The following is a 57,671-nucleotide window of genomic DNA, read 5'->3' as shown; positions in this document are numbered from 1 at the left end:
AACGCAGACCGTAATGGTTCAGCCAGCTTCTGACGCCATATGTGTCTGCAAAGAGAGTGCTATTCCAGTCATCTGACGACGATTGCATGCCGGGTGCGGGAAAGGGCAGCGGAACACCAGACGGAAGAATATCCGTTGTAAGAGGTCGGGTGGCCGCAAAAATCTGACCTGATGCCACAGCAAGCATCAGGCCAATACCCAAACAATAAACACAAAGTTTTTTTGACAGAAACATTCAGAAAAACAAATCTGATGTTACTGGAACACTTAGAAAATGTAGCGGAAAACCATGTAGAGCACCCCACTAATAAGCATAGCGGCTGGCAATGTGATAATCCACGCCATAGCCATGCTCCGCAATGTGCTCATTTGCAGGCCACCACCGCCAGCGACCATTGTTCCGGCAACACCACTGGAGAGAATATGCGTGGTAGAAACCGGCATACCATAGCCTTCTGCCAGACCGATTGTGCCCATAGCGACAATTTCGGCCGAAGCACCCTGCGCATAGGTTAGATGCGTTTTTCCAATTTTTTCACCAACGGTTACGACAATACGCTTCCAACCAACCATTGTACCAAGCCCGAGCGCCAGCGCGACCGAGATTTTGACCCATGTCGGAATAAAACGGGTACCTGCGTTCAACAGCCCCATGAAGCTTTTAAGCTGTGCCCCTTCATCACCTGAAAAATCCTTGGCCGCGCCAAGTGTGCGAATGGCATCTGAAACCAGATACATATCTGTACGGACGTTTGGTACGGCAGCCGCCGGAATGGCATGCAAGGAACGATAGTTTTTAACAGATTCAGCAATATCGTCAGACAACGTGCCTAGTGCGCTGTAAACAAGCGGCCGGTTAACTGATTTCTCTCTCAGCGCATCCGTTACAATGCTTCTGGCCTCAACAGCATTCGGGGCCACCCCGGCTGCTGGCGCATGTTGACGAAAAACTGTTGCGGTCTGTTCCGCTGTCTGGACGAACGCGGGCATAGCGCTTTCAGGCATGGCACGATTAAGAGCATAAGCCGTAGGCGCCGCACCGATCAGAATGAGCATGATAAGACCCATGCCTTTCTGGCCATCATTGCTGCCGTGGAAAAAAGACACCCCGGTGCAGGTCCCAACCAGCAAACCACGGATCCACAATGGAGGCGGTGCATCCCCTTCAGGGGATTTATACAGAGCAGGATTTTTGATCAGCAGCTTGAAAACCAGCAACAGACCAGCAGCGAGAATAAAGCCGCAGATCGGGCTGAATAATAGGGAAGAAAAAACTTTCCTGACCTGCGACCAATCAACCCCATAGAGCGCACTCCCTGTAGGAGCCATTAACTGGTTCGCAAACCCCACCCCCAGAATTGAGCCTACCAACGCGTGGGAAGAACTGTTGGGTATGCCCATAGCCCATGTGGCAAGGTTCCAAACAATAGCCGAAAGCAGCAGAGCAAAAATCATGGCGTGCCCTGCCCCGCTCCCTACCTGAAGAATAAGTTCAACAGGCAGCAATGTTACAACGCTGTAGGCCACGGCACCGGAAGAAACCAACACACCCAAAAGGTTCCAGGCCCCGGACCAAACCACAGCAACCAGTGGCGGAAGGCTATTGGTGTAAATGACTGTTGCCACAGCATTTGCAGTGTCATGAAAGCCATTTACAAATTCAAACCCCAGCGCAATGAGAAGCGCCAGAGCCAGCAACACAAAAGCCCCCACGGCGATGCCATTTGCCCCTGCCTGATGCAGGTCCTGCAAAACACTGTAGCCGACAAAAGAAAGGGCTGCGGCTATCACCGCCAGAAAGAAAAAACGAAATGCCTGATGTTCACCACCCTGCATGTTGGGGCGGCTTTGCGTACCAGCGCCGACTATCGTTTCAGACATAGAAAAGTTCCTACACGAGCTATGAATAGGTTCCTTTTATAAAATTTGGTTTAGTCAGACTGTGAATGTTCTGTGAATTCAGTAGGCTGAATTTTGAGACTAGATTACGGAAGACTTCAGCTTTATTTATTAAAATATTTTTGTTGGTATTATATTATCGTTGTGTGTCAACTTGCCACAATACCCTCAATCTCGTTATTTATTCATAGTGTAGGAGAAAACACCTTCGACTTCTAAAAGAAGTTCTGACCTGCAAATATCGGAAACGAAAACAGGCGAATTTTCGGGGGACACATTAAAAACATGACGGAAAACATTAGATACAGCAGCCTTGTCTTTAGCATGTCTTACATAAATTTTTAAACTTGAGCAGACACAATTGTCTAGTTCCTCTTTTTCCTTAACGCTCTCTATCAAAGCGTGTATGTTTTCTATTGTAATATTTATTTGCTCTTCCAAGTTACTTCCAACAGAAACAGACTGACGAATGCTTGCTGTGCCGGAAAGGTATAACTCAAGCCTCTGTTGATCATAAAGAACAGTGCCACGTGCAAAAGATGGAGACTTAGGCCCGTAGGTTATTGGGTAACGATAGGCTGGTATTTGTAATGGGTTTTCTATATTGGCGGCCAGCCCATCACGACGAGCAAGCAGATAAACACACACGCCTCCCTCGTCGAACCCAATCCCTGTGGCTGCTGGCAAAGTTTCCATCGTGAACCCTGAACGCTCAAACGCGAGCGCTCGCCCCAAGCAAAAGTCCCGGTACCGTTCAAGACCATCTTTATTCGATTGATTAATACGACCAATATAATTCCATATTCTATAAAGTGTTCTATACTCTTTTTCCTGTACAAAATTTAACAGGGCTTCATATTTTTCCTGAACAGCGCCTGATAACCTTGGCCTATCGTCAAGAATAAAGGCTGCAAACAGGTTTGTACCGTCTTCACACCATGCAACTCCTTGGTCAGTCATACCACCGCGACAGGAGCTTACTTCTAGTGTTGACCAATATTCGGAGCATTCGCCATGTGTATAGGGAATAGTTAGCTGCACCTGACCATTACGATAGCAAAGTTTTGCGTTGCCCGGAGCATACTGCACAACAGCCAAGGCCGATCTGTGCTCCGTCTGAAACGCACCATAAGAAACCCGTAAAATATTGTGGCCAACCATAAGATGCGACTGTTCCATAAAATGCACTACCTCCGCGCATATACCCGGCATCAGCTTGTTTATGGAAGATATATATCTTGATTTGTTAACGAATAAATTTGGTCGAACTTTATTGCTTCTTTTTTCTCTCAAGACCTAAAGAACTTTATTCTTCAACATCAAAAAAGAGTCTTAACCTGCCATCAGATGTAGGTTTTTTTAATTTTGCATTTATAGTGTCTCGATAAAGATGCTCTGACAGCATTCTCAAAACAGTGTCAGAGCATTTTAATATTATCGAGTTATTTATAGAGAGACCATTTGAACAGATCGCAATCTCTTTATGCTCTCTTATAATAAGCCTATCTTACACGGCACCAGAAGGCATGCAGGCTGCACGAAACTCACGGTTAGGATGTTCCTGCTGGTTCCGCAGAAAATTCAGAGCATTTTCGCAGGCCTCTTTCGTATAAAATGATGCTGTTGCAATCTGATCTTCATTATCGGGACCACGCTGCACCAGCAAAACCCATAAAGGCCGAGCAGAATGACCATCTTCCACAACTGGCACTGACTGCGCTTCGGCATGATGGAGAGACAATAAAGCTGAAATACCTAGTCCGCTGGCAAGCATCGCAAGACGTGCGAAACGTAACATGAAGGCTTCCTTCAATAAATAAAAACGCCACCCTCAAATTCTAAAGTATTATCCAAAGGAGGGATCGCCAGCTTTATCAACTTTTTCTGCGTGCTTCACAACAACGCAAACAATCCGGTCAGCATTGCAGGAATATCAGGTAATAAACCAACCCAAACTTAAGATGTGTTAGCGAATATAAAACTCAACAGGAACAGTCAGTGTTATCGGGTTTCCGGGGACGCTATCAGGCGGGACCGGGAGGGGTTGCGCGCGTTTAGGCAGGGCAACAGCTTCTGCGTCCAACAATGGGTGGCCAGAACTCTTATTTAACCTGACAGATAACACATGCCCCAAACGATCCATAGTAAAGGTAACCGTTGGCACACCTTCGTCGTGATCGGCCATAGCCTCTTGCGGATAACGCTTGACTCTTTCCAGTTGCGCCAACAAAGCCCCCTGCCACGTTACCGGATCATGTGCGGCTTTGGGGGATGATGCGCCAGATGAAGCTGCATTATGAGCTTGAGCCACCGGAGCATCTGATCGTGGGGGAGCCGTCGTCATCTCGGCAGGCTGGCTATTATCCGGAATCACCTTTTTCTGGTACAGAACAGGCTTGTGCGGTTTAACCACTTTCCGCACTTTCTCGGGTTTTGGAACCGGCACCGGTGGATTAGGGGCCGGAGACGATGCTGCCATAATCTTCGGCGGTTCAACGGGTGACGGGTCTGGCTCTGAAAGTGTCTGTTGGGGCGCCAAAGGAACATCTTGTGTTTGCGACTGTGTCGAAACCGGCTCAGGCGTCATGTCAATCGCTATGGCGGCTGGCGGAGGCTCTGCCACTGCAACAACAGGTTGAGGAAGACGAGAGACCCACCAAATTACCCCACCCGTTGCCAGCAAAACGCTGACAAAGGATAGTCCCCAGCGCATGCTTTCTTCTTTTAACTGCCGATGCCTGTTGATCTGTTGCCAATTAGAAAAAGAACCTGATACTGAAATCACTTTATCAATAAGCATGCCGACTACTGCGCTCCAGAACCCATTGCCCCAGAAGATTTGACTTCTTGCCCTTCTTCTTGCCCCTGCAAATTAACCAAAGCCACCTTTAGATAACCTGCTGCCCGCAATTTATCCATAACGCTCATCAATGTTCCGTAATCGACAGTCTTATCCGCACGCAGAAAAATGCGCTGTTCCTTGTCACCCTTGGTGGCCTGCTGCAAGGCATTGGGCAATCCTTCTACGGCCACATTATCCTCCCCCAAAGCCAGATTGTGATCCGCTTTAACAGTTAAAAAAACAGGATCATCTGGACGCGGCGCAGGCTTTTCGGTTGAAGATGGCAAATCAACCGGCACATTCACTGTCGTAAGTGGCGCCGTTACCATGAAAATGACCAGCAACACCAACACCACGTCAATAAATGGTGTGACGTTTATTTCGCTCGCCTCATGCGGGTTTTCATCTGTATGGCGAATACGCAACATGCTGCCTTATTCCCCCGCCATGCGCGAGGGGTCAAAGCGCACAACCTGTCCGGTTTTGGTCAATGCCTGCATACGCCCCAAATCACGCGAAACAAGCCGCATAACAAGCGCTGTCAAGTCTGCGACATGTGCCCGGCACGTCGCACTTTGACGTGCAAGGTGATTATAAATGACAACAGCCGGGATTGCCGCCACCAACCCTAAAGCTGTCGCCAGCAACGCTTCGGCAATGCCCGGCGCAACAACGGCCAGACTGGTAGCCTTACTGGCAGCAATCCCTGTAAAGGAGGTCATAATACCCCACACCGTGCCAAACAGCCCAATAAAAGGTGACGTTGCCCCAATGGTGGCGAGCAACCCCGTGCCCCGCATCAACCTGCGTCCTTCAGCCGCCTCCAGCCGCTCAAGGTGCAGCACAATGCGTTCCTTCAGTCCTTCATTGTCGTCTACAATATCTTGCGAACGGACGCGTTCAGTCTCAGCCGCCATAACCAGGGTATGAGCAATCCCATTCTGACGCGTGCCCTCTTCCCCCAGATCTAACGTATTCGCACTTTCCAGCGCCTGCTCTGCTTTTCGCAAGGTCTGGCGCACCCTGAACAATTCGACAGATTTTGCGATAAAAATGGTCCACGTTAATACGCTGGCGAAAGCAAGCAGCATCATAACACAGCGCACAATCGGCCCTGCATTCATGAACATATCCCACGGGGAGAGCGATAGTGCTGACGGCGAAAGCGCGGGCATAGGCAGATTACCTTCTACAAAACGACGCGTGCTGACCCACAAAGCTCGGCAAAGCGTCGGGCAAACACTTATGGTTGATATTTAACAATTACGCAACTAAGAGTCATTCTCATATATAGCGTATCTATGTTGGTGAAGTGAGTAAAGTCATGTTGATCCATATTCCGGGAATACTTAGTCGGGAAGAAGTCTTGCATTGTCGCCAAAGACTGGAGCAGAGCGAATGGGTCGACGGAAAAATTACTGCGGGAGATCAGTCCGCCAAAGCAAAGGCCAATCTGCAAATTCCACAAGAATCAGACGTAGCGCATCAGCTTGGCCGTCTTATTCTTAACGCGCTGGCCCGAAACGATATTTTTACCAGCGCCGCCCTGCCCTTGCGCGTATTCCCACCTTTGTTCAACCGCTACGACGTTGGCATGGAGTTTGAATATCATGTCGATAACAGCATTCGGCCCGACCCTGAAACAGGTTTCCGTATTCGCACAGATGTCTCCTCCACCCTCTTTCTAAGTGACACGGAAAGTTATGATGGCGGAGAGCTGGTAATACAGGACACATACGGCGTGCATACCGCCAAATTCCCCGCGGGGGATCTTGTCCTGTATCCGTCCACCAGCCTTCATAAGGTCAACCGTGTTACACGAGGCAGCAGGTGGGCGTCCTTTTTCTGGACTCAATCCATGGTAAAAGATGATGGCTGTCGCACACTTCTTTACGAACTCGATCAGTCTATACGGCAAGCCCGACAGCTTATTCCTGATACGTCCCCAGCTATTCTGGGTTTGACGGCCAGCTACCATAATTTGGTGCGACGGTGGGCTGAATTGTAACCTGGATGCAACACATCTTGACGTTTATGAAAAGACAGCACTTCTTTTTTGTTGCGAACGATAATCAGTAACATCATAGAGGCCGAGTAATTGGCTGTCATAGCCCACTGTCGGATGAGAGCATCATCCAGGAGAATATGATGAAACGGCACGATCGTTCTTTTTCCCCCAAACTACGCGTGGGGGCAGCTATGGCCATCGGCCTATCTGCTGGTTTCGGTTACGCAGAAAATGAAGCTGACGCGCAAGAAGCAAAAACAGATCCAGCCTTAACCAACACGAATATAAACCTCCCCGCTGTCAGAGTTCGTGGAGAACATAAAGATATTTCTGAAATTCCCAATACTAATGCAACTGTGTTGGATATTGGCCGCATGCCCACTTCTGTGCGTGACACGCCACAAGTCATTAATGTCGTGCCGCAGGAAATTATAAAACAGCAACGCCTTTATACGCTTGATCAAGCTCTGGCCAATGTGCCGGGCATTACGCTTTCAACAGGTGAAGGACGTGGGGGCCTAAACGGAGACCAATTCCGTATTCGTGGCCAACAGGCTCGCGGTGACGTTTATACTGATGGTTTAAAAGATTTTGGTACCTATACGCGTGATATCTTCGACGTAGAAAATGTTGAGGTTATTAAAGGTCCCGCAGGCGAATATTTTGGTGCAGCAAATCTGGGTGGCCTTATTAATCAGTCTCTTAAAAAAGCGCATGACGGCACATCCTATAATTATGATCAGGCTTTCGGAAGCGCCAGCACATATCGTGGCCAGGGCGATGTAAACTATCAGTTCAACCGCGATGTCGCCCTCCGTATTAACGGCATGTATAATCGTGCAGGTGTTCCCGGCAGAGATTACATTTACGCCAACCGTTATGGCGCAGCCGCTGACCTCGGTGTCGGGCTGCACAGTGATACCTCGTGGCATCTGAACTGGCGTTGGCTGCATACCGACAGTTTGCCCGACTACGGTGTTGGAATGATCAAAACGTCTAACGGCACATTCCGCCCCATTACCAGTGAAGGGCTTGCCCGCGACACGACGTATACTCGCAGCGAGGACCGGGATAATTCTGACATTCATAGCCTGACATCGTCTCTTAAATCCAAGATTTCATCCTGGTTTACACTTAGCAACAATACACGTCTGACAAAGTACGAACGTAATTATTCAGCGACCACCCCTGCCGCGTGTAGTACCCCCGCTTGCATCAGTCAGTTTAATGCGGGCGGGAATCCTTTGCTTAGTTATGGGGCGGGCGGAGGCGTTGCCTACCTTTCAAAAGGTTGGGGTGTAGAGAATGTTTTTATGGGCAATGCACGTTTCGACACATGGCGCTTCAAGAACGATTTAAAATTTGGTGTTGATGTTAATTATCAGGATGAAAACCGCTATATAGGCACTTGGTATGGGCGGTCTAACACCCAGACAATCCGTAACCCGTCTCATTCCTCTAACGGGGCCTATCTCCGCCTTCCGAAAGCAAATATGTCCAACTCGGATCAGCGCGACGTCGGATTATTTCTTTCAGATCATATCCAGCTTACAAAACAGCTCTCTCTCTTTGGCACAGTGCGCTGGGATGCTTTCCAGTCTACTTTCGCCGGGTATCAGCTATCGTCAACCCTTGTACCGCGACAGAAGCAGAATGCCGATCGCTGGAGCCCTTCAGGGAGCATCATGTATACACCTCTGAAAAACTCGTCTTTCTACTTTACTTTCTCCCGCTCTTATAAACCAATCGGCACGGATGTGTCGTCCCAAGTTACTATTCTAGCAAGCGATACGCCCCAAAATGGAGCAGACTACAAACCACAACGGAGCGACCTGTTCGAATTCGGGAACAAAACCGATTTCTTTAATAAACGATTGGGAATGGGGGTGGCCTTTTTCCAGATCAACCAAAACAACTCCTACTATTATGATGAAAGTGGCGACGTTGTTAACGGCTTCAGTGACTCTGGCGTCGGTCTACGCACCCGCGGTGTAGAACTGAATCTGACAGGCAAAATTACCAAAAACTGGGACATCTATGGCAACTATTCGTGGATGGACAGTAAAATCAGAAACAACGCGACCTATAAGGGGAATCAGGCACCCGGCGTGTCACACAATAATTTCTCGCTCTGGACATCTTATGACATTGGAAATCACTTCTTGAGAGCGGAAACCGGCCATCTTAAAATTGCTGGTGGAGCACAATATGCCTCTGGTTATTGGGCAAACGGGGACTTTAGCAACACAGCCCGTATCCCTTATCAGTTTTCCCTTAACGGTATGATTTCATGGGAAACAAAACATTACCGTGTTTCCTTTAACGCTAATAATATCACCAATCATCTTAACTACGCTTCTTCCTTCAGTTCCAGCCGGGCAGTACCGGGGCCAGCACGGTCTTTTCTGGGCAATGTAGGCTTAACATTTTAATGCAACAGAATTCTCTGGTAGGGGCCACCACCCCTACCAGTAAGCTACCCAATAGAGTTGAAGTACAGCTGCTTCTGGGGCAATTGTGCCTCAATAAAAAACAATTCACGCAAGCATTTAATCTGTTTGCCGTTGCAGCACAAAGCGGGCAGCCACAGGCACTCAACATGCTTGGACGCGCGTATGAACAAGCCTGGGGGGTACCCCGCAGCATATCTCAGGCTATCAAATATTTTGAAGCCGCCGCAGAACAGAACGATGGCTGGGCATATTTCAATCTGGGTGATTTGTATCTTTCTGGAGATGGCGTACCACAAAACACCCATAGAGCATTTTTCTATTACGTGCAGGCAGCCAATCTCGGCGTAAACAAGGCCCTCAATATGCTGGGCACATTGTGCAAAAAAGGTATAGAGGAAGCCCCCCCGGACCAAACGAAAGCACTTCTTTATTTTCAAGCAGGAGCCAATGCGGGAGATTGCTGGGCCGCCTTTAATCTAGGACGATTAGCACTGGAAGCAGAAGACTATTCAACTGCGGTCCACTGGTTTGATCAGTCCATATCATATGGATTTCCTGACTATTGGATTTTTCTAAAAAATTACTTTCAGGAAAATGGCTTTCCATTTTCTACACGTATATTACAAAAAATAGAAATAGCTTTACAAAGTACACACTCCTTATAGCGTCCAGTTTGGATTGCTTCAAAATAGATATCATTCCCGGAATGTGTTGTGCCCAAATGTGCTCATCCGATTAAAAGAGTCAGGATACTAACAAATATTATTGTGCTACAGACACACCTGCACCAAATGCTTTCTGAATAGCAATATAATCAATTGTTAAAGCGGCTTGCTGCTGCACCAATGACTGTCTAGTAGAAATTTGACGGCGCTCTGTGTCAAGCAAATCCATCAAAGAGGCGGTACCGCGTTGATAGCGTTGGCGTGTCAGTTGAACAGCAGTAACAGCATCCTGCTCAGATCTGGCTAAAACCGCGACTTGAATACGATCATTCTTGAATTTTGAAAGAGCATCTTCGGTTTCCTGAAGCGCTACCAAGACTGTCTTATGATAGTTAGCCAAAGCTTCATCCCGCCCCCCTTTTGCAGATTGCACTTTGGCTGCATTCCGGCCAAAATCTAGAAAATCCCAACTAATCTGCGGTGCAAGGTAAGCAGTAAAGTCATCAAAGCGCGTTAAATCAGAAGACTTTAATCCGCCAGTTCCAATCAAACCGGTAAATTTGACTTTGGGAAAACGCGCCCCCTGAGCTTGCCCGATTTTTGCTGTACTTGCCGCCAGTTTCCGTTCTGCCTGCCGAATATCTGGCCGCCTTTTAAGCACCTCTTCCGGATTAGAAATTGTGAAGCTGAGCGGTGGCAGAGGAATACTGGCTGAACGCGATAAGTCTCCATCAATATCCCCTGGTTTGGTCCCTACTAAGATCGCTATTTTATCGAGAGACGCTTCCCTTTCTGCTGTCAGAGCTTGGGCCTCTGCCCTGACTTGCTGAAGTTGCTGATCTAACCGCAAAACATCCAGGGTAGACGTTGTTCCCCTTTGAAAACGCTCTTTTGCAAGGGAAACCGTTCGTTCTAAAGACTCAATAGAACATTGATACAGGGCTTGTCTCTGCTGCTGGTCGCGAAGCATGACATAGGTATGGGCAACTTCTGCTTCCAGTGTCACATATACATCGTCAAGTGCAGCCTCCGCACTTTGCCGATTTGCTTTTGCCGCTTCGAGTGCTCGTCTTTTTTCTCCAAAAATATCTATTTCCCAGCTTGCATCAAAGCCCTGGAAATAGGCCTCGACATTGCTGGCAGGGCCACCGTCTGCCGCGCTGGGAAATCGGGCGCGAGCATAAGATGTGTTTGAGGAGAGATCTGGAAAGAAATTTGCGCCCTGCAATCGTGTCTCTGCCCTACCCTGCCGAATACGGGCTATTGCGATTGAAATATCTGGATTAGCTTTCCTCGTCCGAAGAATAAGATCATTCAAGAGAGGGTCATCCAAAGACACCCACCACATTTTTTCTGATGCCACAGAAGCACTCTGTATTCCTACGGCTCGCGCAAACGGTTTTTGACTGTCCGTCACACCTTTGATGACAGGCGGCCCCTTGTAATCCGGTCCCACTGAACAAGCGGAAAGCAGCACTATCGTTGGAAAATAAAAGTATTTAAGGCGCATGGCTTATTCTTTTACGGTTGCGTTCACGGTTTGCAGGGGACGCAAAATCACTACCAACGGTGTGACAATGATGATGGTAATAGCCAAAAGCCAGAACAGATCGGCATATGTCATTGTCAGCGCCTGAATGTGAATAATGTTTTCAAGCATGCTGAGTGCTGGGGATGGGCCGTTAAGATTTCCGTTCTGCGCGTCAAGCCATGATTGGACAAGAGGAGAATTGGCGTTGAGAGTTTCTTCGATACGGCGGCTATGTAGCCATTCCCGTCGATCCTGAAGGATAGCAATGGCAGCCAACGCCAGAGAGCCACCCACATTTCTGGCTGCGTTGTAAACACCTGCGGCATCGGCCGCATGTTCCCGCGTAACGGAACGAATGGCGGCCTGATTAAGAAACAGTCCTGTAAATGTAGTGCCAATTCCACGCAGCACTTGCGATAATCCAAAGGCCCCGCCTGCCGAAAGAGGGCTTAGATCTGTTTCCAGAAATGCGCTACCTGCGAGCAAAAGCATCCCGATACCGACAGCAAGACGGATATCGAGTGCCCGGATCATCAACGGCGTAATGGGCATCATCAGCAGGATTGGCACGCCAGACAACATGACAATAATGCCCGACTGCAACGCATTATAATTGGCGACACCTGCCAGAAACTGCGGAATAGCATAGGCTGTGCCGTAACTGACCATAGACACAACCATAGACATGATAATGACACTGCTAAACTGCCGCTGAAGTAGCAAACGCAGCCGGATAACGGGTTTCGCAGCATAAATCTGCCCCAGAAACAGAAGAACAAACCCGATGAGAGACATAAGCGCCAGTTGTTGAATCATGGACGATTCAAACCAGCGCTCCCGCTCTCCTTCCTCCAACACGACGGTCAGACCGCCCAAACCAAATGCCAGCCCTGCTATCCCCAACCAATCTGCCTGCGTTATCAGGTCAAGACGGTGCCGCTCATGCGCCATAGTGGTCAGCAGAAGAACGATCAGAACAAAACTAAGAGGCAGATTGACGAAAAATATATAATGCCACGAGATTGCCTCCGTCAGCCAACCGCCTAGCAGCGGCCCTACCACTGGCCCAACCAACGCTGTTGCTCCAAAACAGGCGTTCCCGATTGCCTGCTGTGCTGGGGGCAGACGTGTTGCAATAATTGTCATGGCGGTAGGGATAAGTGCTCCCCCAGTCATGCCCTGCCCCAACCGCCCGATGATCATCATCGGCAAACTGGTCGATATTCCGCAGACAATCGAAAATACAGTAAAAAGAAAAGTGACCGTTAAAAGCAACGTGCGCAGTCCAAGAAGGCGCGTTAGCCATGCTGAAAGCGGAATGATAATAATTTCTGCGACCAGATACGCCGTTGCAATCCACGTCCCTTCTGTACCGTTTGCACCGATTTCGCCCTGTACAACCGGCAGTGCAGAGTTAACGATAGAGACATCCAGTGTCGCCATCAGTGCCCCAAGCGTTCCTGCCAGCACAGCAAGCCAGTCAGAAAGGTTCGCCCGTCCTCCAGCAGCCCCCGTTGGATCGCGAGCAGCGGTCATGGTGAAGAATGCCCCTGCCCTTGTGGAGAATGATCGGCCTGATCTCCCGGTTTCGTATTGACTTCGACAACGACTGACAGTCCCGCCAGCAGTTTTCCGCGCAATTCCGACGGAACGGAAAAAGCAATTCTGACAGGAACCCGCTGCACCACTTTGGTGAAATTTCCCGTCGCATTCTGTGGTGGAAGCAGGGAGAACAAGGCTCCCGTGGCAGGGGAAAGACTTTCGACAGATCCCCGTAGCGTCACACCCGGCAGCGCATCTACTTTTATTGAGACAGGCTGACCTACCGCCATGCGACGCACCTGCGTTTCCTTGAAATTCGCAGTGACATAAAGCGTGTCCAAAGGAACCAAAGAAAGCAGTCGTGTACCGGGCTGAACATATTGCCCAAGCCGTACACTCCTATCCCCTACCCTGCCATCAACTCCCGCACGGACAACGGCCGCATCCACACTCACACTGTCAGCATCAAGTTCTGCCTGCGCGCCTTCGGCCTGAGCCCGCGCCTGCTGAACCTGCGTTTGTAAAGTCACAATATGGCGCTGATTCTGCACCCACGTCGCACGGGCCGCTTTTGCATTGGCTTCATACTTCGCGGCAGTCGTGCGCAAAGATGTCAGCTTTTCCTGTGTTTCGGCTCCTGTTCTACTCAACGGTTCATATCGCAGAACTTCGTTTCTTGCCGCACGGGCGTCGCTGTCTGCGGCCATGAACTGAGCATGAGATTGCTCCACTGCCGCAGCCTGTTCATCAATGGCGGCCGTTGCATTGGCGGCTTCGGCCTTGGCTACTTCTATCTGTGCCTGTGCCTGTCGTGCTTTTGCCTGATAGTCCTGAACATTAATATGAATCAGGGGGTGTCCAGCCTTAACGTCTTCATTGTCACGGACATAAATCTGGTCAACATAGCCAGAAATACGGGGCGCAACCGACACGATATCCGCCTCAATATAGGCGTTGTTCGTCGTCTGCCGGTACTTTCCGTAAAGCTGGTCCCATACAAACCATGCGACAATACTGATGAACACGAAGCTACCAAGTGCCACCAATATGCGCCGCGCTTTGGGTGAGAGGCGTTGCTTTTCACCTTGGCCAGCCTCAACAGGCTGTTCAGACGGCAAATTCGGTGCGGTGTTTGTCTGCTTCTCTGCCGTCATCTGAGACTGCCGGTTCCGTCCATCAGAAAGAATGGGCTATGATCCCAGCCCAGATTGAATGCAATCAATATGATATGGTAGTAGCATTATATGGAAAAGACAACATATGCCACCCTTCAGGAGGCCTTGCGCGATTTCTATGTGACGTCGCAGCGGATTATGGAGCGCGTGTGCGAGGTCAAAGGCGTTTCCTTCACACGCATTCGTCTAATGATTTTTATAGAAAGACGGGGCTGGACCCGATCGGCTGACGTAATTGACGTGCTTAGTTTAGCCCCCCGCACTGTCACGGAAGCGATCGACGCGTTAGAAAAAGAAGGCCTAGCCTGTCGAACACCCGACCCGGAAGATCGCAGGGTTAAAAGAGTTTCTCTTACCCCCAAAGGACTGGACATTCTGGCCGAGTTTGAACCGATCAGAAATGCCTTTGCAGAGGATCTTTTCAAGGTTCTCAATAAGGATGAGGAGAGCGCCCTCATTACGCTTCTGAAGCGCCTTAATGACCGTTTAGGAGAATTAGAGGCTGAACATCATAAACCAGAGTAGAACATATAAGTTACACGCCCCAACCATAGGTCAGCAGACGACGTCACTCTGGCATTATGAGGGTATTATTTACCCTATGGCTTTCAATTTAATTTGTTAATTTTCTTTAGGGGCGAGGTAATCGGAAATTTTACCTCGCCCATGTACCCTTTTACCTAAAAGCACTTTTATTGCCACTTAGGTTTTGAGCCTAAGCCTGTAAGGCAGTGCAATAATTCTATATATGGCAAACTTATACTTCAGAAATAACTTTCCTTAAGGTTACCATCATGGATTTTAGTTCTTCTTCAGTTGAAATAAAGGGTGGTCCGAAAGAAATAATATCGCCAGTCACACGTAGCAGTAGCCCCTGTTTCAGCGCTTCTTCAAACACAGTGGCGCCTCTTACACCAACGCCTTCTTCAGCAGGTTTGAGTTCAACAGCAGCTGTCAGACCAATATTTCGGATATCCGCTATATGCGGTATTCCTTTCAGGCTATGGGCAGCATCTTCCAGAACAGGTTCTAACTCTTTAACCCGTTCAAACAGGCCTTCGCTTTCCATAATATCCAGCACGACATGACCTACAGCCGCCGCCAAAGGATGGCCTGAGTAAGTATAGCCATGACAGAATTCAATCGCGCTCTGCGGCCCGGTCATGAATGTTTTATAAATTTCATCGGTAACAATCACACCACCCATAGGCACAATACCGTTGGTAATGGCCTTGGCAAAGGTAATGATATCAGGCTTTACGTCAAAACGCTGGGATGCAAATGGAGCACCCATACGACCAAAGCCTGTAATTACCTCATCAAAGATCAACAGGATGCCATGTTTCGTGCAGATTTCGCGTAAACGCTTAAGATACCCTAATGGTGGGACAATAACCCCAGTTGACCCCTGCACAGGCTCAACGATAACAGCCGCAATAGTTGACGCATCATGCAACGCCACCAGCCGCTCAAGGTCTTCTACCCTGTCAGCCCCCCATGTGGGTTGACCTCGCGTAAAGGCCATATGAACGGGATCATAAGTATGCCGAAGGTGATCAACACCGGGCATCATGCCTGCCGCAAACATTTTACGGTTAGACAGGATGCCCCCAACAGACATACCGCCGAAGCCGACCCCGTGGTAACCACGTTCACGCCCAATCATGCGGAAGCGGTTTGCAGCCCCTTTGATACGATGATACCCCAGCACCACTTTCAGGGCAGTATCCACCGCTTCCGAACCGGAATTGGTGAAAAACACGTGGTTCATACCCTCTGGTGCCATGTCAGCAATACGCTGCGCCAGAGATAAAGCGCCTGAATGTGTTAACTGGAAGCTTGGGGAAAAATCAAGTTTTTCAAACTGTTTTTGAATCGCCTCACCAATCAGAGGATGTGCGTGACCCAGAGGGGTGCACCACAGGCCCGAGAGAGTGTCAAATACCTTATGCCCATCAAGTGTCTGATAATAGGCCCCTTTGGCAGACACCAATGTGCGGGGAACTGGATTAGCCTGTAGTACCCGACTGGAGGTAAATGGCTGCCAGTACGTTCCTTTCTGGGCTGTTGCAACAGGATCGAAATTTTCCAGACTATCGTTAAGCTGCATTTTGTCTGCCTTACCCACCAATTCCAAGAAATTTTGTTTCAATCTGTCTTCTATAAATTATCATTCAGTTACGTTAAAGAACTGATCTGCTTTTAATACTGCCTCCAGAAGCACATTTGCACCAGCTTCTGCCTGCGGATTTGTGATACTTTCTTCCTCGTTATGGCTAAGCCCAACTTTGCAAGGCACAAAAATCATGGCTGTCGGGGCAACGCGTGCGACATATCCTGCATCATGCCCGGGGCCAGAGACAATGCGCCGTGCAGGGTACTGTGCTTCAGCCGCAGCCTGCTCGACCATGCTCACACATTCTTTGTCAAAATGAACTGCCGGCGCATCCCAGATTTGAACCACTTCGGCGGTGACAGCACTGTCTGTTGCAATCTGCTGCAACTGAGTCAGAAGTTCGCGTTCCATTTTCAAAACAACAGAATCATCAGGGTCTCGAATATCAATCGTAAAAAAGACCTCGCCCGGCACGACGTTACTGCTATTTGGCCGGTTTTCAAGCAAACCCACGGTCCCCACGGCTGATGGACCATATTTTACCGCAACCGCGCTGACAGTCTGAATCATTTTTGCCGACGCTAAAAGCGCATCATGCCGAAGTGGCATAGGGGTGGAGCCCGCATGAGCATCCTTACCCCGCACCGTGACCTCATACCAACGGGCCCCCTGGATCCCCGTCACAATCCCGATAGTTTTCTCTTCCGCCTCAAGAATGGGGCCTTGTTCAATATGCAGTTCAAAATAGGCTGTTAACGGGTGCTCGCCGCATTTTTCTACGCCGCGATAGCCTATTGCATCCAGTTCATCGCCAAAACGGATACCGGCGCGGTCACGTTTTTCCAGCACCTCCTCTTCCGTGAAGACACCGGCAAAAACACCCGAGCACATCATGGGCGGAGAAAATCGGGACCCTTCCTCATTCGTCCAGTTAATCAGTTCGATGGGATGCCGCGTCACGTAGCCGGATTTGTGCAACGCGCGCAGCACCGACAGGCCACCCAAAACACCAAGGATACCATCAAATTTGCCGCCTGTGGGCTGTGTATCTAAATGACTGCCCATACTAATGGGTGGCAGTGTGTTGTCCTGTCCTGCACGTCTGGCGAATAAATTACCCATTGAATCATGCGAAACAGTACAGCCTAGTGCTTCACAGGTCTGCATGAACCAGTCACGTACCTGCTTGTCCTCCTGCGTCAGGGTCAGACGTTTGATTCCTCCCTTTGCTGTCCCCCCAAAGCGGGCCGTTTCCATCAGATCAGTCCACAAAGCCTGACCATCCACACATAAGTTACTTATTTTACCACTGTTTGTTTTCTGAACCACAGTCACCAACTCCTTTTATAAAATATTGACAATAAAATCTAAGAGCCAACATGCATTCTGTGTGGATTATTTGGATGCTCCGGCCATGTCAGTTCTTCTTCTACTGGTTGGGGCTGCATGGTAATACAGCCATCTACTGGGCAAACATGCGCACACAGGTTGCACCCGACGCATTCTTCTTCAATCACATCATAATGGCGCTCACCATTCATGAGGGTTTTGGAAATGGCCTGATGAGACGTATCTTCACAGGCAATGTGACATAACCCGCAGCTAACGCAAGCATCCTGATTGATTTCTGCAATCGTCTTGAACTTCAGGTTGAGCTTATTCCAATTCACAAATTTTGGAATTGCCTGCCCACTGACTGACGGAATATCGGCATAGCCCTTTTGATCCATCCAGCTGGAAAGACCATCAATCATGTCTTCCACAATGCGAAAGCCATAATGCATTGCCGCTGTGCAAACCTGAAGCGTGGTTGATCCCATTGCCAGAAATTCGGCAGCATCTCTCCAAGAACCAATACCGCCGATACCAGAAATAGGCAGACCCGCCAGTTCGGGATCACGCGCTATTTCCCCAATCATGCGCAAGGCAATAGGTTTTACAGCAGGCCCACAATATCCCCCATGGGTACCTTTCCCACCAACAACTGGCATGGGGGCCATTTGATCAAGATCCACCCCAATGACAGACTGGATGGTGTTAATAAGCGAAACGGCATCCGCCCCACCGCGCTTGGCGGCATATGCTGGCATAAGGATATTTGTAATATTGGGCGTCAGTTTTACAATGACTGGCATCCGCGTGTATTGCTTGCACCAGCGTGTTACCATTTCAACATATTCGGGCACCTGACCAACAGCCGCACCCATATTGCGTTCAGACATACCATGTGGGCAGCCGAAATTGAGTTCGATACCGTCAGCCCCGGTTTCTTCTACAATCGGCAGTATGGATTTCCAGCTATCTTCCACACACGGGACCATAAGGCTGACAACAACTGCCCGATCCGGATAATCCCTCTTGACCTGCTTGATCTCAGCAATATTGACAGCCAGGGGCCGATCGGAAATCAGTTCAATATTATTCAGCCCCATCATACGGTTCCCATTATAGTTCAGGGAACCATAACGAGAACTGACATTGACGACAGGCGGATCTTCACCAAGTGTTTTCCACACAACGCCGCCCCATCCTGCTTCAAAAGCACGTCTTACATTATAGGCTTTATCGGTAGGGGGTGCAGACGCCAGCCAAAAAGGATTAGGCGAAGAAATACCAGCAAAATTTGTGCGCAAATCAGCCATGTTTTTGTTCCTTTACTGCCCTGACAGGCCAGACAACATCAGATGAATTGCCTCTGCTGCGTCTCGCCCGTCCCGCACAGCAGCAACCGTCAAATCTTCACCCGGAGTGCAATCTCCCCCGGCGTACACACCAGGCAGCGAGGTCCTATACTGGTCATCCACCAAAATCCGACCGTTACTGATTGTAATGGACTCTTCCTGCACATCATCAGGCACAAAAAGTTGGCCGACAGCTTTCAGCACCATATCTGCTGGCACCACAAATGTATCAGTCAGATCATACTGAGGCCGACCATCACTTCCGACTATGCCACGGGCAAATTCAACGCCCTGCAACGCTCCATTATCTGCAACAATTTTGACAGGCGAGGCCCATATCTTGACCGTGACGCCATTGGTCTGTGCCCATTCACGCTCAACAGGCGTGGCAGACATATGCTCATACCCGCGCCTGTAGATAAGAGAAACTTCTTCAGCGCCAAGCCGACGCGCCTGCACAGCTGCGTCCACTGCCGTATTCCCACCGCCAATCACAACAACTCTGCGCCCCACAGGCACGGTCTTTTTATCTTGTGAGCGAAGGTCTTCAATAAATCTGACAGCATCCATCACGCCGTCAACGTGCTCGCCGTCAATCCCTAAAGCCCTTACACCGGCTTGGCCTACAGCAAGAAACACGGCATCATAATCGGAACGCAGCTCTGAAATATGCAGATTTTGCCCCAACCGTTTTCCGCCCACAAACGAAATACCGCCGATTTCCATGAGGAAATCTATTTCTCTCTGTGCAAAATTATCGGCCAGCTTGTAAGCAGCGACGCCATATTCGTTCAAACCACCAGCCAGATCATGTGAATCAAACAACACGACATCATGGCCATACATTGCCAGACGATGCGCGCAGGCCAGACCGGCTGGCCCTGCCCCCACAACAGCAACGGTCTTACCGGTCAGAACGTTCCGTTTGAAAGGCTGCCCCCCGTGTTCCATCTGCCAGTCAGTTGCATGCCGTTGCAGCGCGCCAATGCGGATTGGCTGCCCTTCTTCCCGTGTATTGTGAACACATTTCTGTTCGCACAAAATTTCAGTGGGGCATACACGGGCACAAGCACCGCCCAGTATATTTGATTCAAGAATGGTTCTGGCAGAACCCTGCATATTGTCAGTCGCTATTGCGCGAATGAATTTAGGAATATCAATACTTGTCGGACACGCTTCAATACAGGGCGCATCGTAACAGAAAAAACACCGCTCGGCCTCCACCACGGCCTGTGCGTGCGTAAGGGGCGGATGCGCATCCGCAAAATTAGCGGCAAGCTCTGCCTCACTTAGGCGACCACTGATGGTATCCGGGAGTCTCATCTTCCAATTCCCATGAAATTCCGATTTCGTAATGGTATGAGAAAACGAGCCGGTTTAGCAATGTTTTTCTGACCATTTGTTCAGCTTTTTTAACTTTGTTTTTGTGTGTCTTTGATAACAAAACAAAAAAGACCCGCCCGAATAATGGGCAGGCCTCTCTTGCCGACTACTCCGTTAATCAGAAACCTGTGGAGATAGAAAAAGAAACCGCAAACCCCGGTGACAATGTATACGTTGGCGCACTGCCCGCAGCGAACTGCGTTCCGTACAGTCCTGTTGTCGCATGCGCGAAGGGTGACATTGAATACACCCCGTTCCGATAAAGAGACCCAGCCAAATTCTGGAAATTAAGCTGGATCTGCGGCGAGCGCAGATGCCATTTATTGGAGAAACGATACCCTATTGTTACCGTATCCATAATATAAGGGTGAATTTTCTCATCATTAACCAATGTTGAATATTGGGACCCTATATATTTAAGATTGAGATTAGCGAATATATGGCCATTATCCCAATCTATTCCCAAAGCTCCCATTTCTTTTGGCGTGCTGACCGGACGTTTTCCTTTTGTGTGTAGATAGTCGCTAAGATACTGAATATTGGAATCCATCGTCGCATCAAGATATTCGAAGCTAATATAGGGGCGGAAATGGCCTAGTATCGGCCGGGTTCCAAGCTGCACATCCACGCCACGAGATGTCTGATTCCCAACATTCATAGTTGTCGACATCGGAGCACTTCCAAAATAGCTCAGAACCCCCATCTGTCGGTTTGTGAAATTATAATTAAAGAAAGAGATTTCGCCGACGAACAGATCATCATGATAGCGATAACCAATTTCTTCTTCTATTGCATATTCAGGTTTTACATTAGAGGAAGGGGCTGTCGACATAGACCCATCAGCATTATACAATTCAAATAATGTATTATTATTGGGCATTTTAAAATTGGTTGTGCCCAGAACATATAATTGATGGTGGCTATTGAACCTGTAGCTGGCGCTAAATTGCGGTAAAGGTTCAAAAACATTCTGCCCCCTATGCGGCTGAATATTGGGTACATAGCTGTCAACCTTACGGTTCACCATAGCAACCCGTAGCCCAGCCTGAAGCTCAAGTTTATCATTCAACAGACTAAGTTTATCACCCAGGTACAGCATATTGACCTGCGTAAATGTATTATGGTCGTTCAGGTACCAACGGTTATCATCAGATGTCTTGTAAATATGGGGGCCATAGTCGCCATAAATATTGGCAGGACCACCTGTCTGCTGGTTGATATAGGAAACAGGTGTGGATTGGTTTGTCCTAGACCATTCATACCACCACCCAAAGGTGACTGTATTATGGCCTTTCTGCCATGTCAGCTTCGCGTTATTGCCTGTCCGATGATAGCTGAAATATAGCGGTGTATAGACTGTGGTTCCGTCTGCAACATCGACATTTACAGGTTGATTGCCCGAAAATGTCTGTCCATTCGTAATCGTGCTGACACCTCCAATGCTGCCAGACCCCCACCATAAATAAGGAGTATCATCAAAGCGCAACCCATCAGCCAGCTTTAGAGAAAGCGGGGCCGATGCAATCAGATTCTGAAAGGCATCAAGACCGTATTTATAATAATCGGTTTTATTATTGGGGTCATAATGTGATGAAAAATCATAATGTTTCCCATATTTTTCAAACTGATCTTTTGTCGGGTTCATATCCAGTTGCAGCACATTTGTGTTGTAACTGGCATTTACAGTCCAGCGGCTATCAGGAGTAAAATCTTTGATCAGTTTGAAATCAACGTGTTTACGTCCAAATTTTCCCGGCCCACGCCAGTTATTCGCCGCCGTGTTTGAAAAAGAGGCAAAGGCCCTTACGCCGCTATTGCCAATATCACCGGTTTCCAACCGAATAAATTCGCGGTGCATATTATAAGAACCATAGGAAAAATCGACAAACCCTCCCCGCTTGTGGGATGGATCAATCAACTCCGCATAGGCACTTCCTGCCGCTGCAGAAATACTAGGTGTGTCAATATCAGCCGACCCCGGCATAAGCGAAACAGATTTCAGATTATCCCCATCGGATGTCTGGTTCGCATAAAAACCGCCATCCCCAACGTCATTGACGGGGGCACCATTATAAATCCAGCCGACATGGTCTCCCGGCAAGCCACGCAACATCAGATTGCCACCTGCAATACCGTAAGGTTCAGTCAGCGTCACGAAGGCACTTGGCGCAAGGGCCAGAACCTGAACAGGGTTGGCTGACGGCGGCTGCTTGGCAATGAAGTCGCGTGTGACAGATTGTATTGTGCCAGATCGGGTTTCAACCCGCATAAGACCACCACCCGGCGCATGCCGCGTAACACCCTGCACAGTTGAAGACCCTGCCACCTGAATTTCTTCTGGCCCGGACGTAGCCGACACCGGGCCATACGGCTTTTTATGCTTTTTTGTAACAACTTTTCCCGGTACTTTTGCATGATTTGGTAAGGTCTGCCCCACAGCCCCCTGCCCTACCAACAAAGAACCAAGAATTGTCCCTGTCAGCAGGAACTGTACGGCTGATGTTCGAAAATAAGGCATAATTTTCCCAACTCTGGCAAAGTGGCTGCATGCCGTTGTGATCTGCATAGCCCGCAGGGATCCTACCGAGGTCATATATCGTCTACGAAACGATAAGGTGATTCGGTACGAAATCGCAATGGTATTTCGACCATTTGGTTATATTTTATTGAGAACGCAAAGCGTGCGTAATCTCCTGAGGGTCAGGTGTATAAATCTTGTATTTTGTGACGTATAATTACTATAATTTAGAAAATAATTTCAGGATTTTTGGAAAATGCTTCTACAGGGCGACCCGGTTCCCAGCTTTACTCAATATTGCAACACGGATTGGAAGCATTACAGCTTTGATATGGCAGCCGGACGATATATCATTCTGCTGTTCTGCCCATCTATTCAAACAGAAACGACACAAATTGCTTTAAACAATTTGGCCTCTCTGAAAGAACTGAGACAACAGGCACGTATTGAGGTTTTTATTGTCAGTGCTGATCGCAACGACAGAGATTCATGTGATCTAAGAAATTACGAAGACACAGCATTTTTTCTATTTGATGCAGATTTGAAGGTGCATAATCTGTTCGGAGTTGCATCAGATCAGCTCATGTGGGTGGTGGTAGACCCCATGTTGCGGGTCAAAAAAATTCTACCGTATAATCAGAACTCTTTTGAAACTGTGAAATATTTTGTCCTGAATGCCCCCCCTTACCAAGATGGCCCAATCCCTGCCCTGCTCTTAGACAGTGTTCTGGAAGCAGAATTCTGCCAAACGCTAATCAACTATTTCAATCAGCAGTCTCCCATTCCATCGGGAATCCTCACTCAAAACGCTCAAGGAAAAGCCGTCACAACTGCAAGTCGTTCTTTCAAACGACGTTATGACTGCATATTAAAAGAACCCAGTCTGGTCAGAAATTTACAAGCCAGAATTATTCGGCGTGTGGTTCCTGAAATTAAAAAATCCTTTCAGTGTGAAGTCACTGGCATGGATCGTATGATTGTCAGTTGTTATGATTCAGCTGATTTGGGCTGCTTTGCGCCCCATCGTGACAATACTGTCGCTGGCGCACGTCACCGTCTCTTCGCCATTTCAATTAATTTGAATAACGACTTTGACGGGGGAGATCTCTTTTTTCCTGAATTTTCTGCCCGTGGTTTTTGCCCGTCCCCAGGCGGAGCGATTATTTTTTCAAGCGCACTACTGCATGCTGTTCGTCCCGTAACGGCAGGAAGACGTTATGCCTGCCTGCCGTTTGTGTTTAATGAAGCATCAATCACATACGCGAAAGAACAGGATGCAAAACTATCAAACCATCAGGCCAGAGGATAACGGACAGGACGCTTATAAGGCGCACGCTCAAGATAACGGCCCGCACCCCGCACAGGCCTTAAGTCCCCATCATCCCAAACCAGTTTCCCATTGCTGAACGTTTTGCGCGCTAAGCCCGTGACGGTCATTCCTTCATAAATGTTATAATCAACATTTTGATGATGCGTTGCTGCCGAAATAGTCCGTTCAGCAGAAGCATCCCACAACACAATATCAGCATCTGCCCCAACAGAGATGGTCCCTTTGCGTGGATGCAGATTAAAAATACGGGCTGTGTTGGTTGATGTCAAAGCCACAAACTGTTCCGGGCTTAGTTTGCCGCTTTTAACTCCGTAGTGCCACAACACACTCATCCGATCTTCAATGCCCGGCGTTCCGTTTGGAATACGGGTAAAATCATCCAAGCCTGCTTGCTTCTGGTCCTTACAGAAGCAGCAATGATCTGTCGCTGTTGTGTGTAGTTGGCCAGATATTAGCCCACCCCACAAAGCTTTCTGATGGTGCGCTGCCCTGAACGGCGGGCTCATGACGTATCTGGCGGCTTTCAACCAATCTGCACCCGTGTAAACCTGATCATCGAACACCAGATGCTGCGGCAGCACTTCACCATAGACTTCCTGACCACGCATACGGGCTTGTGCAATTGCGTTTGTCGCTTCTTCCGTTGATACGTGCACAACATAGATTGGCACCCCTAACAAACCAGCCAGAGTGATCGCCCGCTGCGTAGCCTCGCCTTCCACCGTAGGAGGCCGAGAAAGTGGGTGGGCGTCTGGGCCGGTTAACCCTTTTGCCAAAAGGTCTTGCTGAAGATAAGCAACAGCATCCCCATTTTCAGCATGTACTGTACACAGCGCACCGAGTTCACCAGCACGCCTCATAGAATGAAGGAAGGCCTCGTCTTCCACCATAAGGGCGTTTTTATAAGCCATGAAATGCTTGAAAGAATTGACGCCACACTCATTAACCAGAGTAGCCATATCCGCATGGACCTGATCATCCCAATGGGTGATGGCGACGTGAAACCCGTAGTCAGCGGCGGCTTTGCGTGCTTTTTCCCGCCATTCTTTCCAGGACTCCAGTAATGTCTTACCCGCACCTGGAATAACAAAATCAAGGATACTGGTTGTACCACCAGCAAGCCCAGCCGCCGTTCCGGTATAGAAGTCATCGCTCGCGATGGTGCCCATAAATGGCATTTCCATGTGTGTATGCGGATCTATGCCACCCGGCATAACAAGCAGGCCGCCAGCATCCACTACCTCGCACTGGGTCGGGGTTTCGATATCTGGCGCAATCTGGGCTATTTTGCCATCGGCGCTACACAGGACATCTGCCCGCATTGTCTGGTCGGCTGTAACAACGGTTCCGCCCCTGATATGCAGCATGACTGGGTGCATCCTCTCTTAATTTTAAGCCTAATCGCGCCTGAACGAATATTTTATACCGAAATCGTATTGTTATTTTGACCTTTCGGTCAATAATATATTCTGAAGTCGAACCAATTTGGAAGAACCCAACATGCCCAGCACTCTGGATGGACAGGCCGATGCCCGTTTAACCAACAAAGATCTGGCCCCAATCCAGACCAGAACATGGGCATGGTCTGACTACCTGTTTTTATGGATGTCAAATGTTCACAGTGTTGCAGGCTATGTTACGGCTGGCAGCCTGTTTGCCATGGGCTTACCGGCAACAGACGTCTTTCTGGCTCTTATTCTTGCTATTGTGGTCGTACAGATTGGAAGCAACCTAGTTGCGCGCCCCAGCTTTGCTTCTGGCACACCGTTTCCCGTCGTCATGCGTATGGCATTTGGTGTTCATGGGGCAATCATACCGGCCCTTGTTCGTGGGGCAATAGCCGTGGGCTGGTATGGTATCCAGACGTGGTTAGCGTCGAATGCATTGCTGGTGCTTACCCTTAAAATCTGGCCCCAACTTATGCCTTGGGCAGACACAGCACTCTCCAGTTTTGCGGGATTATCCCCGCTTGGGTGGTTATCCTTCATGGCTGTGTGGCTTATTCAGCTCATCATTTTCTGGCGAGGAATGGAAGCTATTCGACATTTTATAGACTGGGCGGGCCCCGCTATTTACGTCATGATGCTAGCATTAGATGGCTGGTTGCTCTGGCGCACACATGGGGCAATCAATCTGCATGTTTTTGGCCCGATTGAGAAAACAGGGTTCATGCCCCGCCTGTTAGGAATGTTGAATGCGATCGCACTGACTGTCGCCTATTTTTCACCCATTATTCTGAATTTTGGTGATTTTTCGCGCTACGGAAAATCTATGAAGGACATTAAAATTGGCAACTTCTGGGGTTTACCGATCAATTTTATGGGTTTTTCAATTCTGACATTAATTACCATTTCTCTTACACAACCCGTTTTTGGCCATGTTATTTTAGACCCAGTGGAAACCGTCACAAAAATGGAAAGCCTGACTGTCGTTATTGTCGGTATGGCAACTTTTCTAACGGCGACTATAGGCATCAATATTTCCGCCAACTTTGTGTCGGCTGCTTTTGATTTCTCCAACCTCGCCCCGAATATTCTTTCTTGGCGCAAAGGAGGAATTATTGCGGCTGTGGGTGCCATTCTTGTCATGCCGTGGACCCTTTACACGCGCCCTGAACTCATTCACTTCACGCTGGATGTGCTAGGTACGTTTATTGCACCCTTGGTCGGAATTCTGTTGGCTGATTACTATTTCATTCAACAGCAGACCATTTTCCCTAATGATCTGTATAGCACTGCGCCAAAGGGCCGTTACTGGTACAAAGCGGGCTTTAACCCTATTGCCATTGTTGCACTAGCTGTAGGCGTTAGCTGCGGGCTTTTCGTTATTTTTATGCAACCGTATGCCGCTTTAAGAAACTTTTCCTGGCTTTCAGGCTTTTGTGTGGGCGCAGCTTTACACCTTATCTTGCATCGCTTTCTAAGGGTGACGAGCAGAAAGAACCAACCATACGCATAATCATTGTGACACCGTTCTCATAATCGGCACTCTGCAAGCGGTGTCCCAAAACTGACGAAAACTGAACCTGCATATCTGCATAAGCCTGCGTCATTGACCAGAGAAGAAAAAGAAAGTGAGCAGCATCAACCTCAGCAAAAAGACCTTCTTTATGCCAGTGTTCAAAAACCTCTTTCTTCTCTGCTACATGATTTTTTAAGGTTGTCTTCAAAAACTCTTTTATGCACTCACCACCGGCCAATAATTCATGCATAAACAGGCGTGAGGCGTCTGCCCTTTGCCGAGAAAATTTCATCTTTGCCCGGATATAACCCTCCAAGCCCACAAATGGTGGGTATTTGGTAGAAATCCATTCATCCGCGTCTTCCAACCAACCGCTTAGCAGGCGTTGCAAAGTTGCACGATACAGATCCTCCTTACTACCAAAATAATAGAGGATATTCGCTTTGGGTAAGTCACACGCTTTGGCAATATCATCCACGCGTGCCCCTGCCAAACCATAGGCTGAAAATGTTTTTTCGGCAGCATTGAGAATCTGTTGTGTATTATTCCGACGAGGAACACCCGGATCGCGCAAAACGGGCACTTTTTTTATCATGATGGTCTTAGCCGCACTGTGATGGTTTTCTGCTTTATTCTCTTAACACTAATTGAGAATAATGTGCAAAAACATGCATTCCTGTGTGAATATCTTACTTATTTTGTAATTGAATGGCCTCACTTAAATCCTGCGCTGCTTTAACCACTGCCGGGACAACATTCTCGTCTACCGCATCTAATGACAAACGGGCCGCATGCATACCAACATTCAAGGCTGCGATGACCTTTCCTGTAGAATCATAGACCGGGGCTGCAACAGACCTTAACCCTAATTCCAGTTCTTGATCTAAAATACAGAACCCCTGCTTTCTAATGCTATCGAAAGCACCATTTAACTGGCTTTTATCTCCTATTGTATGGACTGTTCGCATCGTCAACTGATCAGGAATATGTTGCTTGCGTTCTTCTTCGGGCAAGGACGCAAGCAGCACACGGCCCATAGAGGTGCACCAAGCAGGAAGCCGCGCCCCCACCGATAGATCTACTGAAAGAATACGGTTCGCTTCTGCCCGCCCAATATAGAGAATGTCCTTTCCATCAAGTACGGCCAGCGACGCGCTTTCATCCAAAACTTTACTCAAGCTTTCAAGGATGGGCTGAGCCAACCGTGGCAACGGCATATCTTTTACCCGCGCTGATAAACTCAACACCTTTGTTGTTGGGATAAACAGACGCCCTGTCTGAAAGAGATAACCTGTCGAAACCAAGGTTATGAGAGACCGTCTTACCGCAGCGCGCGGTAAGGCTACAAAATTTGCAACTTCTGACAACGTCAAGCCTTCAGGTCTTCCTGCGCACACACGCAATACGTCCAGCCCTCTGGCCAAAGCCGTCACAAAATCTCGGCTTTCCGCACTTTCTTCAGTCGATTCAATGGCCATGATTGTTTTGATAGCTCCTTATAACTGAATGGAAGCTGATGCCCGGTTAACGGAGCAAGAGGGTTTGCTAGTCACATCACAGCGAGGACTTTTTTTCTGCCTTGCTATCTCACGTAGGAAAATGCTCCATAATGTTCGCTATACGATTTTTTGTTCGTATAGCGAACATTATGGAGCAAGGCAATGATTAATAAGCAGGTTCGTAGCGTAGCAGACGCTCTTGAGGGGATACGTGACGGCTCTGTGGTGATGATTGGCGGCTTCGGTTCGGTTGGCCAACCGGATGCAATCATTGAAGGCTTGATTGAACAGGGAGCACGAAATCTCACACTGATTGCCAATAATGCAGGCAGCGGCCATGTCGGGCTGGCAAAACTTCTCAATGCCGGACGCGTAAGCCGCATTATCTGCTCTTATCCCCGGTCATCTGGCTCAGTTGTGTTTGAAGCTCTTTTCCAGGCCGGAAAACTGGACCTGGAAATTGTACCCCAAGGTACTCTGGCCGAGCGGATCCGGGCTGCGGGTGCCGGGATTCCCGCTTTTTATACGCCGACCACAGTTGGAACCATTCTGGCCAAAGGCAAAGAGCATCGGGAGTTTAATGGACGCACTTATGTCCTTGAAGAAGCTCTGCCAGCAGATGTTGCCTTAGTCGAAGCTTGGACAGCTGATCAGTTTGGCAACTGCGTTTACCGCGAAAGTGGTCGCAATTTTAACGCCATCATGGCGACAGCAGCCAAACTCACCATCGTGCAGGCCTGCAATATGACGGAAGCTGGCACTCTGGATCCGGAAGCAATTGTTACGCCTGGTTTATTTGTTCAGCGGATCGTTCACGTCCCTGAACGCACCCTACTGACCGATAGCAGCGCATCTGCTGAAACAAGGAAACAAGCAGCATGAGCCCTGACTCTTTCACCCCTCTTTCCCGCCGAGCCATGGCGAAGCGCATAGCAGAAGACATTCAGGACGGATGGTATGTTAACCTTGGTATAGGCATACCCACTCTTGTTGCCGATGCGCTGCCGGACAGCAAAGATATTTTCCTCCACAGTGAAAACGGTATTCTTGGTTTTGGCCCTGCGCCGGACCCGGACCATGTTGACCCCTGGTTAATCAATGCAGGAAAACAGCATGTAACATTGCGGCCCGGAGCCAGCTTTTTCCATCATGCCGACAGTTTTGCCATGATTCGCGGTGGCCATCTCGACCTCTGCATTCTCGGTGCCTTTGAGGTTTCATCTGATGGTGACATCGCAAACTGGTCAACATCTGCACAGGATATGGCTCCTGCCGTAGGCGGGGCAATGGACCTAGCCGTCGGTGCCAAACGGGTCTGGGTGGCAACAGAACATACCACCCGCGAGGGTGCCCCCAAACTTGTAGAACAATGTCATTATCCGCTCACCGCGCCAGGGGTTGTCAGTCGCATTTACACCAACCTTGCGGTTATTGATGTTGAAAACGGTCATTTTGTTGTTCGTGACATGGTTTCCGGCCTGACGCCGGAAGGACTACAGAAACTCACAGGCGCAAAATTATATTTCAGGGAAAACGTCAATGCGTGACGCTTATATCTGTGATTACACACGCACGCCCATTGGCCGTTACGCTGGTGCGCTTAGTTCCATCCGTGCGGATGATCTGGCGACAATTCCCTTAAAGACACTAAAGGAGAGAAATACCTCGGTAGATTGGGACCAAATTGATGATTGCATCATGGGATGCGCCAATCAGGCTGGCGAAGATAACCGTAATATTGCACGAATGGCCGTTCTTTTAGCGGGTTTCCCATTATCTACACCGGGAACCACAATCAATCGTCTGTGTGGTTCTGGTCTGGATGCCGTCGGTCAGGCCGCACGATCAATCAGTTGCGGCGAGGCAGATCTAATGCTGGCGGGCGGTGTTGAAAGCATGAGCCGTGCGCCGTTTGTATTAGGTAAGACAACAGACGCTTTTGCTCGTGAAGCAACCCTACAAGACACGACAATAGGATGGCGTTTTATAAACCCGGTCATGCGTGAGACCTTTGGGGTGGAAACAATGCCTGAAACAGCAGAAAATATTTCTGATATGTTTAATATTTCAAGACAAGATCAGGATATTTTCTCCTATCGCTCACAACAAAAAACAGCGAAAGCAAAAGAAACAGGTTATTTCAATCGTGAGATCACGCCGGTTTCTGTCAAAACACGAAAATTGGAAACGACAGTCACAGAAGATGAACATCCGCGACCAGAAACCACTCTTGATGGATTAGCAAAGCTAAAAACCCCTTTCCGTGCGGGAGGGACAGTGACAGCCGGAAACGCATCTGGCGTGAACGACGGTGCCGCCGCTTTATTATTGGCAAGCGAAGATGGTGCCAAACGGCACTCCCTAACCCCTATCGGGCGCGTTGTCAGTATGGCCTGCGCGGGTGTTGCCCCCGGCATTATGGGAATTGGTCCCGTTCCAGCCGTACACAAACTCCTCGCCCGCACAGGCCTAACTCTCGATGATATAGACTTGATCGAACTTAACGAGGCCTTTGCCAGTCAGTCTCTGGCTGTCCTCCGCCAACTTGGATTGGAAGATGATTGTGAACGCGTCAACCCGCATGGAGGAGCAATCGCGTTAGGTCACCCTCTTGGTATGTCTGGCGCACGATTGGCCTTAACTGCACTGAATGGGCTAGAGGCCAGAGGAGGCCGACGCGCGCTTGTGACTATGTGTATTGGCGTGGGTCAGGGTATAGCAGCCATTATCGAGCGTGTGTAATCCTCTGATTGTTTTTAATCATACCCTTTCTTTATTTTTCCTCACCAAATCCAGAAATCAACAATCAGGTGCCACAAGAAGGGAAAATCCCCATGCGTCCTGCCGTTATCGCCGTAGCCATAACAGGCTCTGTACCGAGAAAGTCTGATAATCCAGCACTTCCAGTAACACCGTCCGAGCAAATTGAGTCGACCCACGAAGCATTTGAAGCTGGCGCGTCACTCGTGCATATTCATGTCAGGAATCCTGACGAAACACCGTCTTCGGACCCCGATCTTTTTCAGGCTGTGCAGGAAGGGGTCACTCAGTATTGCCCCGGTATGATTATCCAATTTTCCACTGGAGGTCGTGGCAGAGATGCGAACGCGCGCGGCAGTTCCTTACCCTTAAGACCAGATATGGCATCCCTTTCAACAGGGTCAGTCAATTTTCCTACTATTGTGTATGAAAATAGTGCTTCTCTGGTAAACACGCTTGCATCCTCAATGCGCGATCATGATATCGCACCTGAAATCGAAATTTTTGACCTTTCTCATTTGCATGGAGCGCGGCGTTTGATTGAGGAAGGTTTAATAAATGACCACCCGCATGTTCAATTTGTACTGGGGGTGAAAAATGCGATGCCAGCAGAAGAGCATTTACTGGATGTTCTTCTGGCAGAAAAACAGCGTATTCTGCCGCATGCAACATGGACCGCCGCCGGGATCGGTAAGTTCCAGCTACCCGTCATGAACTGGGCACTTGCGCGAGGCGCAGATGCTGTGCGGACGGGGATGGAAGACAATATTCGGATAAATACAAATCAACTGGCCTCCGGCAACGCCGAATTGGTGCGAATAGCAGCAGAAACGCTGGCCTCCCACGGCAGACGCCCAGCGACCCCGGCTGAAGCACGTCAAATCTTGCAGCTTCGGAAAAGCGCCTGATCATCCTATTTCCAACGCTTGTGCCATAGACAACGGTCGGGCACTTCGCTCTCGAGTGAGCCACCATGCAAAAAAAAATCGATGCCTCTCTCTCCCAAAACTCCCTCCAGCGTTCTCTGGTCAATTTTTGTGTGATCTTTTTTGATCGTTATATGCCAGAGCCCTTTGTTATCGCACTCCTGCTGACGTTTGTGACAGCATTGCTCGCAATGGGGCTAGCACCACATGGCACACCGACTGATATTCTAAATGCTTGGTACACTGGCGCTTTCAAAATTGTGGCCTTTGCCTTTCAGATGATGCTGATACTGGTTACAGGGCATGCTGTCGCAGGGGCCAAACCTGTCAGGAAGGCATTAAGCCGTCTTGTAAGATGGGTTAGTACACCTCGCCAGGCTGTTATCATGATGTTTGCTCTTGTCGTCCCCGCGACGTGGCTGAACTGGGGCTTGGGTCTTGTCGTTGGGGCTTTTGTTGCCAGAGAAATTGCGCGGCAGATAAAGGTTGATTATGGCTGGTTGGTTGCCTGCGGTTATACAGCATGGTGGTTATGCAACTCCGGCCTGTCCAGCTCCATCGCCCTTTCTCAAGCGACCCACGGAAATCCCATGAACATTGTGGAGCAGCTAACAGGACAGATCGTGCCTCTTAGAGAGTCTCTTTTTTCTGGCTTTACTCTCATTCCTACAGTTCTGACTGTCGTTACGTCTGCAGTGGTTTTTCCGTATTTCTGTCCGCCGGCATCTCAATCCGTTTATTTAGAAGCTGCCCCCTCTCCCACCAATGAAGAACAGGATACCCTTCCCTCCAAATGGTCTCCTCGTACCATAGTTGAATATTCACCAGTTCTTTCTTTTAGCATCGCCTTTTTTGCTTTGGGTGCGCTTATTCTTCACTGGTATGATCATGGCTTTGGTTTTGATATTGATAGTCTTATTCTTAGCTTTCTTATTGTAGGTCTTCTGCTTCAGAAGCGCCCGATAGCGTACGTAAACGCTGTAAAAGAAGCTATTGCACAAACTGGTCCCATTTTGCTTCAGTTTCCCTTCTATGGTGGAATTATGGGGATAATGACCGCGACTGGTCTAGCTGGGGTTATCTCTGTCTTTTTTGTGCATATTGCTTCCGCACAGACCCTTCCCTTCTGGAGCTTTATCAGTTCTCTTATTATTACGTTTCTTGTTCCCAGTGCAGGTGGTCACTGGGCAGTGCAAGGCCCCTTCGTTGTTCCTGCGGCGCTAAGTCTGCATGCGTCAATTCCGCATGTGATCATGGGCGTAGCCATAGCGGAAAACGTCGCGAATATGCTTCAGCCTTTCTGGGCTGTTCCTATCGTAGCTATTGCTGGAATTGGTATTCAACGTGTCATGGCTTTTACATCCATTACATTTATTATCTCTCTTATAATTTGTTCAATCTCAGTATTTTTTCTAGGGTAATCATTACAAAAACTAATGCGCGTGTAAAAGATATTTCACAACTCTCTACAGGCGAAGTTATCTGGACGCCTGTAGAGGCTATGGTAAGCCATTCCCCATACAGACAGTGTTTGATAAATATTTATCCAAGATTACCAGTCCATCTATTGTAGTGTTTTTTTATGGGGATGCCGTAGACCCGTTGTCTCTACCAGAACGGTTTGGGCCAACCGATCCAGGAACATCAATCCATCCAGCCAATATCCAAGATCGCTCTGATTACCGATATGCCCCTTACGACCAGCATCAACAAAAGAAGCATTCCAATGCCGGGCCAACATGCGGGCACGGGTGACACTCAGCCAGGGATCGTTAAGACTACCAACAACTAACGCCGGAAACGGTAGCGGTGAAAGTGCCACCGGACTGAACGCAGCAACACGGGAGAGATCGTGTTCGGGCCCGTTCTCGACATCGGCTGGTGCAACCAGCAGCGCACCGACAACCGTATCCGGTAACAGTCCCTGTTCAACGGCATGCGCGATCAGAAGGCACCCCAGGCTATGCCCGATAAGCAAAACCGGTTTTCTGCTTTTTTTCACCGTAGAAACCAGAGTTAAAATCCAGCTTTTATAGTGAGGCTTTGACCAGATTTCCTGATTGGCCCTTGAGAATGAAATATCGCCCGCATGAAAAAGAGTCTGCCAGCGGGACTGCCAATGATGCCGGGCAGAACCGTCCAGACCCGGCACAATAACAAGTTCAAACGCTGCAAGAGACGTAGAAAGGTGCCGGACTATATCAGCAGGCGCGTCATCATCACGCTCGATATTAGTCTGTAGAGAGGATGCTCTTTTCTTCGCTAAGTTCTGTCTCAAAAATGCGGGCTGCGACACAACTGTCTTTTTGTCTGCCGAATGCATGGTTCTTGCATATTTTGCTTCAGACGTCCGCTTAATGACACCGTGTCGCACCCTGACAATCCTCTTCTTTGACCAGTCTGTCTCTGCTTGTTTTATGAAAGTTTCACTAACCGCAGATAGGGTTTGAGAGCCTTCCACCCTTGAGGAAAAAGCGTTTTCGCCTGCTCATCACTGATTGAGGGAGCAATGATCACGTCCTGCCCAGGCAGCCAGTTCGCGGGCGTTGTCACCTTCTGTTGGTCTGTCAGTTGAAGACTATCAAGCACACGGAGGATTTCATCGAAGTTCCGTCCGGCTGAAGGGGGATAGATCAGTGTCAGTCTGACTTTCTTGTTGGGGTCAATAATGAAAACACTTCTTACCGTCACCTTGGGATCTGTGTCCGGATGGATCATGCCATACAGGGTGGACACTTTTTTATCTGCATCCGCGAGGATGGGGAAATTCACAACACCGCCCTGCGTTTCAGCAATATCTGCCTCCCAGGCCGCATGATCTTTCAGCCCGTCAACAGACAGGCCCAGTACCTTGGTCTTCCGTTTAGCCCACTCGGGCGCAAGACGGGCGACCACACCCAGTTCCGTTGTGCAGACTGGGGTAAAATCTTTTGGATGGCTGAACAGGATGCCCCAAGCAGTCCCGAGCCATGAATGAAAATGGATGTGTCCCTGGGTGCTGTCCTGCACGAAATCAGGCGCAGTCTGGCCAAGCTGGAGTGTCATAAGTTCACCTCAGAATCACACAATAAAATCAGATATAAAAATAAGCACATATTTTTATCGTTGTAAAAATTATAATTCATCATATTTTAGTGGAACAGTGTTACCGAGCAATTGAACGCACAGAGAACGAGGAATCCCACCTCATGGAGAAAACAATGTCGCTCAGGAAAGCGCTTTGGCCTGCTTTAGCCACAGGTGGGCTTTTTGCCATTATAGGGACAGCTTTTCTGCCTGCGCACGAAACGCGAGCCGTGCTTTTTGCTCTTTCTGACGCTACCGCCTGCTTGTTCCAATACGACCTGACACCGCACCTGCTGCAACTGGCATCACGGTGAAAACAGATCAGACCGTAAAGACTAGAGGGCTATTATCTTTCGTGATCTAATGAAAATATGCACACAGCAAGTCAATACAAATAAAAAAATCAAAATACTATACGCATATCAACATCTTTATTGACCGGATAAAGCAAAAGGTAAAAATGAGTCAATAATGATTTTCGCCATTTCCTCTGCTTCCAAACCGTAATCTGCATTCTTTGTAAGAAGAGACTTCACGATACTTCCGTCAACAATAGTCATCAGCATTGATGAAAGGATATCGCATTTCTCACACTGATTATCCTCACATAATTCTGTCAGGAACAAGATCATTGCGGTTTTATGGGCGTTAAATATGCGGGTAATTTCCGGGGAATCATCTCCAAATTCGATAGCGGCTTTCATAATCAGGCAGCCGAAATAATCTTTGCGCGAAAACCAGTCGAACAAGGCTGAAAAAACCAGTAATATCCGCCCATACTGCGCATCGGGCTCCCCGCTTCTTACATATGAGAAAAGCCACTCCCTCCACTGTTCAGCCTCGACTTCAACCGCAGCGGCTACCAAGCCCTCCTTGGTTGAAAAGCGATTATAGAGCGTCATTTTAGAGACGCCTGCGCGTGATATTATTTTCTCGACCCCGGTATTTTTAATTCCATTCCGACAGAACAGCCAGATGGCAGCCGTTATCAAAGCCTCCCCCGCATCCTGATTTGGAACAGAAACGTCTGTCTCCGGCGCATAGGTCGGCAGAAGGGAGGGAATGGCGTCAATCATGATGTTTGCTTACCACGCAATTTCGATGTTGACGACATAGACTGACCGGTATACCCATAAATAACGATTTCTAATGATAATACTATTTATTATCGTTGTTTTTGGAGCGTGAAATGCCTGAAACATCAACTGTTACCACTTATCTTCGACCGATTAACCGTGAAGGCCTTCTGGAATTTGCGGAAAAAGGCAAAGCAAACCCTGAGGGATTTGGCACGAATAAAGTGCATACTGTCACTGAAGGACAGTACCGCACACTAAGCTATGTAGGTGACCACGCGCCGGTAGTAGTTGATGAACCGCTGCACCTTTTTGGTCAGAATACAGCCCCAGCCCCTGGGGAAATCGTGCTTTCTGCCCTTGGCGGATGTCTGGCTGTGGGCATTACGGCCGTTGCGACCTATCGGCAGGTAAAATTGAGCAAGCTTGAACTTTGGCTCGAGGGCGATATTGGGAATGCCGCTGCCTGGGGCGCTGGTGGCGCGGAACGCAAACCCGAAGAAATGGGATTTAAGCAGGTTCGGGTTCGCGTGAATGTAGAAGGCGATGCTCCTCGTGATGTTCTGGATGAGATTGTTGCACACGCCAATACATTCTCGCCTGTTGCAAACACGCTTCGCAATCCCGTCCCGTTGACCGTCAGTTTGGCGGACTAAGTCTTATGACCCAGCACATATCCACCCCATTAGCAGACCTGACACCTACAGCCCCGCATAGCGTCGGCCATAAAGGGAGAGATCATGTGCTGGAAAAAATTGAGCAGATTGCCGCCAACCAGTTAGCAGATCTTGTCGTTAAAATTGACCTAGAGGGATATTATCCGCTTGATATCTTGAAAGGTCTGGCAGACGCAGGGATTTTTTCGCCTTTTTCGGATAAGGAAAATCCCGATCTGGTGCAGGCTATCAAGGGGCTAGCCGCCGTATCACGCGTCTGCGGTTCAACTGGTTTTCTTGTATGGTGCCACATGGCCTGTGCATTATACCTCGCCGCAGCACCTGCTGCGGCTTTACATGATGCCCTGCTGACCCAGCACCTTAACGCTGAACAGTTTGGTGGTACGGCTTTATCCAACCCCATAAAAGCGCTGGCAGGGATTGAAAAAATTGCCTTGCATGCGACGCGCACGGCAGGCGGATACAATGTCAATGGCACGCTCCCCTGGGTCAGTCATATTGCCCCAGGTCACTACTGTGGCGCTGTTGCAAGCCTTGATGGAAGCAGTGCGGAAAAAGTTCTTTTCCTGCTTCGGTTTGACAAGCCGGATATGCTTTTCAAATGCCCTCATTTCTCCGGCATGGAAGGAACCAGTACTTGGGGCATTCGGCTGGAAAATCATTTCATCCCAAATCAGGATGTTATCGCGGCTCCCGCCGGAGACTTACTGCAACGCATCAGAATCCCGTTTCTGCTTCTGCAATGCGGTCTAGCTGTAGGTATTATTCAGGGCGCGATTGATAGTATGCGTGCGGTTGAAGGGCCACTTGGACACGTGAACCAATATCTGGAAGACCGCCCTGATACTGTTCAATCTGAACTGGACAATCTGCTCAATCGCGTGCTTACCCTTACCCAGAAGCCCCAGGCTTCAGACACAGATTATCTCTTAAATGTTCTTGATGCACGGGAACAGGGATCTGAACTTGCATTGCGCGCAGCACAATCTGCTTTACTACATCAGGGCGCGCGCGGGTACATCAGCAGTGCAGCACCACAAAGAAGAATGCGAGAAGCCCAGTTCGTCGCTATTGTAACCCCTGCCATCAAACATCTCCGCTCAGAAATGGCTCAACTCTCTCGAGAGAAACTGCCATTATGACTTCCCCGTCTACAACGCACCCAGAAAAGCCTTCTGTCGCAACCTATATCTGCACCGTTTGCGGCTGGATTTATGATGAGGCAAAGGGAGACCCGGATAGTGGCATAGCACCTGGCACACGTTTTGAAGATATTCCTAATGACTGGTATTGCCCGTTATGTGGCGTCACAAAAGCCGACTTTGAACTCTATATCCCCAGCCCCGCTCCAGCATATCAACCAAAAGTAGCACCCGCTATCACGCGTCAGAAAACGGACTCCATCGTTATTCTCGGGGCAGGCACAGCAGGATGGGCTGTCGCACGAAAATTACGTGAACTCGACGCGTCTGTAGCGATCACACTCGTCACTGCCTGTTCTGGCGATGTTTATATAAAGCCTGAACTCTCAGTCGCGCTGACACGCAACTTGACACATGAAACACTCTGCAAAGAGACGGGCCAGCAAGCAGCAGCACGCCTAAATATTCGTCTGCTTGCACAAACAGCAGCGGTTGGTTTGGATGCTGCCGCACGCCGCTTGCGTACAACACGTGGAACACTGAACTACAAAAATCTGGTGATCGCTCAGGGTGCCAAACCCATTACGTTACCTTCCCTTCCTACATCTTTAGTCTGGCAAATTAATACCCTTAACACATGGCTGAAATTGCGTGATCATATTGGCTCTCAGCCTCGCCGTATTACCGTGGTAGGAGCAGGCTTAGTCGGATGTGAACTGGCTGAGGACGCCGCGACAGCTGGACATGCGGTCACACTCATAACTCAAGGCCCGTTTCCCCTTGACACTCTGGTCCCAGCCCACGCTGGCACTTTACTAGAACAACGGCTGCGCCAGTGCGGTATTACCGTCATCACCAAAACAACAGTTGCGGCTGTCAGTCCCCATGCCCACGGAAAGACTATCACTCTTTCATCCGGACAGTCGTTTGAGAGCGATATCATTATATCCGCAGTTGGTCTGGAAACGGATCTTCGGTTAGCACACATGGCAAACCTTCTGACAGACCAAGGAATTATTGTTGATGAAGTGACACTTCAGACAAGTAATCCGTCAATTTATGCTTTGGGAGACTGCATCAGTCTAAATGGAGAAACCTGCCGTTATATCGCACCAATTGCAGCCCAAGCTGATACCATTGCGCACACGCTCCTTAACCTTCCGCGCAAGCAGCATAAACATACATATCCAACTATTCGCCTTAAAAGCCAGATTATGCCTCTGGAATTACGAGGAAAACCTGCCCCTGAACGAGCATGGGAGGTTATCGAATCGTCCCCTTCCCACCTGCTTATGCAGCAGAAACAAGGCCACACTATTACGGCCACATTGAAAGCCTGACTGCATGAAAAATCTTTCAAACATCTTTCGCAGACCACAGTTGGCCTGCCCTGAAACAGTTCCTGTGCTCCCTTGCCCTTGCGGTGATTTGCATGGGTTTACTCGCCGCGGGTTCATGGCAAGTACGCTTGGTGCTGCCTTGTCCGGCATAGCAACGCAATCCCATGCTGCAGTGCCGTATCCGGTTGAAAAAAAAGCGTTGAAAATTGGCTTCGTCCCAATCAGTTGTGCTGCTCCTTTGATTATGGCGCAAGCAAAAGGGTACTTTCAGGATGAGGGCATTACCGTTGAACTCAGAAAAACCCCGGGCTGGGCCCTTATACGCGACAATCTCCTAAACGGTAGTTTTGACGCATCCCATCTGCTTTCCCCCATGCCACTGGCTCTTTCAGCCGGTGCGGGGCATACCCCGCATCCCGTTCGTGCAGTCACCATGCAAAACATTAACGGGCAAGCGATTACACTGGCATTGAAGCATAGAGAGCGCCGCGATCCACGAGACTGGAAGGGTATGACTTTTGCCATCCCTTTCGAGTTTTCCATGCATAATCTTATGCTCCGAGCTTATCTGGCGCATTACGGCTTAGACCCTGATCATGACGTGACACTACGCGTCACTGCCCCACCCGAAATGGTCGCTAATCTCCGTGCAGGAAATATTGATGGCTTTTTGGGGCCAGAACCATTCAATCAGCGTGCAGTGATAAACGAAATTGGTTTTCTACATATTCTAACAGCTGAAATATGGGATGGTCACCCATGTTGTGCGTTGGGCATGACAGAGGAATTCATTGCAGAAAACCCAAACACGTATGCAGCGGTCCAGCGCGCCATGATACGTGCCGCTGCTTTCATGCATAAAATGGAAAATCGTTTGGAAGCTGCTCAGATTCTCTCTAAACCCGAATATCTAAATCACTCAGAACTAGTCATCCGGCAAGGACTGACCGGACATTATGCCGATGGTCTGGGAAACGTTAAAAATAACCTGCATCGCGCCGAATTCAGCCCCTTTCCTTACTATTCCTCCGGGGTTTGGATGATGGAACAAATGCAACGCTGGGGCTACATTCCTCGGTCAGTTGATAGTAGAAACATCGTTGAGCAAGTTTTTCTTCTGCCTGATGTCCGCCGTCAAGCGACGGCGCTTGCGTTAGCTGACCTCCCCTCTCCTGAAAATACGAATTATCCTGACTTTCAGGTTTTAGGAGTGCCTTTCACGGCCTCGACGTACCCATCCACACAAGGCACCAAGCCATGATGAGTAGAGCGGATCACCTCAAGGGGGTTGTGCTCAGCCTCATCCTTGCTTTGATTTTGCTATTCTCTTGGCAATATCTTACAGAGTCAAATAGCATTCAGTCGCACGACATCTCTGCTGAAAACAGAGAATACGAGATCTTGATGGGCCATACGCAGGCTACCCAACAGCCTGATCATAACTTCCCGTCTCCGCGGCAATTTGCCTTAGAGGCATGGCAAGAACTGAAAGCCCCCTTTCATAACACTAGCACAAATGATCGTGGGATTGGTTGGCAATTAGGCGCTTCGCTATACCGTGTTATTATTGGTTATGGGCTTGCAGTTCTTGTCGCTGTTCCTTTAGGCCTCCTATTGGGGCAACAGCCTATTCTGCGGGCCGCCTTAAATCCATTTATTCAGATTTTGCGACCAATTTCGCCACTAGCGTGGATGCCAATTGCACTCTACACCATTAAAAATGCGGAAGAGTGTGGGATCTTTGTTATTTTTATCTGTTCTGTTTGGCCAATATTACTTAACACGTCTTTTGGCGTCAGCAGATTACGGAAAGAATGGCTAGACGTTGCTAAAACATTGGAACTGGGATGGGCCAGACGCCTCTGGCTTATCATTCTTCCCGCATCTGCACCGACCATTGTCACTGGGATGCGTGTCGGCTTGGGTATCGCATGGCTTGCTATCATAGCGGCAGAAATGTTGGTTGGAAGCTCTGGTATCGGTTATTTTGTCTGGAACCAATGGAATAATCTTTCCATTTCTAATGTGATACTGGCTGTTTTGCTTATTGGGATTACTGGAATGATCCTGGACACAACCTTTGCAGCTCTGCAACGGAGAGTTAGTTATGCAGAATAGAATAAACCAGCCTCTTCCCTTGGTCACAGTTAATCAACTAGAGAAGCAATACACAAAAAATAACCCGTCTGTTTTTTCTGATATTTCTTTCAGCATTGCTCGTGGCGAATTTGTTTGCATGATCGGCCATTCTGGATGCGGAAAAAGCACAATTCTGAACATTCTGGCAGGTCTTGAAGTGGCCACTTCAGGACAGGTTTCAATAAACGGTCATGCAATCAAAGGTCCGGGACTAGACCGAGGTGTTGTTTTTCAAGGACACGCCCTTATGCCGTGGCTAACTGTTGAACAAAATGTTGCCATGGCTATCCGTGCGCGGCACCCTGCTATGCCACGTGAGGATGTTCAGAAAAAAACAGAACATTATCTGGAATTGGTTAATTTGACAGGAGCCATCCATAAACGCCCAGCAGAACTATCCGGTGGTATGCGGCAGCGTGTGGGCATCGCGCGTGCTTTTTCGACAACGCCAGAACTGCTTTTGATGGATGAACCTTTTGGTGCCCTTGATGCCCTGACACGTGGCGTCATTCAGGACGAGCTTTTGAACATTTGCACCCAGACAAGCCAAACAGTCTTCATGATTACCCATGATATCGATGAAGCTATCCTGCTGGCTGATCGTCTTGTTCTTATGAGCACAGGACCAAACGCACACATAGCAGAAATTGTGGAGAACCCTCTTCCAAAGAATAGATCACGGACAGAAATCCATCATCAGGAAGGCTATTCAGACCTTCGCAAACACATTATGGATTTTCTTGTGAAACCCAACAAGTAATTACAAAAATTACAAATTTGAAAAATAATTCTATTACAAAATGTTTTGTATTTTTTGTAATAATGAATAATATTTACTCACTCTCCCACCTAAGCAACACTTTAGTGATTACAATTAGGAGAAGATTGTCTGTACTCCCGCAAAATATTGCGATTGCTCAGAGCATCAGACAAAAAGACTGGGGACACGTTAATTGTGGGAAGAACAACGTGATAGGTATGATTTGTAACTGGCTGACAATAGCCTTTCTAACCACTATGCTCGCTGGCTGTGCGCACCAGTCTCAACATCGGTCTAATGCTACGCCTGCCTGTATGAACTACCATTCCTTGATGACTGCCCCCATGCCTCCAGACGCCATACAGAGGCTACGGAAGCAGTGTGAAGATTCCATGTAGACAAGTCATACTGCACCAGTCGACAATAAACTATGTATCGGGCAAGCTTTACACAATACCAAACGCTACCTGAAATCCATAGGCGTCAAAGTGCTTTCCATGAGTGAGATTTGAAAATGTCATTGTTTCACGGTCTTTCTGCCTTTCCCATTACTCCGGCTGATGAACATGGCATTGTTAATACCGATGACGTTATGATGCTGGCCGAGCATCTTTCTGCTCATAACGTAGACTCTATCGGGCTGCTTGGCAGCACAGGGGTTTATGCTTATCTCACGCGGACGGAAAGAAAACGGGCTGTCCGTGCGGCGATACAAGCCGTGGGAGGAAAAACACCTCTTATTGTCGGGATAGGTTCATTACGCACAGATGATGCTCAAAATCTTGCGCGTGACGCGGCTGCAGAAGGTGCTGACGGCCTACTTCTGGCTCCAGTCTCCTACGCCCCGCTGACACAGGAGGAAGCGTTTCAGCATTATAAAGCTGTTGCAGAAGTAACGGATCTTCCTCTTTGTATTTATAATAATCCCAGCACTACGCATTTCACTTTCAGCCAAGAGCTGTTGGGACGTCTGGCAGACCTACCGACTGTTCAGGCTGTGAAGATGCCGCCTCCAAAAGAAGGAGACGTAGCAGCAGAACTAAAGCAAATGCGTCAAAGTCCAGTTGGTAAAATTGCGATTGGTTATAGTGGGGACTGGATTGCTGCAGAAGCTCTTTTCGCACGATGCGATGGCTGGTTCAGCGTCCTTGGCGGCTTTTTACCGAAGATTGCTCGTGCATTAGTGGATGCTGTAGCCGTAGAAGACCCCACCACCGTCGAGCAGCACCAACAGAATCTTTTGCCTTTATGGGAACTGTTTCGAGAATTTGGCAGCCTTCGCGTAGCTTACGCTGCAGCTAATCACCTCAAGCTATCAAATGCCCTGCCTCCTCGCCCAATTTTACCTTTGGCTGAATGCGATCAAAACCGTGTGGTTGCAGCGTTGGCATTACTCGACCAATAAAATTTGGTTCCCATTTGATTGTTTTTGTTTAAGATTTTTAATTCGCTATATTCTTAATGTTCTCTTGTAAATTCTTTAGGAACTTACTGCCATGAATCGCCTGCTTGTAACTGAAAAAATCATCTCAACAAAAGTCTTAAAAGGATTAAATTGGGCAGATATCGCCAAGAAGGTTGGTTCAAGCAAAGAGTGGGTTACAGCCGCCTGCCTTGGGCAAATGACGTTCAATGAAAGTCAGGCGGCGATTGTAGGAGAGATTTTTGATCTTACAGACGAAGAAGTAAAATGGTTGCAGGTTGTTCCATCCAAAGGAACTTTGCCAACCGCCATTCCAACAGACCCCGTTCTTTATCGGTTTTATGAAATGTTGAACGTATATGGAAGCACACTCAAAGCCTTGATCCATGAAGAATTTGGCGACGGTATTATGAGCGCTATAGACTTTAATATGGCTATCCAGAGAGAAGAAAATAACGCTGGAGATCGTGTAAAAATTGTTCTTAGCGGAAAATTTTTACCATACAAGCAATTTTAAGCTAATAATCAACAAGGCAGATGCTCACGGACACCATAGAGCATCTGTCACTAACGGCAGATAAAATTACATCCTATAAATCAAAAGATTATATCCTTCATAAAATATTTTTTGAACACAAACCTAAAATTTTTTCGTATCAAAATTTTCCCATTTGATAGCCTATACAATTTCAAACACGCCAATTAGTCTCAAAGAAGAAACTTTCACACCGCTATCGAATACTTCCTCCCAACATGAAATAACATACATTCCGATCGTTTCGCACGCATTTGTGTGTGAAGATACTGCTATGTGAGCTTGCATGTCCTAATATGGCACAAGATACGTCTTTTGCGGCCCATCATTCCCGTTGCAAACCTGCCGCCATGTTTTTCATCATGGGCATCACTAATAAATTGCCATGAGAAAAATTATGAAAGATCGTATACGGAATGAAAAATTTTCTGCACGGATTACAAGTACAGAAGATGCTGCCAGCCTAATCAACCATAACGACGTTGTCGCAACGAGTGGCTTTACCGGTGCAGGATACCCCAAAGCTGTTCCAGAAGCTTTGGCTAAGCGGATCACTGCTGCCCATTCGGCGGGCAAAGAGTTCTCCATACGTCTTTTGACAGGAGCTTCAACAGGCCCACAGTTAGATGGAGCCTTAGCCCAAGCAAACGGCATTGCCTTCCGTGCGCCTTACAACGGCGACAGTACACTTCGCGCGCGTATCAATGACGGAAGCACTCTTTATCTAGATACACATCTGGGACAAGTCGCCCAGAAAGCCCGTCAGGGACAGTATGGAAAGCCCAATGTTGCTATTATAGAAGCGATTGGCGTAACACCCGATGGACATCTTATTCTCAGTTCTTCCGTCGGTAATAGTCCTACATGGGCGCAACTGGCCGACAAAATTATTGTTGAAATTAATACATGGCAAAACCCGGAACTGGCGGGCATCCACGATATCTGGCCGCATGTTCGTATGCCCCCCAATACGCAATTCATTCCCCTCGCCCATCCGGGGGACCGTATTGGCAAAGGCACGCTTCCCATAGATATTGATCGCCTCGCTGCTGTTGTCATAACCGATGAACCGGATCGGAATGCGCCATTTGCTGAACCAGACCAAAATGCGCGAACAATCGCTGCTCATGTTCTTGATTTTCTTCAACATGAAGTCAAACACGGGCGGCTTCCATCCTCTCTGCTACCTCTTCAAAGTGGTGTAGGTAATATCGCAAACGCCGTCCTGGAAGGATTAAACAACAGCCAATTTGAAAATCTGACTGGTTTTAGCGAAGTCATTCAGGATGGCATGCTGTCCATGTTGGAAAGTGGGCGTATGACTGTCGCTTCCGCCTCCTCTTTCTCGCTGAGTCCAGAGGCTGCCTTGAGAATTAACGAGAATGCATCTTTCTTTCGCGAGAAAATTATTCTTCGGCAGCAGGAAATCAGTAATAGCCCTGAATTGATACGCCGTTTGGGAATTATTGCCATGAATGGCATGATTGAAGCCGATATTTATGGGAATGTGAATTCAACCTGCGTTATGGGGTCTCGTATTCAGAACGGCATCGGTGGTTCAGGTGACTTTGCCCGCAATGCTTTCCTTTCCATTTTTGTTTCCCCCTCCACAGCAAAAGGAGGCAAAATTTCGGCTTTCGTTCCTATGCTTCCTCACACGGACCATATTATACAGGATGTTCAGATTATCGTTTCAGAGCAGGGATTAGCAGATCTGCGCGGGTTGGCTCCTGTAGAACGCGCCCGGCAAATTATCAAAAACTGCGCTCATCCTGATTATTGTCCTCTTTTAGAAGACTATTTTGAGCAGGCACGTAAACATTCCTTTGGCCAACATATCCCGCATCACCTTCCCGCAGCCCTTGCTTGGCATCAGCGTTATATAGAAACGGGAAGTATGGCAGCTTGAACTTGGTTAAGGGAAACACGTGACAGAACTTCTGATTGTCTTTGTCGTCAATGACAACGTGCAACTGATGGATATTGCTGGCCCGGCAGATGTATTTGCCGAAGCAAATACTCTGCATGGGCGGCCTGTTTATCGGTCTGTTATTGCAGCACCCCAGAAATCCATTCGAAGTTCATGCGGGTTTGCTTTACAGGCAGACTATCGTCTTCAAGACCTCAATCCTTTGTCGATCGATACCCTTCTGGTTGCTGGCGCCCCAGATGCCGCACACAGTTTGCCAGCACCAGAGTTCATACAATGGCTTTCTGACACGGCACCACAGGCCCGACGCTTTGGTTCAATTTGTGGTGGGGTGTTTTCGCTGGCCGCAACTGGCCTACTAAATAACAAAAAAATAACAGCTCATTGGGCTGATGTTGACCCTGTTCGACAACGCTTCCCCACAATCACGGTCAATGCAGATTCCATTGTGGAAGAAGATGGCCCGGTTCGTACTGCTGCTGGGGTTTCCTCCGGTTTAGATCTGGCTCTTGCTCTGGTGAGAGAAGATCTGGGTGAAAAAATTGCGCGTGATGTCGCACGTCAGCTTATTCTTTTTTACAAACGACCGGGAGGGCAAAGACAGTATAGCCGACAGAAAGAATTGTCTCCCGCGGGAAGATCAGCCCTCCAATCTTTACAACGGCAAATCATGGAACACCCCTCTGCCACTTACAGCGTTGACGTGATGGCAGAGATTATGCAGTTGGAGCGACGGCAACTGACACGGCTTTTCACGCAGGAAACTGGCTTGTCCCCCGCGCAATGGGTCGAACAAACACGACTGGCAATCGCCCGTAGCCTTCTTGAAGCAGGCAGAAGTCCTCTTAAGGTTGTGGCTGCTGACTCTGGCTTTGGGTTTGTCCGAACCTTACGACGTGTTTTTCAACGTCACCTGGGAATCACACCTATAGAATACAGAAAGCGCTTCGGTCACAGCCGCTAGCAAAAGACATCTTTATTTTTTATCTACCAAATTGGTCGTAGCAGCACAGTACTGCATTAAATGGCGAGTAAGGTCTTCCATGAGCTTATTCTTCAACCTTGGGCAGACCCAGTATAAATCCACATCCATAAAATGATCAGAACCCAGAGGAAGCAGCAGTCCTTGCTTCAGATAATCCCGAGCAAGAGAAAGCGGTTGCAGTCCCCACCCTAACCCAGCCAAAATAAAGTCTAGAAAGCCCTGAGTAGAGGGCACGTAGTGGACCTGCTTGGGTACGGATACCCCTTGTGTTGCCTGAAGCCAGCGGCTTTGCAGACCATCCTTTTTATCAAAGCAGATACACGGCGCGGTTTGAAAAGAGTGAGGAGTAAAGCCGTTCGCGAAAAACTGCTTAACAAAACCAGGACTTGCACAGGCAATATACTGAAGATGCCCAAGCCTCACTATTTTGCTGCCAGTAACGGGTTCAGCATCCGCTGTAATCGCTGCCATAACTGCACCAGACCGAACATGCTCTACTGTATGGCTTTCATCTTCCGCATAAAGTTCTAAAAAAATACCGGATTGTTTGATGAATGAAGCCATAGCATCAGGAAACCATGTCGCAAGACTATCCGCATTGACGGCAATTTTTAAACTGACTGGATACGCCCTTTCTCCTCCAGCCTCCTCGGACAAGTGAGGAATATCAGCTTCCAAAAGACGCACCCTATCAACATGCGCACATAATGACCGCCCCAGATCCGTCGGCCTACACGGGCTGCCCCTGATGATCAGCAAGGAACCTAAGCGTTCCTCATAACTTCGCACACGTTGCGACACAGCCGAAGGGGTAAGACCCATAAGTCGTGCAGCTCCTTCAAATGAGCCTTCACTCACAACGGCACTCACAACGGCAAGAGCAGCATAATCCAGCATGATTAAGTTTTTCTTCATTGAATTGAAAAAAACAAGTTTTATTTATCATGTGGATTTCTCTATGACGCCCCTATGATCTGCTATCTTCTCCCATTCTTTGCTGGATTTGCGCTATCTGCCTCCCTCATTGTCGCGATCGGAGCACAAAATCTGTTTGTGCTCCGACAAGGCCTGAAGAAAGAGGATGTCGGGATGATTGTCCTCTTCTGTGGACTATCGGACGCTCTTCTGATTGTTGCTGGCGTAAGTGGGATGGGCGCTTTCCTGAACAGGGTTCCTCAGCTTTCTACGGCCTTTGCCCTTTCTGGAGCCCTGTTTCTGGCATGGTATGGCCTAAAATCCCTGCAACGCGCTAAAAACCAGGACAGTATGACCGTGACACAAGCGCAATCTGTTTCTCTTGGGAAAGCGCTTGCTGCTGTTGCAGCTTTTACGTGGCTCAATCCGCATGTGTATCTTGATACTGTTTTGTTGATGGGCACAGCTTCAACCGCACAACCTATCGCATTACGACCGTTTTTTGCCGCAGGGGCTGCATCCGCCAGTTTTCTTTGGTTCGCCTCTTTGGGGTATGGAGCCCGCTTGCTTCAGCCCATTTTTGCCAAACCCCAAGCGTGGCGCGTTTTAGACATGCTTATTGGGTGCATTATGCTCTTCCTTGCGGCACTTCTCTTTTGGCAAGGCGGTCAGCATATATTTTAGAAACAAATTACTTCTTTTTAACACGGCCGTATCAAACACTATAGCTCTTTGAGCACAGATCCGATCAGCCTCCAGCCGTTAACTTTGTGACGACATCGTTTTTTTATTTTTCATATAATTATAATATTTTCCAAAGCCTGAACTGCCTATACGAAAACCGGATATGGCATAGGGTCAGACAACGTGTTGAATGACAAACAGGCAAAATGGCTCGCTGAGAACATTTTGCCTCATGAATCCGATGTTAGACGCTGGCTGTCAAAATATAAGGACATCGACGCGGACGACATTCTTCAGGAGGCGTGGGTTATTCTGGCAAAGGTCGATTTTACGACGATTCAATTCCCACGTAGGCTTTTGTTCACAATAACTCGAAATATTGTTCTTCAACATTATCGACGTGCTCAAATTGTCTCATTCAGTTCTCTGGCAGATCTTTCAGATGAATGCTCAGGGCACGACACAATTAGTCCTGAACAATCGGTAGGAGCACGAAAGGAGCTGGAATTTCTAAATCATGTTATCTCCAACCTGCCACCACGTTGCAGGGCAATATTTACTTTACATCGTATTCACGGTTATTCGCACAAGGAATGTGCGCAACGTCTCAACCTTTCAGAAACTATCATTGCCAAACAGGTAGCCAAAGCGCTTCGCCTTATCGGGGACGCTTACGGACATCAAGAACGGCAACATGATATCGGGTATAGGCCTCTCCCGCTTGGCAGATCACACAAAAACAGACCGTAATGAAACGGCATCTTTCTGGGTAGCAAAAAAAAAGAATGCTCCCCTGACTGAGCAGGAACAGGCTTTATTAGAGACCTGGCTGGCTAATGACGTCCGTAACAAAGGCGCATTAATCCGTGCTGAAGTGGTCTGGCAGGCTACAAGCCGCTCTGTTGCACTGCGAACAGATAAACCAATTCTGCCGGAGAAAAACAAAAGCGCCGTCACAACAGATTTTCCTGTTTCTCGACGGCACGTGATATCAGGATTAGCGGCCTCTTTAGCCTTGTGCATGCTGCCACGCACATCACATGAAATGGGGCGCTTCTACAGCACAACAGATAACACCCTCGATACGCAGATACCCCAGATTGGACAAGTTTCCCTGGATAGTTACTCTCAAATCAGAAAATATGGTACATCTATCGACCATCTTGCTGGCAGATGCCTTCTTTCATGCTCACACCCAGCAGAATTAAGACTTGAGCATATTCATGCAACAGTTAGCGGTAAGCTGCAAAGCTCGCTCAGTGTGGAAAAAAATCGCCTTCTTCTGCTGGAAGGACAAGCCAAGATAATGAGGAATTTCTACGATCAGCCTATTGTTCTTTCTCCTGGCGAAGAGCTATGTGTCTCAAGCACAGGAAAGCTGACACGCCGCAAACTGTTGCCTGACGAAATAACGAGAGAAACCAACTGGGCGCAGGGGATTGTAGAACTTTACGGACAACCCTTGTCTGAAGTCGCTGCCACTTTCAATAAATACAACCAGAAAAAAATCTTTGTTCATGGCAAAGCGCGTTCTCTTGTTTTGCTGGGGTCTTTTGCCCTGAAAGATCCGGACACATTCATTGATGCAGTGCGCTCCACCTTACATATAGATGGGGTGGTAACATCTGGACGCATTGACCTTTATTAAACCTTCCTGTCTTTAAATCTTAACAATTTCCAGTGGCAGAAAACATGCTCTCCAAGCATCACCTGAGTAGATAATCCAACTCAGGAATGCTTATTATGCGTCATGTCCCTCTTTGTTTAAGCCTACTTTGCTGTAGCGCAATTAGCACTTACCTCCTCTCTAACGCAGATGCTGCGACACCAAGCGAAGTTCATTTTTCCATTCCTGCACAACCGCTTTCGTCTGCAATTACGCTCTTTGCACGCCAGTCAGGTCTACACGTTGCCGTTGCAGGCACAATCGCCGGGAAAGTGCGTACTGCACCCGTCACGGGCGTTATGAGCCCGGACAGTGCCCTCAAGAAAATTCTCGCTGGAACAGGTGTTGTTGCGACAGAACACGCAGGCGGCCTGATTGTGCTCACAAGCCAACCGGTTTCAGTCCCGCACCAAACGACGCAAGCTGTACAGGAAGAAAATCTTATCGTCACCGGGCGCGCATCCAGCAAGCATCAGAAAAAAATTGATGCGAGCTATGCAATTACAACCATTTCTCAGAAAGATCTGCGTATGCGCAGTATTTCGTCTGTGTCGGAAGCTCTAAAAAATACACCCGGCTTTTGGGTTGAAGCATCCGGCGGGGAAGTCGGGGCCAATATCCGTGCGCGTGGTATCCCCGTTGATGGTTACGGGTCAGTGCAGTTGGAAGAAGATGGTCTTCCTCTGCAATCAGACCCTGCTCTAGGCTATCTGAATGCAGACGATAGTTTCCGCATTGATGAAACACTGCGGAATATTCAGGTTGTCCGTGGTGGTCCTAGCTCTATCGTGGCCCAAAATGCACCAGGCGGACTGGTAAACTTCATATCCAAACGCGGCACAGAAAAACTTTCGGGCGTAGGCAAGCAAACATTTGGTGATGACGGCCTTTATCGTACAGACGCATGGTTAGGCGGACCAGCGGGTCCGTGGCGTTGGAGCCTTGGCGGATTTTATCGTGTTGAAAATGGCGTTCGCGACCCCGGTTTTCGTGCAAATTCGGGTGGACAAATCCGTGCGAACGTCAGCCGATCATTCAGCCACGGTGGCAGTTTTTTTGTTGATTATAAACACCTTGATGATCGAACGGCCTTTTTTACCGACATTCCTGTTACATATGACAAATCTGGGAATATAACGTCTCTCACAGGCTTCAATGCCAATACAGGAACATATTCCTCTAAAGCCCTCGCCAATGCGTATCTACCTGGCCCCGGTGGCAGCACAAAGCATATTGACCTGCAAAGCGGCATCCATATGCGGATTGATCAGGTGACGGCTGGTTTCAAACACGATCTGGCTGACGGATGGCATCTGACTGATACACTCCGCTACCGGTCAATGAATGCTGCATGGACGGTTCTCTCCCCCAGCACCGTCACTGATGCCACTACAAGACTGAATGGTCTTGCAACAGCATACACTCTATTTGCCGGCGCCACAGGTTGGCAACTTCGCTATGCTGATAATCCTAATCAGCAGTTTTCTTCGTCAACGACTGGCAATAATTACGTTACAGATGCCTCTCTCCGTGCTGTCTGGGTCAACGAGCACGAAGTTATGAATGACTTCAAACTGGAAAAATCACTTTCTTTCCTTGGGCATCATGACATTGCTATGGGAGCGTTTGCCTCCTATTTTAACGAGGATTTCAACCGTTATTCCGCTAACATGCTTTTAGACACGACATCTCACGCTCGCTCGCTGAATATAGATGCTGTCGATGCCGCTGGCACAGTCTTGGGCTCCATGACACAAAATGGCTATACCCGTTATGGCTCTGAATTTGCCAATGGCTGGGGGCATGACATTGATGTGGCCGGATATGCTACCGACGAATGGGCGATTACCCGAAAACTCCGTCTTGATGCAGGTGTCCGGTATGAAGTGCAGCGCGCCACCGGGACTGTAGAAGGCACCCATAGTGTCGCTTTAGGGTCTGCGCCCTATCTTTCCAATGTTTTATCCGGAAATGGTGCTTTCAGGCATTATGATAAAGTCTACGATAATTTCGGTGGGACGATTGGCATTAACTACCAGCTACACCCTAACCTGGGCTTCTTTGCACGCTTTACGCGCGCTTACCGTCTCCCCAGTCTGGCGTCTTTCATCACCAATCCGGTTGCTGTTCCTGCCAACCAGACAATGAATATGTATGAAGGCGGAGTTAAATATAATTCGCGCTATGTCGATGCCTATGTCACCGGTTTCGACACGGATTATCATGGGTTTCAGGTTAATAATTACGTTTTTAATGTTGCCAATGGTGGGTATACGCAGCAGACTATTAATGCTGATACCCGTGCATATGGGGTCGAATTTGAGGGCACTATCCGCCCTATCCGATATTTTGACGTTGTTTTTACAGGGACAGCTCAAGACGCCCGGTTCAAAGGGTTGCGTTATCAGACCCTTTCTCAAAATGCTCCCGTCTTAAATGACTATAGTAACAACCATCTTCTGCGCGTTCCGCCTGTAATGTTTCGCGTTACACCACGTCTTCATTTATTCAATGACAAACTACTTTTGCAGGCAGATGTAGAACATTACGGTCTACGTTATGCAGATGCCGCAAACAGCCAGAAACTTCCCTCTTACACAGTTGTTAACTTTGGTGCCGCGTATCAGGTTGGCAACTATCTGACCATCAACTTGTCTGGCCAGAACCTGAATAATTCTCTCGGATTAACCGAGGGGAATCCTCGTTCAGGCGAAGTGTTAAGTTCCCAATCGAATAATAGCGTTTTCCTCGCCCGTCCTATTTTGGGGCGTAGTTTCCGCCTTTCTTTAACGGGCCAATTCTAATGCGAAAATCATTAGCCACTATTTGGTTTTGTGCTGGTAGCATGGGAATGCTGCCAGCCCCCGCATTATGTCAATCCATAATAAAAACCATGGTTGTAGCTCATGCAGGAGGAGCCGCTTATCACGCTCATAATACCCGTTCGGCCATATTGCATGCGCTAGATGTGAAAGCGGATATTATTGAATTTGATGTACAAGATACAAAAGATCATATTCCAGTTTTACATCATGACTTCGTTCTTCAACCTGATGAAACACAACAGAATCACCATTGGCTTGATAAGCGGACAACATTTATTAGAAATCTGACATTCGCTGAACTGTCCAATTACAGTATCGGGCAGAGCCGATCTGGATCACCTTCTGATAAACCTTATCCTTTCAGGAAAAATCAAGAACAAGAGACTATTATCAACCTGGATAATGCACTTGAGCTTATTTCGAAGAGCCCCAATAATCCGCAAGTTTTTGTTGAAGTAAAATCTGCACTTGATCTTCCCGCCGGGTATCCTGCGGAAACTCTGGCAATAGACATCCTAAAAATTATTCATAAACATGCCGCTAAAGATAAAATTTCTATCATTTCATTCGATTGGAAACTTCTTCATTTAATCCACACAATAGACCCAACACAAAAAACCGTTTATATTTTTAGAGATCCTCTCGTTTACGCACGTGAGTTTGCAAATGATATGAGGGGCCTTGGGATCGATATAACTTCTCTGACACCGCAAAAAATTATTGACCGTCTGACGGATGGCTTTGGACCTGTCAGCAATTATTCCCTGTACGCAGACTATATAAAAAAACAGGGCGGCTGGATGTTAGATGCTTATAAAGATGATGCGACCCTTCCCCTTGTAAGTCAGGCACAGAAAATTGGTTTAAAAACTGGCGTATGGACGGTCGATACGCTCACAGAAACAAGCAAAGCTGTCGCATTAGGAATTAACGCAATTACAACGAACTATCCCGATGTCATAGTGGCGGCCCTTAGGCCTTCTTCTGTCCAGTAAACCGCATATCTGTAGAGCCAACAAATACTGCTACCCGAAAGTATTCACCTTCTGGTGGCTGGAGAGCATAAACCTATCTGTTTCAATATTACACCTTGCATAATTTTTCAAGAATTTTCAGTAATTTTTCTTTTTTTATTTGCCAATCTAATAGCATCCTGAAGAGTTTGTGTTGTATTTTTTTCACTAAACACTGACTTAACGTAGGCTTGAAGTTTCTTGCTCAGCTTTTGGCAGGCTTCTGTATTGGCATATAATTTCAGGATGCATTTTTTCAGCTGTTTTTCATCTTTTGCCACAAGTCCGGCTAACGTTTTGGGTAGTTTCAGCCCTTCAGCTGCTGTCGGGGTCATGACACACGGAACACCGGCAGCAAAGCTCTCCAGAACCTTCCCTTTAATCCCTGCCCCAAATCTCAGCGGAGCAACTGTCAGGCGAACGCGGTCTAAAACGTCTTTATCAAGATCAGTCACATGCCCCACAATCCGCACCCCTTCGGGCCAAGACAGATGTTGCGGTAAATGCGCACCAACCAACCAAATAGTCAGTGTCGGGTACTCTGCGCGCAAGTCCGGCAAAATAGTTTCAACAAACCAGCGGACGGCATCAAGATTTGGGGCGTGAGAATAATTTCCGATAAAGGCGATATCAGAGCGTTTTTCAAAATTCTTTGCCGGAGATCGGATTGGGATAGACCATGGAACACAGGCAACGCGTGCCTGGGGCACAGCTTTAACCAGCCATTCCGCTTCTTCTGGCGAATGAGTCAGCACACCATCGGCTTGCCATGCAGCCGTGCACTCCTGCAATCGCACAGACCGGCTGAGCGCAAGTAATTCAGGTCTTTTTTCAAACGCGGCCTGTCCAGTCAAACGCTGATGATGAAGATCAGCTACACTGTACAGCACTGTTGCACCCGGCTGATAATGGCGGGCTAACGCAAGATACCGCGTCGCTATACCAATGCGGTGCAGATAAACCACATCAAACGATCCGGCCTGCCGGTGCAATACATCTTCAACGCAACTGTAAAATGGTGCATGCCAGACAGTCAGGCTCTTTTTTTCCAGAAGCGCACAGGTTGATGGTTCAGGAGCCAAATCGTTAGCAGCAACAAAACTAACGCTATAGCCAAGATTTTGCAGACTCTTTGCATGAGAAAGAACCGCTTGCGAGCCTGCATCTCTGCCAAATATTGGCACGATTTCGTCAATAATCAGAGCACGCGGTGTTCGTGTTTGCTGCGGAACAGATGGTCCGTAACGCCGCACTAAACGCGCATAATGCTCTCTTTGTTCCTGCCCGCTTTCTGCCTTTGCATAAGCAGTGATGACTTTGTCAGCAATATCGGCCAAGAACGCTAACGTATCTTCTCGTTCTGCGTTCGTCTGTGCGCCAAGTGCAGCCTGACGCACAAGTCTTTGTAAGTCCTCATCGAACGCTCTGGCTGCTTCAATAACTATCGGGGAACCATTCAGTTCAGACCCGTCACTTTCCCGTCGAACCTGAATGACGTGCCGCTCATGCACAGGCAAAGCGACTGGAATGAGAAGGTCAAACCCGCATCGGGCTTCACCAAATCCGGCCTGCGCCACGTCTGGGCGAGGCTGATTGGCAATAACCCTTGCGATAGGTTCACCATTATCGAGGATTTGTAGCGCGGCTGGCTCTCCGCCTAGATCAGGTTGAGCCCAACCTGCAATACGCGTACGCGTTGCCATATCCAGATATCCCGGTAACACCGTGCGGTGTACCGGGACAATATAAGGTGCTTTCATTCTTATCCGGCTTTGGATCAGGCCACAGCACGAGACGATGAGACGACGTCAATCACCGTGCAAGACAGATTTGCAATCTGCTCGTCCGTCAGGCCGCCAATCACATCCACTTCAAAAGCGTGGAAGCCGTCTCCCTTGCCTGCCGCTTTCAGATCTGCACGATACTGGTCTGCCAGCGCATAACAAAGCACAACACCATTCACACAGATTTTCAGGCGCAGCCGACCAGCAGGCTGCGTTGGGTCCCAAGCCCAGCCCAAAATGCGGCTGCTGCTTACTTTGTCCACGTAGAGCTCTACAGACGTCGCGGCACCTTGTTCAGACGATGCCAAAGACCGGCGGATAATTTCCAGCGCTTCACCGTCCTCCACACGTGGAGCACAGTAACGTGGCGCAACAGGTTCTGCATCCGGGTAAAGTTCCCCGTATTCGTGCGCATTATGGAACATACCGCGGCTGCCATCATCCACAAAAGTTTCAGACGGTGCGCCTTCGGCAATAATAATATCGTGTGTTTCCAGTTCTACGTGAATGTATTCAATAACGGGAACATTGTGTTCCTGCCTGATGGTCTTTCCATTGACCAAAACATACGCAGGTACCAACACGCCATAAAGGAACATGGCATGTAAGGGGGAAATAACCAGATCTCGACGCGGCAAGTCATCGCCCAGTGCACCTGCAGAAATTCTGACCGGCATGATATCAGTGCGCCCGGCAGCAAAACGACCATCATAAGCACGGCGGCCAATCCAGCGGATCGGGCGCAGCACCCCGGCATGAGTCATCAGGAGATCACCAATTTCCAGTGTTTCGACCGGGCGTTCCCCTATTTCTGTCAGAATTAAGCTGCCAGGACAGTAGCAGGGTGTGCCTTCTTCCAGCGTAAGAAGGGTGCCACCATGCCCATCGTCAGAAAGAACGAAAAAATCATTGCTATAATCGCCATCCAGCGTTGCAACGGAACTGGTGACGCTCCCCCCGGAAATATCAATGGTGTGCCCCCCGTCGATGGTAGCCGTTGTGCTACTATCATATGCCAGCCACCCCAGATCCAGAGAACCACCTGCACTCAGATGCACTCCAGTCAGAGACCCGCCGGACTGCACTTGCAGGCTACCGCCGCTATTAACAACCACACCCGAAATCGTCGCTGTCGATGTCACAGAAAGTGAGGCACCGCTATTCACAGTCGCATTGGCAAGATTCCCTGCGACTTCAATCTGACCACCGCTCTGCACTGTGACATCAGAGGCTGTGCTGTTCGCCTGTATGTCCAGCTTACCGCCACTGTTAACTGTAATGTTTGTCGCCGTGCCGCTCTCAACCAGATTGAGCGTGCCACCAGTGACGGTGGTGTCTGTGGCAGACGCGCCAGCAAAGATCGTCGTCGTGCCGCCCTGCTGGACTGTGCCGCTGGCACTGCCCCCCTGCTGCACCTGCAGG

51 protein-coding genes (1 of these 51 running past the window's edge) are annotated in these 57,671 nt (G+C 48.5%); 27 read left to right on the top strand and 24 right to left on the bottom strand.

The window, feature by feature from the left end; translation table 11 throughout:
• The 7 genes from Abin_RS14295 to exbB all read right to left on the bottom strand — a co-directional run.
• Positions 1 to 235: the beginning of a carbohydrate porin gene (locus Abin_RS14295; protein WP_048848126.1), read on the bottom strand. The gene continues 1,220 nt to the left of window position 1, outside the view; the window shows 235 of its 1,455 coding nt (coding positions 1-235); its start codon is at positions 233 to 235; its stop codon lies beyond the left edge, outside the window.
• A 32-nt stretch (positions 236 to 267) separates the two neighbouring features.
• Positions 268 to 1,881, bottom strand: coding sequence for an inorganic phosphate transporter (locus Abin_RS14290; RefSeq protein ID WP_048848119.1), 1,614 nt, complete (start codon positions 1,879 to 1,881; stop codon positions 268 to 270).
• Between the two features lie 195 nt (positions 1,882 to 2,076).
• Positions 2,077 to 3,078 carry a chorismate transformation enzyme, FkbO/Hyg5 family gene (locus tag Abin_RS14285; RefSeq protein ID WP_146867698.1) on the bottom strand — a complete coding sequence of 334 codons (1,002 nt, stop codon included), beginning with the start codon at positions 3,076 to 3,078 and terminating at the stop codon, positions 2,077 to 2,079.
• 328 nt (positions 3,079 to 3,406) lie between these two features.
• Entirely contained in the window at positions 3,407 to 3,697 is a 291-nt protein-coding gene (locus tag Abin_RS14280) for a hypothetical protein (protein ID WP_048848115.1), read from the bottom strand.
• A gap of 168 nt (positions 3,698 to 3,865) precedes the next feature.
• Positions 3,866 to 4,699, bottom strand: coding sequence for an energy transducer TonB family protein (locus tag Abin_RS14275; RefSeq protein ID WP_048848114.1), 834 nt, complete (start codon positions 4,697 to 4,699; stop codon positions 3,866 to 3,868).
• 5 nt (positions 4,700 to 4,704) lie between these two features.
• Positions 4,705 to 5,169 carry a TonB system transport protein ExbD gene (exbD, locus tag Abin_RS14270; RefSeq protein ID WP_048848112.1) on the bottom strand — a complete coding sequence of 155 codons (465 nt, stop codon included), beginning with the start codon at positions 5,167 to 5,169 and terminating at the stop codon, positions 4,705 to 4,707.
• 6 nt (positions 5,170 to 5,175) lie between these two features.
• Positions 5,176 to 5,916 (bottom strand): tonB-system energizer ExbB, encoded by a 741-nt coding sequence (gene exbB / locus Abin_RS14265; RefSeq protein ID WP_048848110.1) that lies wholly within the window; start codon positions 5,914 to 5,916, stop codon positions 5,176 to 5,178.
• Positions 5,917 to 6,065: 149 nt separating this feature from the next.
• Between exbB and Abin_RS14260 the strand changes: the two genes are divergently transcribed.
• The 3 genes from Abin_RS14260 to Abin_RS14250 all read left to right on the top strand — a co-directional run bounded on the left by Abin_RS14260 (position 6,066) and on the right by Abin_RS14250 (position 9,867).
• On the top strand, positions 6,066 to 6,749 hold the full coding sequence (locus Abin_RS14260; protein ID WP_048848107.1) for a Fe2+-dependent dioxygenase: 684 nt from the start codon (positions 6,066 to 6,068) through the stop codon (positions 6,747 to 6,749).
• A 137-nt stretch (positions 6,750 to 6,886) separates the two neighbouring features.
• Positions 6,887 to 9,181, top strand: coding sequence for a TonB-dependent receptor (locus tag Abin_RS14255; protein WP_456303697.1), 2,295 nt, complete (start codon positions 6,887 to 6,889; stop codon positions 9,179 to 9,181).
• Positions 9,181 to 9,867 (top strand): tetratricopeptide repeat protein, encoded by a 687-nt coding sequence (locus Abin_RS14250; RefSeq protein ID WP_052948244.1) that lies wholly within the window; start codon positions 9,181 to 9,183, stop codon positions 9,865 to 9,867. Before Abin_RS14255 ends, Abin_RS14250 begins: the two co-directional genes overlap by 1 nt.
• Before the next feature lie 97 nt (positions 9,868 to 9,964).
• On the opposite strand, the gene Abin_RS14245 is transcribed toward Abin_RS14250, so the two are convergent.
• The 3 genes from Abin_RS14245 to Abin_RS14235 are packed head-to-tail and all read right to left on the bottom strand — an operon-like array spanning position 9,965 to position 14,094.
• Entirely contained in the window at positions 9,965 to 11,377 is a 1,413-nt protein-coding gene (locus tag Abin_RS14245; RefSeq protein WP_048848102.1) for an efflux transporter outer membrane subunit, read from the bottom strand.
• A gap of 3 nt (positions 11,378 to 11,380) precedes the next feature.
• Positions 11,381 to 12,934 (bottom strand): DHA2 family efflux MFS transporter permease subunit, encoded by a 1,554-nt coding sequence (locus Abin_RS14240; protein ID WP_048848101.1) that lies wholly within the window; start codon positions 12,932 to 12,934, stop codon positions 11,381 to 11,383.
• Entirely contained in the window at positions 12,931 to 14,094 is a 1,164-nt protein-coding gene (locus Abin_RS14235) for an HlyD family secretion protein (protein ID WP_084593675.1), read from the bottom strand. The genes Abin_RS14240 and Abin_RS14235 overlap by 4 nt, the downstream gene beginning before the upstream one ends.
• 90 nt (positions 14,095 to 14,184) lie before the next feature.
• Here Abin_RS14235 and Abin_RS14230 point away from each other — a divergent pair, with 90 nt between their 5' ends.
• Positions 14,185 to 14,640 carry a MarR family winged helix-turn-helix transcriptional regulator gene (locus Abin_RS14230; protein WP_048848099.1) on the top strand — a complete coding sequence of 152 codons (456 nt, stop codon included), beginning with the start codon at positions 14,185 to 14,187 and terminating at the stop codon, positions 14,638 to 14,640.
• 232 nt (positions 14,641 to 14,872) lie between these two features.
• Here the strand turns inward: Abin_RS14230 and Abin_RS14225 are convergent, their stop codons facing one another.
• The 5 genes from Abin_RS14225 to Abin_RS14205 all read right to left on the bottom strand — a co-directional run bounded on the left by Abin_RS14225 (position 14,873) and on the right by Abin_RS14205 (position 22,813).
• Positions 14,873 to 16,225, bottom strand: coding sequence for an aspartate aminotransferase family protein (locus Abin_RS14225; RefSeq protein WP_048848158.1), 1,353 nt, complete (start codon positions 16,223 to 16,225; stop codon positions 14,873 to 14,875).
• Positions 16,226 to 16,285: 60 nt separating this feature from the next.
• Positions 16,286 to 17,560, bottom strand: a complete 1,275-nt coding sequence (locus Abin_RS14220) for a Zn-dependent hydrolase (RefSeq protein ID WP_048848097.1) — start codon at positions 17,558 to 17,560, stop codon at positions 16,286 to 16,288.
• 38 nt (positions 17,561 to 17,598) lie between these two features.
• Positions 17,599 to 18,873 carry an NAD-dependent dihydropyrimidine dehydrogenase subunit PreA gene (gene preA, locus Abin_RS14215; RefSeq protein ID WP_048848094.1) on the bottom strand — a complete coding sequence of 425 codons (1,275 nt, stop codon included), beginning with the start codon at positions 18,871 to 18,873 and terminating at the stop codon, positions 17,599 to 17,601.
• Between the two features lie 12 nt (positions 18,874 to 18,885).
• Positions 18,886 to 20,235: an NAD(P)-dependent oxidoreductase gene (locus tag Abin_RS14210; protein WP_048848092.1), complete on the bottom strand. Its 1,350-nt coding sequence runs from the start codon at positions 20,233 to 20,235 to the stop codon at positions 18,886 to 18,888.
• Positions 20,236 to 20,413: 178 nt separating this feature from the next.
• Positions 20,414 to 22,813, bottom strand: a complete 2,400-nt coding sequence (locus Abin_RS14205; protein WP_048848155.1) for a TonB-dependent receptor — start codon at positions 22,811 to 22,813, stop codon at positions 20,414 to 20,416.
• Positions 22,814 to 23,069: 256 nt separating this feature from the next.
• On the opposite strand from Abin_RS14205, the gene Abin_RS14200 reads away from it, so the two are divergent.
• Positions 23,070 to 24,122: a redoxin domain-containing protein gene (locus Abin_RS14200; protein ID WP_048848090.1), complete on the top strand. Its 1,053-nt coding sequence runs from the start codon at positions 23,070 to 23,072 to the stop codon at positions 24,120 to 24,122.
• Here the strand turns inward: Abin_RS14200 and hydA are convergent.
• Positions 24,107 to 25,510: a dihydropyrimidinase gene (gene hydA, locus Abin_RS14195; RefSeq protein ID WP_048848088.1), complete on the bottom strand. Its 1,404-nt coding sequence runs from the start codon at positions 25,508 to 25,510 to the stop codon at positions 24,107 to 24,109. The genes Abin_RS14200 and hydA overlap by 16 nt on opposite strands.
• Positions 25,511 to 25,643: 133 nt before the next feature.
• On the opposite strand from hydA, the gene Abin_RS14190 reads away from it, so the two are divergent.
• A complete protein-coding gene (locus Abin_RS14190) occupies positions 25,644 to 27,101 on the top strand; it encodes an NCS1 family nucleobase:cation symporter-1 (protein ID WP_048848086.1) in 1,458 nt (485 codons plus the stop codon).
• On the opposite strand, the gene Abin_RS14185 is transcribed toward Abin_RS14190, so the two are convergent.
• On the bottom strand, positions 27,046 to 27,702 hold the full coding sequence (locus Abin_RS14185) for a TetR family transcriptional regulator C-terminal domain-containing protein (protein ID WP_371862223.1): 657 nt from the start codon (positions 27,700 to 27,702) through the stop codon (positions 27,046 to 27,048). The genes Abin_RS14190 and Abin_RS14185 overlap by 56 nt on opposite strands.
• A gap of 91 nt (positions 27,703 to 27,793) precedes the next feature.
• On the bottom strand, positions 27,794 to 28,582 hold the full coding sequence (locus Abin_RS14180; RefSeq protein ID WP_048848082.1) for an IclR family transcriptional regulator domain-containing protein: 789 nt from the start codon (positions 28,580 to 28,582) through the stop codon (positions 27,794 to 27,796).
• 183 nt (positions 28,583 to 28,765) lie between these two features.
• Here Abin_RS14180 and Abin_RS14175 point away from each other — a divergent pair, with 183 nt between their 5' ends.
• The 5 genes from Abin_RS14175 (at position 28,766) to Abin_RS14155 (ending at position 33,710) form a co-directional block, all read left to right on the top strand.
• Positions 28,766 to 29,485, top strand: a complete 720-nt coding sequence (locus tag Abin_RS14175) for a 3-oxoacid CoA-transferase subunit A (protein ID WP_048848080.1) — start codon at positions 28,766 to 28,768, stop codon at positions 29,483 to 29,485.
• Entirely contained in the window at positions 29,482 to 30,150 is a 669-nt protein-coding gene (locus Abin_RS14170; RefSeq protein ID WP_048848079.1) for a 3-oxoacid CoA-transferase subunit B, read from the top strand. The genes Abin_RS14175 and Abin_RS14170 overlap by 4 nt, the downstream gene beginning before the upstream one ends.
• Complete coding sequence (gene pcaF / locus Abin_RS14165) at positions 30,143 to 31,345, top strand: 3-oxoadipyl-CoA thiolase (RefSeq protein WP_048848078.1); 1,203 nt, start codon at positions 30,143 to 30,145, stop codon at positions 31,343 to 31,345. Before Abin_RS14170 ends, pcaF begins: the two co-directional genes overlap by 8 nt.
• 92 nt (positions 31,346 to 31,437) lie before the next feature.
• A complete protein-coding gene (locus Abin_RS14160) occupies positions 31,438 to 32,271 on the top strand; it encodes a BKACE family enzyme (protein ID WP_048848076.1) in 834 nt (277 codons plus the stop codon).
• 65 nt (positions 32,272 to 32,336) lie between these two features.
• A complete protein-coding gene (locus Abin_RS14155) occupies positions 32,337 to 33,710 on the top strand; it encodes a short-chain fatty acid transporter (RefSeq protein WP_048848074.1) in 1,374 nt (457 codons plus the stop codon).
• Positions 33,711 to 33,853: 143 nt separating this feature from the next.
• Here the strand turns inward: Abin_RS14155 and Abin_RS14150 are convergent, their stop codons facing one another.
• The gene (locus Abin_RS14150) at positions 33,854 to 34,567 is read right to left on the bottom strand and encodes an RBBP9/YdeN family alpha/beta hydrolase (protein WP_158319923.1); all 714 of its coding nucleotides are present in this window, start codon (positions 34,565 to 34,567) and stop codon (positions 33,854 to 33,856) included.
• 137 nt (positions 34,568 to 34,704) lie between these two features.
• Complete coding sequence (locus Abin_RS14145; protein ID WP_048848069.1) at positions 34,705 to 35,334, bottom strand: peroxiredoxin; 630 nt, start codon at positions 35,332 to 35,334, stop codon at positions 34,705 to 34,707.
• Between the two features lie 155 nt (positions 35,335 to 35,489).
• Between Abin_RS14145 and Abin_RS14140 the strand changes: the two genes are divergently transcribed.
• Complete coding sequence (locus Abin_RS14140; protein WP_143217209.1) at positions 35,490 to 35,669, top strand: hypothetical protein; 180 nt, start codon at positions 35,490 to 35,492, stop codon at positions 35,667 to 35,669.
• Positions 35,670 to 35,786: 117 nt separating this feature from the next.
• Here Abin_RS14140 and Abin_RS14135 read toward each other — a convergent pair whose 3' ends face one another.
• Positions 35,787 to 36,431 carry a TetR/AcrR family transcriptional regulator gene (locus Abin_RS14135; protein ID WP_048848065.1) on the bottom strand — a complete coding sequence of 215 codons (645 nt, stop codon included), beginning with the start codon at positions 36,429 to 36,431 and terminating at the stop codon, positions 35,787 to 35,789.
• A 113-nt stretch (positions 36,432 to 36,544) separates the two neighbouring features.
• Here Abin_RS14135 and Abin_RS14130 point away from each other — a divergent pair, with 113 nt between their 5' ends.
• The 10 genes from Abin_RS14130 (at position 36,545) to Abin_RS14085 (ending at position 47,341) form a co-directional block, all read left to right on the top strand.
• On the top strand, positions 36,545 to 37,087 hold the full coding sequence (locus tag Abin_RS14130; protein ID WP_048848064.1) for an OsmC family protein: 543 nt from the start codon (positions 36,545 to 36,547) through the stop codon (positions 37,085 to 37,087).
• 5 nt (positions 37,088 to 37,092) lie between these two features.
• Positions 37,093 to 38,250 carry an acyl-CoA dehydrogenase family protein gene (locus tag Abin_RS14125; protein ID WP_084593674.1) on the top strand — a complete coding sequence of 386 codons (1,158 nt, stop codon included), beginning with the start codon at positions 37,093 to 37,095 and terminating at the stop codon, positions 38,248 to 38,250.
• Positions 38,247 to 39,590 (top strand): rubredoxin, encoded by a 1,344-nt coding sequence (rd, locus tag Abin_RS14120; RefSeq protein ID WP_048848062.1) that lies wholly within the window; start codon positions 38,247 to 38,249, stop codon positions 39,588 to 39,590. Before Abin_RS14125 ends, rd begins: the two co-directional genes overlap by 4 nt.
• 4 nt (positions 39,591 to 39,594) lie before the next feature.
• On the top strand, positions 39,595 to 40,851 hold the full coding sequence (locus Abin_RS14115; RefSeq protein ID WP_255319365.1) for a CmpA/NrtA family ABC transporter substrate-binding protein: 1,257 nt from the start codon (positions 39,595 to 39,597) through the stop codon (positions 40,849 to 40,851).
• Positions 40,848 to 41,708, top strand: a complete 861-nt coding sequence (locus tag Abin_RS14110) for an ABC transporter permease (RefSeq protein ID WP_086660068.1) — start codon at positions 40,848 to 40,850, stop codon at positions 41,706 to 41,708. Before Abin_RS14115 ends, Abin_RS14110 begins: the two co-directional genes overlap by 4 nt.
• Positions 41,698 to 42,489, top strand: a complete 792-nt coding sequence (locus Abin_RS14105) for an ABC transporter ATP-binding protein (RefSeq protein WP_048848060.1) — start codon at positions 41,698 to 41,700, stop codon at positions 42,487 to 42,489. Before Abin_RS14110 ends, Abin_RS14105 begins: the two co-directional genes overlap by 11 nt.
• A gap of 514 nt (positions 42,490 to 43,003) precedes the next feature.
• Complete coding sequence (locus tag Abin_RS14100) at positions 43,004 to 43,894, top strand: dihydrodipicolinate synthase family protein (RefSeq protein WP_048848058.1); 891 nt, start codon at positions 43,004 to 43,006, stop codon at positions 43,892 to 43,894.
• Between the two features lie 91 nt (positions 43,895 to 43,985).
• A complete protein-coding gene (gene cynS, locus Abin_RS14095; RefSeq protein WP_048848056.1) occupies positions 43,986 to 44,429 on the top strand; it encodes a cyanase in 444 nt (147 codons plus the stop codon).
• Between the two features lie 415 nt (positions 44,430 to 44,844).
• Positions 44,845 to 46,356, top strand: a complete 1,512-nt coding sequence (locus Abin_RS14090; RefSeq protein ID WP_048848053.1) for an acetyl-CoA hydrolase/transferase family protein — start codon at positions 44,845 to 44,847, stop codon at positions 46,354 to 46,356.
• Between the two features lie 19 nt (positions 46,357 to 46,375).
• On the top strand, positions 46,376 to 47,341 hold the full coding sequence (locus tag Abin_RS14085; RefSeq protein WP_048848051.1) for a GlxA family transcriptional regulator: 966 nt from the start codon (positions 46,376 to 46,378) through the stop codon (positions 47,339 to 47,341).
• A 12-nt stretch (positions 47,342 to 47,353) separates the two neighbouring features.
• Here Abin_RS14085 and Abin_RS14080 read toward each other — a convergent pair whose 3' ends face one another.
• Complete coding sequence (locus Abin_RS14080) at positions 47,354 to 48,259, bottom strand: LysR family transcriptional regulator ArgP (protein ID WP_048848049.1); 906 nt, start codon at positions 48,257 to 48,259, stop codon at positions 47,354 to 47,356.
• Positions 48,260 to 48,331: 72 nt separating this feature from the next.
• Between Abin_RS14080 and Abin_RS14075 the strand changes: the two genes are divergently transcribed.
• From Abin_RS14075 to Abin_RS14055, 5 genes are all read left to right on the top strand, one after another.
• Complete coding sequence (locus tag Abin_RS14075; RefSeq protein WP_048848047.1) at positions 48,332 to 48,961, top strand: LysE/ArgO family amino acid transporter; 630 nt, start codon at positions 48,332 to 48,334, stop codon at positions 48,959 to 48,961.
• 183 nt (positions 48,962 to 49,144) lie between these two features.
• Positions 49,145 to 49,711, top strand: coding sequence for an RNA polymerase sigma factor (locus tag Abin_RS16210; RefSeq protein WP_158319922.1), 567 nt, complete (start codon positions 49,145 to 49,147; stop codon positions 49,709 to 49,711).
• Entirely contained in the window at positions 49,683 to 50,609 is a 927-nt protein-coding gene (locus Abin_RS14065; RefSeq protein WP_084593671.1) for a FecR family protein, read from the top strand. The genes Abin_RS16210 and Abin_RS14065 overlap by 29 nt, the downstream gene beginning before the upstream one ends.
• 95 nt (positions 50,610 to 50,704) lie before the next feature.
• The gene (locus tag Abin_RS14060; RefSeq protein WP_158319921.1) at positions 50,705 to 53,431 is read left to right on the top strand and encodes a TonB-dependent receptor; all 2,727 of its coding nucleotides are present in this window, start codon (positions 50,705 to 50,707) and stop codon (positions 53,429 to 53,431) included.
• On the top strand, positions 53,431 to 54,447 hold the full coding sequence (locus tag Abin_RS14055) for a glycerophosphodiester phosphodiesterase (protein ID WP_084593670.1): 1,017 nt from the start codon (positions 53,431 to 53,433) through the stop codon (positions 54,445 to 54,447). Before Abin_RS14060 ends, Abin_RS14055 begins: the two co-directional genes overlap by 1 nt.
• A gap of 107 nt (positions 54,448 to 54,554) precedes the next feature.
• Here the strand turns inward: Abin_RS14055 and Abin_RS14050 are convergent, their stop codons facing one another.
• Both Abin_RS14050 and Abin_RS14045 read right to left on the bottom strand, forming a co-directional pair.
• On the bottom strand, positions 54,555 to 56,225 hold the full coding sequence (locus Abin_RS14050; protein ID WP_048848039.1) for a glycosyltransferase family 4 protein: 1,671 nt from the start codon (positions 56,223 to 56,225) through the stop codon (positions 54,555 to 54,557).
• A gap of 17 nt (positions 56,226 to 56,242) precedes the next feature.
• Positions 56,243 to 57,671 (bottom strand): Hint domain-containing protein (locus Abin_RS14045; RefSeq protein WP_048848037.1); only part of this gene is annotated, 1,429 nt, incomplete at its 5' end.

It is taken from the genome of Acetobacter indonesiensis (assembly GCF_000963945.1).
Lineage (GTDB): Bacteria > Pseudomonadota > Alphaproteobacteria > Acetobacterales > Acetobacteraceae > Acetobacter > Acetobacter indonesiensis.
This window is presented reverse-complemented; position numbering and strand designations above follow the sequence as displayed.

What these genes read in the sequence shown, in the direction of transcription:
- Abin_RS14290 (WP_048848119.1), bottom strand. Translation starts at nt 1,881, where the DNA reads ATGTCTGAAACGATAGTCGGCGCTGGTACGCAAAGCCGCCCCAACATG.
- Abin_RS14285 (WP_146867698.1), bottom strand. Translation starts at nt 3,078, where the DNA reads ATGGAACAGTCGCATCTTATGGTTGGCCACAATATTTTACGGGTTTCT.
- Abin_RS14280 (WP_048848115.1), bottom strand. Translation starts at nt 3,697, where the DNA reads ATGTTACGTTTCGCACGTCTTGCGATGCTTGCCAGCGGACTAGGTATT.
- Abin_RS14275 (WP_048848114.1), bottom strand. Translation starts at nt 4,699, where the DNA reads ATGCTTATTGATAAAGTGATTTCAGTATCAGGTTCTTTTTCTAATTGG.
- exbD (WP_048848112.1), bottom strand. Translation starts at nt 5,169, where the DNA reads ATGTTGCGTATTCGCCATACAGATGAAAACCCGCATGAGGCGAGCGAA.
- exbB (WP_048848110.1), bottom strand. Translation starts at nt 5,916, where the DNA reads ATGCCCGCGCTTTCGCCGTCAGCACTATCGCTCTCCCCGTGGGATATG.
- Abin_RS14260 (WP_048848107.1), top strand. Translation starts at nt 6,066, where the DNA reads ATGTTGATCCATATTCCGGGAATACTTAGTCGGGAAGAAGTCTTGCAT.
- Abin_RS14255 (WP_456303697.1), top strand. Translation starts at nt 6,887, where the DNA reads ATGATGAAACGGCACGATCGTTCTTTTTCCCCCAAACTACGCGTGGGG.
- Abin_RS14250 (WP_052948244.1), top strand. Translation starts at nt 9,181, where the DNA reads ATGCAACAGAATTCTCTGGTAGGGGCCACCACCCCTACCAGTAAGCTA.
- Abin_RS14245 (WP_048848102.1), bottom strand. Translation starts at nt 11,377, where the DNA reads ATGCGCCTTAAATACTTTTATTTTCCAACGATAGTGCTGCTTTCCGCT.
- Abin_RS14240 (WP_048848101.1), bottom strand. Translation starts at nt 12,934, where the DNA reads ATGACCGCTGCTCGCGATCCAACGGGGGCTGCTGGAGGACGGGCGAAC.
- Abin_RS14235 (WP_084593675.1), bottom strand. Translation starts at nt 14,094, where the DNA reads ATGACGGCAGAGAAGCAGACAAACACCGCACCGAATTTGCCGTCTGAA.
- Abin_RS14230 (WP_048848099.1), top strand. Translation starts at nt 14,185, where the DNA reads ATGGAAAAGACAACATATGCCACCCTTCAGGAGGCCTTGCGCGATTTC.
- Abin_RS14225 (WP_048848158.1), bottom strand. Translation starts at nt 16,225, where the DNA reads ATGCAGCTTAACGATAGTCTGGAAAATTTCGATCCTGTTGCAACAGCC.
- preA (WP_048848094.1), bottom strand. Translation starts at nt 18,873, where the DNA reads ATGGCTGATTTGCGCACAAATTTTGCTGGTATTTCTTCGCCTAATCCT.
- Abin_RS14210 (WP_048848092.1), bottom strand. Translation starts at nt 20,235, where the DNA reads ATGAGACTCCCGGATACCATCAGTGGTCGCCTAAGTGAGGCAGAGCTT.
- Abin_RS14205 (WP_048848155.1), bottom strand. Translation starts at nt 22,813, where the DNA reads ATGCCTTATTTTCGAACATCAGCCGTACAGTTCCTGCTGACAGGGACA.
- Abin_RS14200 (WP_048848090.1), top strand. Translation starts at nt 23,070, where the DNA reads ATGCTTCTACAGGGCGACCCGGTTCCCAGCTTTACTCAATATTGCAAC.
- hydA (WP_048848088.1), bottom strand. Translation starts at nt 25,510, where the DNA reads ATGCTGCATATCAGGGGCGGAACCGTTGTTACAGCCGACCAGACAATG.
- Abin_RS14190 (WP_048848086.1), top strand. Translation starts at nt 25,644, where the DNA reads ATGCCCAGCACTCTGGATGGACAGGCCGATGCCCGTTTAACCAACAAA.
- Abin_RS14180 (WP_048848082.1), bottom strand. Translation starts at nt 28,582, where the DNA reads ATGGCCATTGAATCGACTGAAGAAAGTGCGGAAAGCCGAGATTTTGTG.
- Abin_RS14175 (WP_048848080.1), top strand. Translation starts at nt 28,766, where the DNA reads ATGATTAATAAGCAGGTTCGTAGCGTAGCAGACGCTCTTGAGGGGATA.
- Abin_RS14170 (WP_048848079.1), top strand. Translation starts at nt 29,482, where the DNA reads ATGAGCCCTGACTCTTTCACCCCTCTTTCCCGCCGAGCCATGGCGAAG.
- pcaF (WP_048848078.1), top strand. Translation starts at nt 30,143, where the DNA reads ATGCGTGACGCTTATATCTGTGATTACACACGCACGCCCATTGGCCGT.
- Abin_RS14160 (WP_048848076.1), top strand. Translation starts at nt 31,438, where the DNA reads ATGCGTCCTGCCGTTATCGCCGTAGCCATAACAGGCTCTGTACCGAGA.
- Abin_RS14155 (WP_048848074.1), top strand. Translation starts at nt 32,337, where the DNA reads ATGCAAAAAAAAATCGATGCCTCTCTCTCCCAAAACTCCCTCCAGCGT.
- Abin_RS14145 (WP_048848069.1), bottom strand. Translation starts at nt 35,334, where the DNA reads ATGACACTCCAGCTTGGCCAGACTGCGCCTGATTTCGTGCAGGACAGC.
- Abin_RS14140 (WP_143217209.1), top strand. Translation starts at nt 35,490, where the DNA reads ATGTCGCTCAGGAAAGCGCTTTGGCCTGCTTTAGCCACAGGTGGGCTT.
- Abin_RS14135 (WP_048848065.1), bottom strand. Translation starts at nt 36,431, where the DNA reads ATGATTGACGCCATTCCCTCCCTTCTGCCGACCTATGCGCCGGAGACA.
- Abin_RS14130 (WP_048848064.1), top strand. Translation starts at nt 36,545, where the DNA reads ATGCCTGAAACATCAACTGTTACCACTTATCTTCGACCGATTAACCGT.
- Abin_RS14125 (WP_084593674.1), top strand. Translation starts at nt 37,093, where the DNA reads ATGACCCAGCACATATCCACCCCATTAGCAGACCTGACACCTACAGCC.
- rd (WP_048848062.1), top strand. Translation starts at nt 38,247, where the DNA reads ATGACTTCCCCGTCTACAACGCACCCAGAAAAGCCTTCTGTCGCAACC.
- Abin_RS14115 (WP_255319365.1), top strand. Translation starts at nt 39,595, where the DNA reads ATGAAAAATCTTTCAAACATCTTTCGCAGACCACAGTTGGCCTGCCCT.
- Abin_RS14110 (WP_086660068.1), top strand. Translation starts at nt 40,848, where the DNA reads ATGATGAGTAGAGCGGATCACCTCAAGGGGGTTGTGCTCAGCCTCATC.
- Abin_RS14105 (WP_048848060.1), top strand. Translation starts at nt 41,698, where the DNA reads ATGCAGAATAGAATAAACCAGCCTCTTCCCTTGGTCACAGTTAATCAA.
- Abin_RS14100 (WP_048848058.1), top strand. Translation starts at nt 43,004, where the DNA reads ATGTCATTGTTTCACGGTCTTTCTGCCTTTCCCATTACTCCGGCTGAT.
- cynS (WP_048848056.1), top strand. Translation starts at nt 43,986, where the DNA reads ATGAATCGCCTGCTTGTAACTGAAAAAATCATCTCAACAAAAGTCTTA.
- Abin_RS14090 (WP_048848053.1), top strand. Translation starts at nt 44,845, where the DNA reads ATGAAAGATCGTATACGGAATGAAAAATTTTCTGCACGGATTACAAGT.
- Abin_RS14080 (WP_048848049.1), bottom strand. Translation starts at nt 48,259, where the DNA reads ATGCTGGATTATGCTGCTCTTGCCGTTGTGAGTGCCGTTGTGAGTGAA.
- Abin_RS14075 (WP_048848047.1), top strand. Translation starts at nt 48,332, where the DNA reads ATGATCTGCTATCTTCTCCCATTCTTTGCTGGATTTGCGCTATCTGCC.
- Abin_RS14060 (WP_158319921.1), top strand. Translation starts at nt 50,705, where the DNA reads ATGCGTCATGTCCCTCTTTGTTTAAGCCTACTTTGCTGTAGCGCAATT.
- Abin_RS14055 (WP_084593670.1), top strand. Translation starts at nt 53,431, where the DNA reads ATGCGAAAATCATTAGCCACTATTTGGTTTTGTGCTGGTAGCATGGGA.
- Abin_RS14050 (WP_048848039.1), bottom strand. Translation starts at nt 56,225, where the DNA reads ATGAAAGCACCTTATATTGTCCCGGTACACCGCACGGTGTTACCGGGA.